We start from the raw sequence: 56083 nt of genomic DNA, 5'->3' as shown, positions 1-56083 counted from the left end.
AGCAGCTTCCTGGGGACCATCCGCTGGCTCGACAGGAGCATGTCGTCGGCGGCGTCCCGCAGTGCCAGGCGCAGGGCGAACTCGGGGATCCGGAAGAGGTACGGGCGGTGCAGGACCTCGGCGACGTGCTTCGTGATGCGGTCGGCGACGACGGGCTCAGGACCCGCCAGGTTCACCGGGCCGGAGACGTCCGGGGCCGCGGTCGCCAGGTGCACGATCGCGCCCACCTCGTCCTCGAGCGCGATCCAGGGCCAGTGCTGGCCACCGGTGCCCAGCCGGCTGCCGACGCCGAGCTTGGTCAGCGGCACGAGCGGCGCGAGTGCACCACCGCCCTTGCCGATGACGATGCCGGTGCGGAGCGTGACGACGCGGACCCCGGCGGGAGCGGCGTTCGCGGCTGCTTCCCACGCGGTGCAGACGTCGGCGAGGAAGCCCGTGCCCGGGGCGGCGTCGTCCTGCAGCACGTCGGCCGGGCGGTCGCCGTACACGCCCGAGGCCGAGCCCGACAGGAACAGCGCCGGGGGAGTGGCGGCGTGCCGCATCGCCTCGACCAGGGTGTCGGTGGCGTCGATGCGCGAGCTGCGGATCTCCTTGCGGTAGGCGTCCGTCCACGGCAGCTTGCCGATGTTCGCGCCGGCCAGGTTGATCACCACGTCGGCGCCGTCGAGGATCGCCGGGTCGAGCGGACGCCGCCCCGGCGCCCAGCGGAACTCGGTGGCGGTGCGCGCTTCGCGGCGGACGAGCGTGGTGACGTGGTGCCCCGCCTCGCGCAGGGCGCGGACGAGGGGCGTTCCGATGAACCCGGACGAGCCGGCCACCAGGATCGAGAGCGGTTGTTCCGTCGTGTCGGGCATGCCCGCAACGCTACTCACACCGACGTAGGCTTCTGTGTGTGACCGACAGCGAGACCGTACAGCCCGACGCCTCCGTCCCGACCCCCTACGAAGACCTGCTCCGCCGGGTCCTCACCGAGGGATCGCCGAAGGGTGACCGCACCGGCACCGGCACCCGCAGCCTGTTCGGCGCGCAGCTCCGCTACGACCTGTCGAAGGGGTTCCCCCTCGTCAGCACGAAGCGCGTGCACTTCAAGTCGGTCGCGTACGAGCTCCTTTGGTTCCTGCGCGGCGAGGGCAACGCGACCTGGCTGCAGGAGCACGGTGTCCGGATCTGGAACGAGTGGGCGGACGCCGACGGCGACCTCGGCCCGGTGTACGGCGTGCAGTGGCGCTCGTGGCCCACCCCCTCGGGTGAGCACGTCGACCAGATCGCCCAGGTCGTCGAGCAGATCACGACCAACCCGGACAGCCGTCGGCTCATCGTCTCGGCGTGGAACGTCGCCGACGTGCCGGACATGGCGCTCGCCCCGTGCCACGCGTTCTTCCAGTTCTACGTCAACGACGGCAAGCTCTCGTGCCAGCTCTACCAGCGGAGCGCCGACATGTTCCTCGGCGTCCCGTTCAACATCGCCTCGTACGCGCTGCTGACCCACATGATCGCGGCGCAGACCGGGCTCGAGGTCGGCGACTTCGTCTGGACCGGCGGCGACTGCCACATCTACGACAACCACGTCGAACAGGTCGAGGAGCAGCTGTCCCGCACGGCGTACCCGATGCCGACGCTCGAACTCGCACCGCGCGACTCGATCGACGACTACGAGTACGAGGACTTCACCATCGTGGGCTACGAGCACCACCCGGCGATCAAGGCAGCGGTCGCCGTCTGATGATCGGCATGGTCTGGGCCCGTTCGACCACCGGTGTCATCGGTGCCGACGGCGGCATGCCCTGGCACGTGCCCGAGGACCTGGCGCACTTCAAGCAGGTCACCGGCGATGCGACCGTGCTGATGGGCCGACGCACCTGGGAGTCCCTGCCCGAGCGCTTCCGGCCGCTGCCCGGTCGTCGCAACGTCGTGCTCACCCGTGACACGACGTGGACGGCCGACGGCGCCGAGGTCGTGCACGACCTGCAGGCCGCGCTCGACACCGACGAGACCGTCTGGGTCATCGGCGGCGGCCAGGTGTACGACGCCGCACTCGACGCGGCCGACCACGTCTCCGAGACCCTGATCGACGTCGACGTCCCCGGCGACACCGTCGCACCCACGCTCGGCGAGGCGACCGGTTGGACGCTCGCCGACGAGGGCCCCTGGCAGGAGTCCCGGAACGGCGGCACCCGCTACCGGTTCCTCGAGTGGCACCGCAGCGCGTGACCACTCGGAACCAGGTTCCGGACACAGCACCGCGCTGTCCCGTGGTGCGGTGTCCGGAACCTGGTTCCCACCGGGCGTGACCGGCGGGACGGACGTGATCCGGGCCTCCCGGTCGCGCCGCAGGCGGTCCACCGTCCACACGGACGGCGGTCCTCGCGCGCATCCCCGGTACGCTGGTGCCCGTGTCCCCGCGTGAGAATCCCTTCGGTCAGGTCCTCGTCGCCCTCGTGACCCCGTTCACGGCCGACGGCGAGGTCGACTGGCCCGGCGTCGAGCAGCACATCGACGACTGCATCACCGCCGGCGCCGACGGCATCGTCGTCACCGGCACGACCGGCGAGACGTCGACGCTGACCGACCCGGAGAAGCTCCGTCTGGTCGAGGTCGGCAAGTCCGTCGCCGCCGGTCGCGCGAAGATCATCACGGGCGGTGGCTCGAACGAGACCGCGCACGCGATCCACCTGTACAAGCAGAGCGAGAAGGCCGGCGCGGACGGCGTGATGATCGTCACGCCGTACTACAACAAGCCGACGCAGTCCGGTGTCCTCACCCACTTCCGGATGATCGCGGACGCGACCGACCTGCCGGTGATCCTGTACGACATCCCGGGCCGCACCGGCATCCCGATCACGTACGACACGATCCTGCGCGCGTCGAAGCACCCGAACATCCTCGCCGTGAAGGACGCCAAGGGCGACTTCGCCGAGGTCTCGCGGGTGCTGAACAACACCGACCTCATGTACTTCTCCGGCGACGACACGAACGTGCTCCCGCACCTGTCGATCGGCGCCACCGGCCTGATCGGCGTGACCGCGAACATCACGTCGGCGCCGTACCGCACCATCGTCGACGCCGTGAACCGGGGCGACCTGGCCACCGCGACGGCCGAGCACAAGCGACTCGAGCCGCTCGTCCGCGCCGTGATGACGCACGTTCCCGGTACCGTGGCCGCGAAGTACATCCTGCACGGGCTCGGCCGCATCGGCAGCCCGCGCGTCCGACTGCCGCTCGTCGGCCCCGAGGACTCCGAGGCGTACGCCATCGAGACCTCCCTCGAAGCCGTGCGCGACGTGCCCGGCGCCGACTTCTCGAACTTCCGCCCCGACCGCAACGCGGCGGCCGGCGGTGCACTACCGAAGGTGCCAGGCACCACCCGCTAGCGAACACCGCGGCGCGCAGCACGCGCGTCGCCCGAATCCGTAGGACCGAATGCCCACACAGATCTCCGAACCGCAGCCGCTCGAAGCCGGCACCCTCCGCGTCGTCCCCATCGGGGGCCTCGGCGAGATCGGTCGCAACATGACCGTCTACGAGTACGAGGGCAAGCTGCTCATCGTCGACGCCGGCGTGCTGTTCCCCGAGGAGCACCAGCCCGGTGTCGACCTGATCCTGCCGGACTTCTCGCCGATCCGTGACCGCCTCGACGACGTCCTCGGCGTCGTGCTCACGCACGGCCACGAAGACCACATCGGCGCCGTCCCGTACCTGCTCAAGCTCCGCGACGACATCCCGCTGATCGGCTCCACGCTCACCCTCGCGCTGGTCGAGGCGAAGCTCAAGGAACACCGGATCAAGCCGTACACGCTCGTCGTGGCCGAGGACCAGACCGAGCAGATCGGCCCGTTCCACCTCGAGTTCGTCGCCGTGAACCACTCCATCCCGGACGCCCTCGCCGTCGCGATCACGACCCCCGCCGGTCGTGTGCTGCACACGGGTGACTTCAAGATGGACCAGCTCCCGCTGGACGACCGCATCACCGACCTCCGTGCGTTCGCCCGTCTGGGCGAGGCCGGCGTGGACCTGTTCCTGCCGGACTCCACGAACGCCGACGTGCCGGGCTTCACCGCTCCGGAGCGCGACATCGGCCCGGTGCTCGAGAACATCATCATGCGCGCCCGCAAGAAGGTCGTCGTGGCGAGCTTCTCGTCGCACGTGCACCGCGTGCAGCAGGTCCTCGACGCCGCCGCAGCCGCGAACCGCAAGGTCGCGTTCATGGGGCGCTCGATGATCCGCAACATGACGATCGCCGCCGACCTCGGGTACCTGCGGGTGCCGGAGAACGTGCTCATCGACACGAAGAAGGCGAAGAACGTCCCGGACGACCAGATCGTCTACATGTCGACCGGGTCGCAGGGCGAGCCGATGGCCGTCCTGGCCCGCATGGCGAACCTCGAGCACCAGATCGAGATCGGCGAGGGCGACACCGTCATCCTCGCGTCGTCGCTCATCCCGGGCAACGAGAACGCCGTGTACCGCGTCATCGACGGGCTGACCAAGCTCGGTGCGAAGGTCGTGCACAAGGGCAACGCGAAGGTGCACGTCTCCGGACACGCCTCCGCCGGCGAACTGCTCTACTGCTACAACATCCTGCGGCCGCGCAACGTGCTCCCCGTCCACGGCGAGCACCGCCACCTGTACGCGAACGCCGACCTGGCGATCCAGACGGGTGTCCCGCCGCGCAACGTGATCCTCGGGCAGGACGGCATCGTCGTCGACCTGAAGGACGGCGTCGCGACGGTTGCCGGCCAGCTCGACATCGGCTACGTCTACGTGGACGGCTCCACCGTCGGCGAGATCACCGACGCCGACCTGAAGGACCGCCGCGTCCTGGCGGAAGAGGGTTTCATCTCGATCTTCGCCGCGGTGGACTTCACCACCGGGCAGTGCGTGATCGGCCCGGAGATCCAGTCGCGTGGCTTCGCCGAGGACGACTCCGTGTTCGACGACGTCCGCCCGCAGATCGCCAAGGCGATCTCCGAGGCTGCCGCCAACGGCACGCGCGATTCGCACGCCTTCGCGCAGGTCGTCCGTCGTACGGTCGGTCGCTGGGTGAACACGAAGCACCGTCGTCGTCCGATGATCGTCCCGGTGGTCATCGAGGCGTAGCGTCCGTTCCCGCCCTGGAGGCCCGTCCAGCGTCCGTCACGGACGCTGCGGCGGGCCTTCCTGCGTTTGTCCTGAGCGGGCGTTAGGGTTCTGCCCATGGCCGGAGGCACCAAGTCGACCACGCGCTCGCGCGCGTCCACGTCGTCCCGTGGCAACGGGACGCGCGGTTCGTCGCGCACCCAGGCCACGACGAAGAAGCTGCCGCAGGCCGCGCCCACGCCGGTGTTCCGCGAGCAGAACCCGCTCGTGACCTTCTGGCTCGCGATGGCGCACGGCGTCGGCGCGATGTTCCGGCTGCTCGGCAAGGAGACCCTCGAGAAGGACCAGCGGCGCGACGGGTTCCCGTTCCTGCTGTTCCTGCTGGCCATCGCCGGCGGGGTCGTCGAGTGGCTCAACCCGACCAACAGCGTCTCCGTCGCACTCGACGCGTACACGTTCGGTGGACTGTTCGGTCGCCTGGCGTTCGCCCTGCCCGTCATCATGATCGTGTTCGCCGGGTGGCTGTTCCGGCACCCGGCCTCCGTGCACGACAACACCCGGATCGGCATCGGCCTGGGCATCCTGATCGTGTCGATCGCCTCGCTCTGCCACGTCTTCGGTGGCCGACCGAGCGCGGCCGACGGCATGCCCGCGCTCGCCGCCGCCGGCGGGGTGCTCGGCTGGGTGGTCATCGGCTGGCTCGTCACGATCGCGACCGCCTGGGTGGCTGTGCCCGTGGCGATCGTGCTGCTGGTGCTCTCGCTCTTCATCATCACCAAGACGCCGCCGAACAAGCTCGGTCGCCGACTGCACGAGCTCTACGCCTACCTGTTCGGCGCACCGGCCCCCGCGGCCGAACCCGAGGCCGACGCCGCCGCCGTGGCGGAGCCCGCCGCCCGCGCCCGCGCGTCCAAGCGCGGCAAGAAGGGCGACGCCGACTTCCAGCTGTTCGACGACCTCGGGTTCGGTGACGAGCAGGCCGCTGCCGCCGCCGAAGCCGATGGCGACAACGTGCCGTGGTGGCGCCGGAACAAGTCCGGGCGCGAAGAGGACCCGGCGTACGACAGCCCGGTGCTGCCCCCGGCCACCGGGGTCGCCCCGGCTGCCGCTGCCGTCGCGCCTGCTGCGCCTGCTGCGCCCGTCGTGCCCGCTGCGAGCCCGAACGCCGGTGCCGCCGCCGGGCTCGTCGACCTCACACCGGCCGAGCCCGCGTCGGTCAACCTCAACGACTCCGTCGAACAGGACCTGCAGGACGCCGAGCAGGCGCTCCGCGCGTTCGGCACCGACGTCCCCGCGCGGCCGGAGCCGACGGCCGACATCCGTCCCGCGGTGCCCGAGGTGCTGTCCGAGCCCGAGATCGTCGACGAGCCGGAGGACATCGACGCCGACGCCGAGCTCAGCGCGGCCGCCGCCGGGTCCGACGAGGACCCGTCGAAGCCCTATCGACTGCCCGCCGCCACCACGCTGAGCTCCGGAACGCCCTCGGTCGCGCGCAGCCAGGCGAACGACGACATCGTCGCCGCCATCACCGGGGTGCTCACCGAGTTCAAGGTCGACGCGAAGGTCACCGGGTTCTCCCGCGGGCCGACGGTGACCCGGTACGAGATCGAGCTCGGCCCCGGCGTCAAGGTCGAGCGCGTCACGGCCCTGTCGAAGAACCTGTCGTACGCGGTCGCCTCGAACGAGGTCCGCATCCTGTCGCCGATCCCGGGCAAGAGCGCCATCGGCGTCGAGATCCCGAACACCGACCGCGAGATCGTCTCGCTCGGCGACGTGCTGCGCTCGAACGCCGCCCGCAAGTCGAAGCACCCGATGACGATCGGCGTCGGCAAGGACGTCGAGGGCGGCTTCGTCGTCGCGAACCTGGCGAAGATGCCGCACCTGCTCGTCGCCGGCTCCACCGGTTCCGGCAAGTCGGTGTTCATCAACTCGATGATCACGTCGCTGCTGATGCGCGCGAAGCCGTCCGAGGTCCGCATGGTCCTGGTCGACCCGAAGCGCGTCGAGCTCTCGATCTACGCCGGTGTCCCGCACCTCATCACGCCCATCATCACGAACCCGAAGAAGGCGGCCGAAGCGCTGCAGTGGGTCGTGAAGGAGATGGACATGCGGTACGACGACCTGGCGTCGTTCGGGTTCCGCCACGTCGACGACTTCAACAAGGCGATCGAGAACAACGAGATCGTCCTGCCCGCGGGCAGCGAGCGGAAGCTCAAGCCGTACCCGTACCTGCTCGTCGTCGTCGACGAGCTCGCCGACCTCATGCTCGTGGCTCCGCGTGACGTCGAGGAGTCGATCGTCCGCATCACCCAGCTCGCGCGAGCCGCCGGCATCCACCTGGTGCTCGCGACGCAGCGCCCCTCGGTCGACGTCATCACCGGGCTGATCAAGGCGAACGTGCCGTCGCGCATCGCCTTCGCGGTGACGAGCGTCACGGACTCCCGCGTCATCCTCGACCAGCCCGGTGCCGACAAGCTCATCGGTCAGGGCGACGCGCTCTTCCTGCCGATGGGTTCGTCCAAGTCGCTCCGCGTGCAGGGCGCCTGGGTGCAGGAGGGCGAGGTCGCCGAGGTCGTCCAGCACGTCACGCGGCAGGCGCAGCCCGAGTACCGCCAGGACGTCCAGGCCGTGGTCGAGCGCAAGGAGATCGACGCCGACATCGGCGACGACCTCGAACTGCTGCTCGCGGCCGTCGAACAGGTCGTGTCGACCCAGTTCGGTTCGACGTCGATGCTGCAGCGCAAGCTCCGCGTCGGTTTCGCCAAGGCCGGTCGCCTGATGGACCTGATGGAGTCGCGTGACATCGTCGGGCCGTCCGAGGGCTCGAAGGCCCGCGACGTCCTGGTGACCGCCGACCAGCTGCCCGCGGTGCTCGCGAAGCTCCGCGGCGAGGAGCCGCCCGCCGCGGCCGCTCCGGCAGCGCCGGCGCCGACGCCGTCCGGCGACGGTGACCGCTACGGAGCAGACCCGGTCGGGGACATGACCCGCGGGTACGATGAAGTCCACGACGAGCCCGATGAGGACGCGTGGGGACTGACGGGCAGGGAGTGACGGCGATGACCGCCTCGGACAGCACGAACACCACGCACGGCGCACGGTTCCCGTGGCGCGGGCGGCTGCTGCGCAAGGGCCCCGGCCCGGCGTCGACCGCGAACGTCGCGAACATCATCACGGTGGTGCGGATCCTGATGGCGCCGCTGTTCTTCGTCCTGCTGCTCGCCGACGCCGGCGACGACGGACCCCTGCGCATCTGGGCGGCGGTCGTCTTCGTCGTGGCGATCGTCACGGACAGCGCCGACGGCATCATCGCCCGTCGGCAGAACCTGGTCACGGACTTCGGCAAGCTCGTCGACCCGATCGCCGACAAGGTCCTCATCGGGGGTGCGCTGGTGGCGCTGTCGATCCTGGCCGAGCTGCCCTGGTACGTGACCGTGCTGATCATGGTGCGCGAGATCGGCATCACGGTCTTCAGGTTCGCGGTGCTCTCCGACCGGGTGATCCCGGCCAGCCGCGGCGGCAAGATCAAGACCGTGCTGCAGGCCGTCGCCCTGACGGCCGCGCTGTTCCCGTGGTGGAACCTGGTCGGCGACTGGGCGCACTGGGTCAACGGCATCCTGATGACGGCCGCGTTCCTGGCAACGATCCTGAGCGGGATCGACTACCTCTGGCAGGCATGGAAGCACAACCGCACCCCCGCCTGACCGGACCCGAGCGCTCGACGCAGGCCGCCCCTCCCGTCCCGGTCGCACCGGGACTCATCGCCGAACTGACGGCGCGGGGCGAGACCCTCGCCGTGGCGGAGTCGCTGACCGGCGGCCTCGTGGTCGCGACCCTCGTCGACGTGCCGGGGGCGAGCGCCGTCGTCCGCGGCGGCGTCGTGGCCTACGCGACGCCCGTGAAGCACTCCGTGCTCGGGGTCTCGGCGGAGCTGCTCGATGCCGAGGGTGCCGTGCACCCGGAGGTCGCCCGGCAGATGGCCGCCGGTGTCCGGATCGCGCTGTCCGTCGACGGGGAACCCGCGACGTGGGGGATCAGCACGACGGGCGTCGCCGGCCCGGATCCGCAGGACGGCAAGCCCGTCGGCACCGTGTACGTGGGGATCGCCTCCGCCGCGGGGGCTGAGGCCTTCGAGCTGCACCTCGACGGTGACCGGGGAGCAATCCGGCACGCCACCGTCTCCGAACTCCTTGCACGGATGTCGTCCGAGGTCCGGGGCCGGGAATAGGTCCCGTTTCCACTGGGTTACATCTCACGAAATCTCCAGCAGTACGGCAGCCAGCCTGGCTAACATGCTGCAACCGGCAACGCTATTGTTGCTGAACCCGAACTCGATCCACCGGACCGAGCGGGCGCGGAGACGACAGAGAGGAGGAGTTCTCATGGTTCTCGTTCGTCAGGAAATCGGCGATGTGCTCCGGGACTTCCGCTTGCAGAAGGGCCGGACCCTCCGTCAGGTCGCGTCCAAGGCCAGTGTCGCGCTCGGGTACCTCAGTGAGGTCGAGCGCGGGCAGAAGGAAGCCAGCTCGGAGATCCTCGCGTCCGTCGCGGATGCTCTGGACACGCCCATCTCGACCATCATGCGCGAAGTGGGCGACCGCCTCGCGATCGTCGAGGGGCTGACCCCCGTCCCCGACACGCTCCCGGACGACCTCGTCGCCGAGTTCGACAACGACCTCGCGGTGCGCTGAGCGAATCGCACCGAACGCCCCCGCCGGTCCTTCCCGGCGGGGGCGTTCTGCGTTCCGGCCCACGACCACGCGCCTAGGCTGGTCGGATGCGCGTGAGTGAGTTCTGGCGAGCCGTCGACCAGGTGTTCGGTGAGGCCTACGGTTCCGTGGTCACCCGTGACGTCGTGCTCGAAGGGCTCGGCGGTCGCTCCGCCGTGGACGCCCTCGCCGCCGGTGTCGATGCCCGCCGGGTGTGGGACGCGCTCTGCGACTCGCAGGACGTCCCGATGGACCGTCGGCACGGCAAGGGCCTGGCCGAACCCCAGGACTGAGGCGGTTCCGCGAGGCCGGGTACCCGAAACTGTGTTCGGCGTGTTGCTCGAACGCGTGTTCGATCGGTGGTAGCTTCCTCCACAGCGGCGTCGCCCGGGTGTTCCATCCACAGATCGCGTGACCGTCGGCAGTGATGTCGGTGGCTCGCCATAGGTTGATGGACATCGGGAACAGCCCGAAGCCTTGTCGCAGAACCATCGGCCTTGCACCATCGGCCGGCGTGGACGCGACAGCCTACAGGCGGCCGAACACGAGCACGAAGGAGCACCCCATGCCATCACCGGCAGACCGCGAGAAGGCCCTCGAGACCGCACTCGCACAGATCGACAGGCAGTTCGGCAAGGGTGCGATCATGCGCCTCGGTTCGGACGAACGCGCCCCCGTCAACGTCATCCAGACCGGGTCGGTGGCGCTGGACGTCGCGCTCGGCATCGGTGGCCTGCCCCGTGGCCGCATCGTCGAGATCTACGGCCCGGAGTCGTCGGGCAAGACGACCCTCACCATCCACGCCATCGCCAACGCCCAGCGCGCCGGTGGCATCGCGGCCTTCATCGACGCCGAGCACGCGCTCGACCCCGAGTACGCCAAGAAGCTCGGTGTCGACATCGACGCCCTGCTCGTGTCGCAGCCCGACACCGCCGAGCAGGCGCTCGAGATCGCGGACATGCTGGTCCGCTCCGGCTCCATCGACCTCATCGTCATCGACTCCGTCGCGGCCCTCGTGCCCCGCGCCGAGATCGAGGGCGAGATGGGCGACTCGCACGTCGGTCTGCAGGCACGCCTCATGTCCCAGGCCCTGCGAAAGCTCGCCGGTGGCCTGAACCAGACGCAGACCACGATGATCTTCATCAACCAGCTGCGCGAGAAGATCGGCGTGTTCTTCGGTTCGCCGGAGACGACCTCGGGCGGTAAGGCGCTGAAGTTCTACGCGTCCGTCCGCCTCGACATCCGTCGCATCGAGACGCTCAAGAGCGGCACCGACGCGGTGGGCAACCGCACACGCGTCAAGGTCGTCAAGAACAAGATGGCGCCGCCTTTCAAGCAGGCCGAGTTCGACATCCTGTACGGCGTCGGCATCTCGCGCGAAGGCTCGCTGCTCGACTTCGGTGTCGACCACGGCATCGTCAAGAAGTCGGGTGCCTGGTACACCTACGACGGCGACCAGCTCGGGCAGGGCAAGGAGAACTCGCGTTCCTTCCTGATCCAGAACCCCGAGATCGCTGCCGACATCGAAGGCAAGATCCTCGCCAAGCTCGGCGTCGGTGGCGCCAAGGCCGAAGATGCCCCGGTCGAGTCGATCGCGCCGAAGCTCGCGGAGCGCAAGGGCGCGTGAGCACCGACCACGACGACGACGGCCTCGCACCGGTCACCGACCTGTTCGGTGCGAGGTCGCGTCGTCGCGCCCCCGTCACCCCGGTGACGCCCGCGATCCCCGAGCCTCCGGTGTCACCGGACGAACCGCGCGACACCGATGGTTGGGCGCTGCCCGAGTCGGACGAAAGCCGGGTGGACGAGTTCCCCGCATCGTTCGACGCCGATTCGCCGGTGCCGCTGCACGGTGCCCGCGGGCCGGCAGCGTGGGTGTCGCCCGTGATCGGCGACGGCAGCGGGCGCTCGAGCCGTGCGGAGCAGGACGGCTACGACTCCGAGACGGCTGATGCCAGCACCGCGTCGGTGTTCTCCATCGCCGGCGGCGAGGAGATCGACCCGGCCGACGCACCGCGTCCGCTCGACGAACAGCGGGCGGATGCCGAACGGATCAGCCTGCGCGCTCTCGGGCGCAAGGGCGTGAGCGAGTCCGAGATGCGGACCCTGCTGCTGCAGCAGGACCTCGATCCCGACGTGGTCGAGCACGAGATCGAACGCTTGACCCGTGTCGGGCTCCTCGACGACGTCGCCCTCGCCACCGACCTGGTGGATCGACTGCACGCCCGCAAAGGCCTCGGTCGACAGGGTGTCGTGACGGAGCTCCGTCGCCGGGGGATCGACCAGATGGCGATCGACACCGCGCTCGACGAAGCCGCCGATGACGAGGACGACGAGTTCCTCCGCGCGCAGGAACTCGCCGACAAGCGGGCGCCGCAGATGCGCGGGCTCGACCGGGCCACTGCGGAACGCCGTCTGTCCGGCTTCCTGATGCGCAAGGGCTACAGCTCCGGCGTCGTCCGGATTGCTGTTGCACGTGCCCTCGACGGCGGTGGGAAACGGCCGCAACCCGGCCGCGGGACCGTACGGTTCGAGTAGTCGCTCCGACCTACACTGGAACGACCATGGCCACCGTCGAAGCGCGCCCCCGCACCTACGAAGTCCGCACCTACGGGTGCCAGATGAACGTGCACGACTCCGAGCGGTTGAGCGGGTCCCTGCAGGCCGCGGGCTACACCGCGGCGGACGGTGCGCAGGCCGACGTCGTCGTCATCAACACCTGTGCGGTGCGCGAGAACGCGGACAACCGGCTGTACGGCAACCTCGGGCAGCTCGCGGGGATCAAGCGCGAGCACCCCGGCATGCAGATCGCCGTCGGCGGGTGCCTGGCGCAGAAGGACAAGAACGTCATCCTCGAGAAGGCGCCGTGGGTCGACGTCGTCTTCGGTACGCACAACATGGGGTCGCTGCCGACCCTGCTCGAGCGGGCGCGGCACAACGACGAGGCGCAGATCGAGATCCTCGAGGCACTCGACGTCTTCCCGTCGACGCTGCCCACCAAGCGCGACTCGACGCACAGTGGGTGGGTCTCGATCTCGGTCGGCTGCAACAACACCTGCACGTTCTGCATCGTCCCCTCGCTCCGCGGCAAGGAGAAGGACCGCCGTCCCGGTGACGTCCTGGCCGAGGTCCAGGCGCTCGTCGACGACGGCGCGATCGAGGTCACGCTGCTCGGGCAGAACGTGAACTCCTACGGGGTCGAGTTCGGCGACCGACAGGCGTTCGGCAAGCTGCTTCGGGCCACCGGCGCCATCGAGGGGCTCGAGCGCGTCCGCTTCACGAGCCCGCACCCGGCGGCCTTCACCGACGACGTCATCGACGCGATGGCGGAGACCCCGAACGTGATGCCCCAGCTGCACATGCCGCTGCAGTCGGGTTCCGATCGCGTGCTCAAGGCCATGCGCCGGAGTTACCGCAGCGAGCGGTTCCTCGGCATCCTCGACCGCGTCCGCGCGAAGATCCCGCACGCGGCGATCTCCACCGACATCATCGTCGGGTTCCCCGGCGAGACCGACGCCGACTTCGACGACACGCTGCGCGTCGTCGAGCAGGCGCGGTTCGCCTCGGCGTTCACGTTCCAGTACTCGATCCGTCCGGGCACGCCGGCGGCGACGATGGACGACCAGCTGCCGAAGCACATCGTGCAGGAGCGTTACGAGCGACTCGTCGCCCTGCAGGAACGCATCACCGCGGAAGAGAACGCGCTGCAGGTGGGCCGGAGCGTCGAGGTGCTCGTCGCCTCGGGCGAAGGGCGCAAGGACGACGCCACCCGCCGGCTCTCCGGTCGCGCGGAGGACTCCCGGCTCGTGCACTTCACCGTGCCCGCCGGCTCCGAGGTCCCGCGCCCCGGCGACGTGGTCACCGTCGACGTCACCCGTGCCGCACCCCACTTCCTGCTCGCCGACGACGACGCTCCGCTGCGCATCCGACGCACCCGGGCCGGTGACGCCTGGGACCGCGCGCAGGCGGAGAGCTGCGGCGTGCCCACACCCGCTGCCGCCGCGGGCGACGGACCCCGTCCGGTCTCGCTCGGGCTGCCCACGCTCCGTGTCGGGCGCTGACCTGCCGACCGCCGGACCGTCGGGTGTTCCGCCCGCCGCCTCCGGAACGCTGTCCGGTGCCGGTGCCGGTGCCGGTGCCGGTGGCGCTGCCACTGCCGACCTGATCGCGGTCGTCGGGGCGACGGGCACCGGGAAGTCCGACCTCGGCATCGCGATCGCAGAGCGGCTGCGTGCTGCCGGTCGCCCCGCGGAGATCATCAACGCGGACGCCATGCAGCTGTACCGGGGCATGGACATCGGTACCGCGAAGCTCCCCCCGGCCGAACGGCACGGCATCCCGCACCACGAGCTCGACGTGCTCGACGTCACCGACGAGGCGAGCGTCGCGGCGTACCAGGTCGCCGCCCGAGCCGACGTCGACCGGATCCAGGCCGACGGTGGCGTGGCCGTCCTCGTCGGTGGCAGTGGCCTCTACGTCTCCGCGGTGCTGTTCGACCTGGCGTTCCCGGGCACCGACCCCGCGCTCCGCGCGCAGCTCGAGCGCGAGCACGAGGAGCTCGGCCCGGGCATCCTGCTCGAGCGACTCCGCGCCCTCGACCCGGCGGCCGCCGCGACGATCGACGCACGCAACCCACGGCGGTTGATCCGTGCACTCGAGATCGCGAGCCGATCCGAGGTCGTGACCCCGAGCCTCCCGGCCTCGCCCCGCGCCTGGCGACCGTCCCGGATCCTGCACCTGCGGCGTGACCGCGAGCAGCTCGTGTCGGCGTTGCACGAGCGGGCCGCGCGGATGTTCGAGGCCGGACTCGTCGACGAGGTCGCGGCGCTCCGCGAGCAGGGACTCGAGCAGGGCAGGACCGCGCGCGGCGCCATCGGCTACTCGCAGGCGCTCGAGGTGCTCGCCGGCACAGCCACGCGCGAGCATGCGGTCGAGGCGACCGGCATCGCGACCCGGAAGTACGCCCGGCGGCAGGTGTCCTGGTTCCGCCGGTACGCCGATGCCGAGACGCTCGACGTCACAGGGGCGGACCGCGGCGACCTGTCGGAACTGGCCCGTAGGATCGTGCCGTGACCGAGCTGCACTTCACCAAGGGCCAGGGGACCGGCAACGACTTCGTCCTGTTCGCCGACCCCGACGCCACCGTCGACCTGACCCCCGAGCGGATCCGCGCGATCGCGGACCGACGCTTCGGCGTGGGCGGCGACGGTGTGATCCGCGCGGTGCGGTCCGAGGCGATCCCCGAGGGGCGTGCGCTCGTGGCCGTCGAGCCCGAGGCGACGTGGTTCATGGACTACCACAACGCCGACGGCACGATCGCGGAGATGTGCGGCAACGGCATCCGCGTGTTCGCCCGGTACCTGACCGAGTCCGGCCTGGTCGAGCTCGCTCCCGGCGAGACGCTCACCGTCGGCAGCCGCAAGGGGCTGGTCGACATTCAGCGCACCACGAACGGGTTCGCCGCCGACCTCGGCCGCTGGGGCCTGGGCATCGAGGGCGGGGGCTCTGACGACGTGCTCGTGCGGGCCAAGAACCTCGACGGGGCGCGGCCCGGCATCGGCATCGACGTGGGCAACCCGCACGTGGTCGTCGCCGTCGAGACCGAGGACGAACTGGCCGACCTCGACCTGACCTTCCTGCCGGTGCTCGACCCGGCGCCGGAGCACGGTGCGAACGTCGAGTTCGTGCTGCCCGGCGACCCCCTCATCAAGGACGGCGTCGGCGAGATCACGATGCGGGTGCACGAGCGGGGGAGCGGAGAGACGCTCTCGTGCGGCACCGGGGCCGTCGCGGCTGCCCTCGCCACCCGCTACTGGGTCGGTGCCGGGGCGCCGGACACCTGGCGGGTGCGGGTGCCGGGCGGGCTGCTGACGGTGCGGATGACGGCGACCGAGGATGGCGAACACGTGTCGTTGTCCGGGCCCGCCGAGCTCGTGTTCTCGGGCGACCTGACGGTCTGAGGCGGACGCGGCGCGCGGCGCGGCGGTCGCGCGGCGCGGCGGTCGCGCGGCGCGGCGATCGCGCGGCGCGGCGGTCGCGCGGCGCGGCGGTCGCGCGGCGCGCGGGCGCTTCGTGAGCAGGAATGGTCGGGCGCCCAGGGGCGACCCGACCATTCCTGCTCACGAACTGCGAGCCTCCGCGCTGCGGCGCACCCGGATGACGCGGAAGCTCTTGGCCGTCGACTCCCGGGTGACCGAGAACCCCTCGCCGAGTGCCCCGACGAGCCACTTCTGCAGCGAGTCGCCCCCGAGGTCCTTCGACACGACGAGCCAGGCGTCGCCCCCGACCTCGAGCCGGGGCAGCCACGTCAGCAGGATCTGGTGCAGTTCGTCCTTGCCGACACGGATCGGCGGGTTCGACCAGATCGTGCGGAAGCGCAGGTCGGCCGGGACGTCGTCGGGCAGCGCGATCGTGACGTTCGACGCCCCCGCAGCAGCCGCGTTGGCGCGCGCGAGGCCGAGCACCCGCTCGTTGACGTCGACGCCCCACACGTGTGCGTCGGGGGACTGCAGTGCCATGGTGATCGCGATCGGGCCCCAGCCGCAGCCGATGTCGAGCAGCGCTCCGTCGGCGGCGGGTGCCGGCACCGAACCGAGCAGGACCTTCGTGCCGCGGTCGACGCCGTCGGGGCTGAAGACCCCCGCAGCGGTCGACAGGGTGAGGGGCTGACCGGCGAGCGTGACGTGCACCTGGCGCGGCCGGAGTTCGCTCTCGGGGGTGGCCGAGAAGTAGTGGTCGTTCGCCATGGATGAACCGTACCGGCAACCGAGTGTGTCGGAGGGCCTCCGGAGGTAGCCTGTGCACAGGATGACGGATACCCATCAGCAGAACAACCAGACCAACGACGACAGCGCAGACGGTGTCGTCGAGAGGGTGCTGCGCAACGCAGACCACCGCGCAGCATCGTCCATCTTCGCACCCGCCCAGGCCATCCAGACGCAGTCGGTCGACGACCGCAGCTGGACCGGCGACGGCGACCAGTACGACCGTGAGGACCGAGCGGCGCTGCGCCGTGTCGCCGGCCTCTCCACCGAACTCGAGGACGTCACCGAGGTCGAGTACCGCCAGCTGCGGCTCGAGCGGGTCGTCCTCATCGGCGTGTACCCCCAGGGCGACGCGCAGGACGCCGAGAACTCCCTGCGCGAGCTGTCCGCCCTTGCCGAGACGGCCGGCGCGGTCGTGCTCGACGGGCTCCTGCAGCGCCGGCCCCACCCGGACGCCTCGACCTACCTCGGCAAGGGCAAGGCCGAAGAGCTCGCGATGATCGTGAAGGCCACCGGCGCCGACACCGTGATCGCGGACACCGAGCTCGCTCCCTCGCAGCGCCGTGCGCTCGAGGACGTCGTGAAGGTCAAGGTGATCGACCGCACGGCCGTGATCCTCGACATCTTCAGCCAGCACGCCAAGAGCCGCGAGGGCAAGGCACAGGTCGAACTCGCCCAGCTCGAGTACCTGCTGCCGCGACTTCGTGGTTGGGGTGACTCGATGTCCCGGCAGGCCGGTGGTCAGGTCTCCGGCGGCGCCGGCATGGGTTCGCGTGGCCCCGGTGAGACCAAGATCGAACTCGACCGGCGTCGCATCCACACCCGGATGGCCAAGCTCCGCCGCCAGATCGCCGGGTTCCGCCCCGCGCGCGAGGCCAAGCGTGCCGAGCGCAACCGCAACGAGGTGCCCAGCGTCGCGATCGCGGGCTACACCAACGCCGGCAAGTCGTCGCTGCTCAACCGGCTCACGAGCGCGGGCGTGCTGGTGCAGAACCAGCTGTTCGCGACGCTGGACGCCACGGTCCGCCGGACCGAGAGCACCAAGGGCCGTGAGTACACGTTCGCCGACACCGTCGGCTTCGTGCGCAACCTGCCGCACCAGCTGGTGGAGGCCTTCCGCTCCACCCTCGAAGAGGTCGGCGACGCCGACGTCATCGTGCACGTGGTCGACGGCTCGCACCCCGACCCCGGGGCGCAGCTGTCCACCGTGCGCGAGGTCATCGGCGACGTCGGTGCCGGCGACATCCCGGAGATCGTCGTCTTCAACAAGGCCGACCTGATCGACGACGCGCAGCGCCTCGTGCTCATCGGACTCGTGCCGGACGCGGTGTTCGTGTCGGCGCGCACCGGCGAGGGCGTCCCGGAGCTCCTCAGCGTCATCGAGGACCGCCTGCCCGAGCCCGACGTCGACCTGACGATCGTGGTGCCGTACGACCGCGGCGACCTGGTGTCGTCGCTGCACGACACCGGCTCGGTCGAGTCGGTCGACTACGTCGAGGACGGCACACGCCTGCGGGTGCGCGTCTTCCAGCGGCAGGTCGCCGAGCTCGAGCCCTACGTGGTCACGCCGGTCCCGACCGTCTGACGGCCGGCTCCGGTGGGCGCTGGCGCTGGCGAGCGCTGCCGCGCGGCCTGGAGGCCCGTCACGGGTCCGCCGGACACCGTCCTGTCACCGAGACGCCCCGGAACACACGAAACGCCGCCGGATCCGGCGGCGTTTCGTCGTGCAGGGGGCGTCGTACGGTGACGACGGCGTCTCGCGCCGGTACAGCGCGGGAGGCGGTCAGAGAGAGCGGAGGACCGCGACGACCTTGCCGAGGACCGAGGCCGCGTCGCCGAGGATCGGCTCGAAGGCGGAGTTGCGCGGCAGCAGCCACGTGTGACCGTCGCGCTGGCGGAAGACCTTGACCGTGGCCTCTTCGTCGAGCATGGCCGCGACGATGTCACCGTTCTCGGCGGTCTGCTGCGACCGGACGACGACCCAGTCGCCGTCGCAGATCGCGGCGTCGATCATCGACTCACCCACGACCTTGAGCATGAAGAGCTCGCCGGTGCCGACGAGCTGTCGGGGGAGCGGGATGATCTCGTCGACGTGCTGCTCGGCGGTGATCGGGACACCTGCGGCGATCCGGCCGACGAGCGGCACGAGCGTGGTGGCGTCGATGTCCGGGCCGCCGACGTCGGACGACGGCTCGTCGACCAGGACCTCGAGCGCACGCGGCCGGTTCGGGTCGCGGCGGATCCAGCCCCCGAGCTCGAGCTGGCCGAGCTGGTGGGAGACGCTGGAGAGCGAGGAGAGCCCGGCGGCGTCGCCGATCTCGCGCATGCTCGGCGGGTAGCCCCGTGAGGCGATCGACGCACGGATCGCGTCGAAGATCGCCTGCTGCTTCGGCGTCAGCGGCTTCTGGCCCCGCAGTTCGTCCACCACGTCGTCTCGCTTTCGTCGGTGCCGGTCCGGCCACGGCGGGAATGTCGGTGGTCCCCGTCAGGCTTGTCCCAGTCGATCGAAACAGTATCCGACCAGCCAGGGCCGGACAAACACCTGTTCGAGCGTGTCGCAAGAAAACCCCGCAGAAATCCCCTCCCAGGACTTGTGCGTCATCTGATTCGAAACTATGTTCGGTACACGACTTCGGTTCCACCGAACGGGAAGGCAAGAACGACATGAGCACCATCGCCATCGCTGACATCCAGCGCACCGCGGCGCCCGCCGTGCGTACCCGCCTGCGTCTGACGCGTCGCGGCCGCATCGTCTTCACGACGCTCGCCGCGCTCCCGCTCCTCATCGTCGTCGCCCTCGGTGTGCTGAACGGTGGACAGGCCTCCGCCGGTGACGCCACCGCCGGCGGCGCCCGCACCCAGTTCGAGACCGTGACGATCCAGCCGGGCGAGACCCTCTGGCAGCTGGCCGAGCAGACGGCCCCCGACTCGGACCCGCGCGACTTCGTGCAGGACGTCGTGAGCCTCAACGCGCTCGACGGCTCCGCGTTGCAGGCCGGCGAAGAGATCGCCATCCCCACGAAGTACACCGACGGCGAGTAGCCACTCGGGCAGCGCCGTCCAGACGGCTGGTCGTCGCACGGTGACAGCGGCCTACGATGGATCGGTGGCATTCACGCTCGAAGACCTCCCGATCCGAGACGACCTGCGCGGGCAGAGCCCTTACGGCGCCCCGCAGAAGCACGTCCGCGTGCAGCTCAACGTCAACGAGAACACGCATCCCGTTCCGGACGACGTGGCTGCCGACATCGTCGAGTCGATCCGGCAAGCGCTGCTCACGGTGAACCGGTACCCGGACCGCGAGTTCACCGAGCTCCGACAGTCCCTCGCCGACTACCTCGGGCACGACCTGACCGCCGAGCAGCTCTGGGCGGCGAACGGGTCGAACGAGGTGTTGCAGCAGCTCCTCCAGGCGTTCGGCGGGCCGGGTCGCTCGGTGCTCGGGTTCCCGCCCACCTACTCGATGCACTCGATCCTCGCGTCGGGCACCGGCACCAGGTGGATCCCGGCCCAGCGGGACGACGAGTTCCGCATCTCACCCGAGACCGTCGTGGCGGCGATCCGTGAGCACCAGCCGGACATCGTGTTCCTGTGCGGGCCGAACAACCCGACTGGCACCCCGCTCGAGATCGAGACGATCGCGGCCGCCTACGACGCGACCGACGGCATCGTGATGGTGGACGAGGCGTACGCCGAGTTCATGCCGTCCGACGCTCCGAGCGCCCTCACGCTGCTGCCCGGTCGTGAGCGCCTCGTGGTCTCCCGCACGATGAGCAAGGCGTTCGCGTTCGCCGGTGCCCGGGTCGGGTACATGGCCGCGCACCCCGCCGTCGTCGACGCCGTCCGGCTGGTCCGGCTGCCGTACCACCTGTCCGCGCTGACCCAGGCGGCGGCGATCGCGGCACTCCGGCACGCCCCCGAGATGCTGGCGATGGTCGACGACATCAAGGGGCAGCGCGACCGCATGGTCACCGCGCTCCGGGCCATGGGGTACCGCACCTACGAGACCTGGTCGAACTTCGTGCTGTTCGGTGGTGTCGCCGACCCGCACGCCGCGTTCGAGGCACTGCTCGAGCACGACGTCATCGTGCGCGACCTCGGCATCCCGAACCACCTGCGGGTGAGTGCGGGGACCGAAGCCGAGACGACCGCGTTCCTCGACGCCATGCGGCAGGTCGCCGCCGAGCAGCCGCCGGTTAGGGTTGAGGCATGACCGCCCGCACCGCCTCGATCAGCCGTTCGACGAGCGAATCGAGTGTCGAACTCGAGCTCGACCTGGACGGCACCGGGACCTCGTCGATCTCGACCTCCGTCCCGTTCTTCGACCACATGCTGACCGCGTTCAGCAAGCACTCCCTGATCGACCTGCGGGTGCGCTCGACGGGTGACACCGAGATCGACGTGCACCACACGGTCGAGGACACCGGCATCGTGCTCGGACAGGCGATCAAGCAGGCCCTCGGCGACCGCTCCGGCATCGGCCGGTACGGCGACGCCCTGGTCCCGCTGGACGAAGCGCTCGCCCAGGCCGTCGTCGACGTCTCCGGGCGTCCGTTCCTCGTGCACTCCGGCGAGCCCGCGGGCTTCGAGTTCCACCGCATCGGTGGTCACTTCACCGGCTCGATGGTCCGCCACGTGTTCGAGGCGATCACGTTCAACGCCGGCATCACCGTCCACGTCCGCGTGCTCGAGGGCCGCGACCCCCACCACATCGCCGAAGCCGAGTTCAAGGCGTTCGCCCGAGCCGTGCGCAAGGCGGTCGAACTGGACCCGCGCGTCGACGGCATCCCCTCCACGAAGGGCGCACTGTGACCGCCGCCAAGCCGAACGTCGTCGTCCTCGACTACGGGTCGGGCAACGTCCACTCCGCCGCCAAGGCGCTCGAGCGCGCCGGGGCTGATGTCACGCTGACCTCGGACAAGCAGGCGGCGCTCAAGGCCGACGGCCTGCTCGTCCCCGGCGTCGGGGCGTTCGCCGCCGTGATCGACCAGCTCGAGGGCGTGCAGGGCGGGGAGATCGTCGACCACCGTCTGGCCGGCGGGCGACCCGTGCTCGGCATCTGCGTCGGCATGCAGGTCCTGTTCTCGCGGGGCATCGAGCGTGGTGCCGACGTCGAAGGGCTCGGCCAGTGGCCCGGCACGGTGCAGGAGATCCAGGCCGAGGTGCTGCCGCACATGGGCTGGAACACCGTGCAGGCCCCCGAGGACTCCGTGCTGTTCGACGGGCTGCACGACGAGCGCTTCTACTTCGTGCACTCCTACGGCGTGACCGACTTCCCGCTCGAGGCGTACGGGCCGTTCCGCGCGCCCCGTCTGACCTGGGCCGAGCACGGCCAGAAGTTCATCGCCGCGGTCGAGAACGGGCCGCTCACCGCCACGCAGTTCCACCCCGAGAAGTCCGGCGAGCCGGGCATCCGCCTGCTCTCCAACTGGGTGCGTTCGCTCTGAACCCGGCTGGCGCCGAGCGCGACGGCCGTGCCGGACGCGCACCGGGCCTCCCGGCCGTCCGCAGCCCCTTCTCCACCGCAACGAAACCGACAGGACCATGACCGACCTCACCGACACCCCGCCCCTCGTCCTGCTGCCGGCTGTCGACGTCATCGACGGACAGGCCGTGCGACTCACCCAGGGCGAGGCGGGGAGCGAGACCGGCTACGGCGACCCCGTCGCCGCTGCCCGGACCTGGCGTGACCAGGGCGCCGAGTGGATCCACCTCGTCGACCTCGACGCGGCCTTCGGGCGTGGCGACAACCGCCGGGTGATCGCGCACGCCGTCCGCGAGGCCGAGGGCGTCTCCGTCGAGCTGTCCGGCGGCATCCGCGACGACGCCTCGCTCGAAGCGGCACTGGCGACCGGCGCGGCCCGCGTGAACCTCGGCACCGCGGCGCTCGAGAACCCCGACTGGGCCGCTCGTGTGATCGGTGAGTACGGCGAGCAGATCGCCGTCGGGCTGGACGTCCGCGGCACCACGCTGTCGAGCCGTGGCTGGACCGAGGACGCCGGTGACCTGTGGGAGGCGCTCGACCGGCTGGAAGCCGCCGGCTGTGCCCGCTACGTGGTGACCGACGTCACGAAGGACGGCACGCTGCAGGGGCCGAACGTCGAACTGCTCCGCCAGGTGTGCGACCGGACCGACCAGCCCGTGGTGGCCTCGGGCGGGATCTCGACGCTCGACGACCTCCGTGCGCTCCGCGAACTCGTGCCGTACGGGCTCGAGGGCGCGATCATCGGCAAGGCGCTGTACTCCGGGGCGTTCACGCTGCCGGCCGCACTCGACGTCGCCTCCGAGTAACGCCGTGGCGGGCATCTCGAACGGCCGCGGCACCGGGCCCGACGCCGACGACGCGCACACCCCCGGTGGGGCGGCGGACTCGGCGGGCTTCTCGTGGGAAGGTCGCACGTTCGACCACCACGACACCGCGTTCGCCGATGACGACGGGCTCGCCGACCCCGCGGTGGTCGCGGCCATCGGTGCGCTCGTCGGCGGTGCCTCCCAGGGTGCGATCGTCGAGGCACTCCGCACCGCGCGCCTGCTCATCCCGCTCATCGCCGAGGCCGGCGACGTGGGGGAGACCGACGAGGGCAAACTCGTCGACAAGACCCAGGAACTCTCGATCGTGACGGTCGCCGGTCCGGACGGTCGCAGCGTGATGCCGGCGTTCACCTCGGTGGACGCCGTGCACGCGTGGGATCCGGAGGCGCGCCCGGTGCCGGTGGAATCCCGCCGTGTGGCGATGGCCGCGGCGAGCGAGGACACCCAGCTCGTCGTGCTCGACCCGAAGTCGCCGACCGAGTTCGTGCTGCGTCGTCCGGCCGTGTGGGCGCTCGGGCAGGACCTGCCGTGGACCCCGTGCTTCGAGGACCCCGAGGTGGCCCGGGCCTTCGCCGCCTCGGTCGAGGGGGAGCCCAGCGTCGCCCGTGTCGAACTCGCGCCGGGCGACCCGGTCGGACGGTTCGCCGGGCCGGAGCTGACGGTGGGCCTGGCGCTGCACCCGGGGCTCGACCGCGAGCAGGTCGGCGAGCTCGTCGGCCGGCTGCAGCAGCGGTGGTCGACCGACCCCGTGATCGCGGAGCGCGTCGACAGCATGCGCGTCGCCCTGCGCGCTGCCTGACGAGCAGCAGCGGCCGCAGCCAGCAGCGCAGGGGTCCCGCGGCGGTGCGGCCCGGCCCAGCCCGAGGTCGCCGGTACGATGACGGGGTGAGCCCGAACCCGACGACCAACCCCACCGGCGCGACCACCCACGGTCCGACGGGGCGTCCCGTCCGGGACTTCCCCGTACCCGAGGAGCTCGACAGCACCGGACCCGCCCGCATCATCGCGCTCTGCAACCAGAAGGGCGGCGTCGGCAAGACCACGACGGCCATCAACCTGGGCGCCGCGCTCGCGGAGTACGGCCGCAAGGTCCTGGCCGTCGACTTCGACCCGCAGGGCGCGCTGTCCGCGGGCCTCGGCGTCCGGACGCACGACATCCACACCGTCTACGACCTGCTGATGGGTGCCGTGAAGGACCCGAACCAGGTCATCCAGCCGACGAACACCCCCGGCCTCGACGTCATCCCGGCGAACATCGACCTGTCCGCGGCCGAGGTGCACCTGGTCAACGAGGTCGCCCGCGAGCAGATCCTGGCGAGCGTGCTGCGCAAGGTGGCGAACGACTACGACGTGATCCTGGTCGACTGCCAGCCGTCGCTCGGCCTGCTCACCGTGAACGCCCTGACCGCGGCGCACGGCGTGCTCATCCCGCTCGAGTGCGAGTTCTTCGCGCTCCGCGGTGTCGCCCTGCTCATCGAGACGATCGACAAGGTGCGTGACCGCCTCAACCCGGCGCTCAAGCTCGACGGCATCCTGGCGACCATGTACGACTCGCGCACGCTGCACTCGCGCGAGGTCATGGAGCGGGTCGTAGACACCTTCGACGACCGCGTGCTCGACACCGTCATCGGCCGCACCGTGAAGTTCCCGGACGCCACGGTGTCCGCACGCCCGATCACGCAGACCGCGCCGGACCACCCTGCCGCCCACGCCTACCGGCAGCTCGCACGAGAGCTCGTCCAGCGTGGCGCCGTCGCCTGACGCGGGGTTCCGGGTCCGGCTCGCCAACTTCGACGGACCGTTCGACCTCCTGCTGTCGCTCATCACGAAGCACGAGCTCGACATCACCGAGGTGTCGCTCGGTGCCGTGACGGGGGAGTTCATCCAGTACGTCCGGCAGGCCGAGTCCGCCGACGAGCTCGACGAGGCCAGCGAGTTCCTGGTCGTCGCGGCGACCCTGCTCGACCTGAAGATCGTCGGGCTGCTGCCCCAGGGTGAGCTCGTGGACGCCGAGGACGTGGCCCTGCTCGAGGCCCGTGACCTGCTGTTCGCCCGGCTGCTGCAGTACCGGGCCTTCAAGCAGGCCGCCGACTGGTTCGGGGAGCGCTGGGGCGTCGAGTCGCGCCGGCACGTCCGCAGCGTCCGGCTCGAGGAGCGGTTCCGCGCCCGCACACCCGAACTCGTCTGGACGCTGTCGGTGCAGGACTTCGCCGCACTGGCCGCGTTGGCCTTCGCCCCGCGGGAGATCCCGACCGTCGGCCTCGACCACCTGCACGCCCCGCTCATCAGCATCCGCGAACAAGCCGCGATCGTCGTCTCGATCCTCCGCACCCGCGATGGTGAGGGCGTCTCGTTCCGCGAACTGGTCGCGGGCGTCGACCAGACGGGTATCGTGGTGGCTCGCTTCCTCGCGATCCTCGAGCTGTACCGGAACGCGTCGATCTCGTTCGAGCAGCTCGAGCCGCTCGGGGAGCTGACACTGCGGTGGACCGCCGAGGACTGGTCCGACGAGAGCCTCGCGAACCTGGGAGCCGACTATGACGGATGACGTGCACGACACGTCCAGCGCCGAACCCGGCGGCGCCGACGAGATGGCCGACGCCCGCGCGATCGAGCACGAGCTCCACGAACGCGCCGCGTCGCCGGCCCACCCCACCATCCCCATCGACCGTCAGCTCGAGGCGATCCTGATGATCGCCGACCAGCCCCAGTCGCTCGTCGCGCTCGGCGCTGCGGTCGGTTCGCCCGTCCCCGCCGTCCGCCAGGCGATCGAACGTCTCGTCGCGGACTTCGACGGCGTCGACGGCACGATCCGCCGCGGTTTCGAACTGCGCGAGGTCGGTGGCGGCTGGCGCTTCTACGTCCGCGCCGACCTGGACCCCGTGGTCGAGCAGTTCGTCGAGGCCGAGCGCCCCTCGCGGCTGTCCCAGGCCGCGCTCGAGACCCTGGCTGTCGTCGCCTACAAGCAGCCGATCACCCGCTCGCAGATCGCTGCGATCCGCGCCGTCAACGTCGACGGCGTCGTCCGGACCCTGGTGGCACGCGGCCTCATCGAGGAGTCGTTCACCGACGCCGAGACCGGCGCCATCAACTACGTCACGTCCGACCTGCTCCTGCAGCAGCTCGGCATCAACTCGCTCGACGAGCTGCCGCTCATCTCGCCCCTCCTGGACGACGGTGCGGACGGCTTCGAGCAGAACGAAGGGATCCCCGATGGCAGGGTTTGACGACCGGGGGCGCGGCGCGCCCCGAGACCGAGACGACCGCAGCGGACGCTCAGGAGGCCCGGATCGCTCCGGCCGACCGGCCGGCGGACGCGGCGGGGCCGGCTCTGGTGCCGGTGGCCGCTCCGGCGGGTACGGTCGCGACGACCGCGGGGGCGCACGCCCGCCGCGTGACGACGACCGGCGCGGCGGGTACCCGTCGCGCGACGATCGTGGCGGCGACCGTGGTGGGTACCGCGGGGCTTCGGCGCAGCGGGACGAGCGTGGTGGGGACCGCGGTGGCTACCGAGGCTCCGCTCCGCGTGATGAGCGTGGTGGCTACCGAGGTTCGGCGCCGCGCGATGACCGCGGTGGCTACCGCGGCCGTGACGACCGTGGTGGCTCCGCGCCGCGTGACGACCGCGGTGGGTACCGTGGTGCCCCGGCTCCGCGTGACGACCGAGGTGGCTACCGGGGTCGTGACGACCGTTCCGGTGGTGGCGATCGCGGTGGGTACCGCGGGGCTTCGGCGCCGCGTGACGACCGTGGCGGGTACCGGGGTCGCGACGACCGTGGTGCTTCCGCTCCGCGTGACGACCGGGGTGGCTACCGAGGGTCGGCTCCGCGTGATGACCGTGGTGGGTACCGGGGTCGTGACGACCGTGGTGCTTCGGCTCCGCGTGATGACCGCGGTGGCTACCGCGGCAACTCGGCTCCCCGTGACGACCGTGGCGGCTACCGGGGTCGTGACGACCGTGGGGTTTCGGCTCCGCGTGATGACCGTGGTGGGTACCGGGGTCGTGACGACCGCTCCGGTGGCGGCTACCGCGGGGCTTCGGCTCCGCGTGATGACCGTGGCGGCGACCGTGGCGGCTACCGCGGCAACTCGGCTCCGCGTGATGACCGTGGTGGGTACCGGGGTCGTGACGACCGTGGGGCTTCGGCTCCGCGTGATGATCGTGGTGGGTACCGGGGTCGCGACGACCGTGGCAGTTCCGCTCCCCGCGACGACCGTCGCACCCCCGACGGCCAGCAGAGCCGCGTCTGGCACAACGGCCGCCGCTACGTCGGCGGCACCACGAGCGTCCGCAACAGCGACCGCACCACGCCGAAGCCGAGCGGGCAGCGCGACGACCGGGGCAACCCGGCCGAGGGCACGCCCGAACGGCCGATCATCGAGGACTGGGACGCGGCGGACGGAACGGCGCCTGCCGGGGCCCAGCCGGGCCTCCAGGCAGAGGGTGAGCGCCTGCAGAAGGTGATCGCCGCTGCCGGCGTGGCATCCCGCCGGGTCGCGGAGAACCTGATCGTCGAGGGCCGCGTGACGGTCAACGGCGAGGTCGTGGACGCCCTCGGGCGTCGCGTCGACCCCGAGAAGGACGCGATCAGCGTCGACGGCGTGCCGGTGCAGATCGACTCGTCGCGGCGGTACATCGTCCTGAACAAGCCGACCGGTGTCGTCTCGAGCCTGCAGGACGAGCGCGGTCGACGCGACCTGACCGAGTTCGTGGACCGCTACGAGGAGCGCCTGTTCAACGTCGGCCGTCTCGACACCGAGACCTCCGGGCTGCTCGTCCTGACGAACGACGGCGACCTGGCACACGTGCTGGCGCACCCGTCGTTCGGCGTGCAGAAGACGTACATCGCGAAGGTCCACGGCAACGTGAACCCTGCCGTGGTGCAGCGCCTGACCGAGGGCGTCGAGCTCGAGGACGGTCCGATCAAGGCCGACAAGGTGCGGTTGCTCGAGTCCTCGCGGGGTGAATCGCTCGTGGAGATCACGCTGCACTCCGGCCGCAACCGCATCGTCCGCCGCATGCTCGAAGCCGTCGACCACCCGGTCCTCGAACTCGTCCGCCGGTCGTTCGGACCGCTGCACCTGGGCAGCCTGCCGCCCGGCAAGATGCGCGAGCTCGGCACGGTCGAGGTCGGCAAGCTGCTCAGCACCGTCCGTGACGCGAAGCCGTCCGCTCGTGACGACCGCGACGTCGCGCTGGACCAGGACGACGACGAGTACGAGGACGAGTCGGCCGATTGACCGAGCCGGGTCTCGGGCATCGACCGATGCCCGAGACCCGATCGGTAGGCTTGCCCGGTGACCGACGTGAACCCGACCGACATCGACCGCCGTCTGCGTGGCCCGGTCCGGGTCGTCGGTGCCGGGTTGCTCGGTGCCTCGATCGGTCTGGCCCTGCGTGAGAAGGGCGTGGACGTCGTCCTCGACGACGTCTCACCCGCCGCACTGGCGCTCGCCGTGGACTACGGCGCCGGGCGTCGATCGGCTGCCGGCGACCAGCCGGAGCTCGTCGTCGTCGCGGTGCCGCCTGACGTCGTCGCGACCGTGGTGGAGCGAGAACTCGCCGCCTACCCGGACGCCGTGGTGACCGACGTCGCCAGCGTGAAGTCCGGGCCGCTCGCTGCCCTGGTGGCTGCCGGCGCCGACGTCTCCCGGTACATCGGTTCGCACCCGATGGCGGGGCGTGAGCGCAGCGGGCCGACCGCCGCCCGCGCCGACCTGTTCTTCGGGCGCCCGTGGGTGATCGCCGGGCACGACGGCATCACGTACCAGCGTGCCGCGGCGGTCGAGGACCTCGCGCTCGACCTCGGTGCCACCGTCGTGCCGATGGACCCGGAGTCGCACGACCTCGCCGTGGCGTACGTCTCGCACGCACCGCAGCTCGTGTCGACGCTGATGGCCTCGCGCCTGCGGGACGCCCCGGACGGGTCGCTCGGCCTGGCCGGCGGCGGCGTGCGCGACGTCACCCGGATCGCCGCGAGCGACCCCGGGCTGTGGGTGCAGATCATCGGGGCGAACGCCCGGCACATCCGGCCGGTGCTCACCGACCTGCGCGACGACCTGTCCCGCGTGATCGACGCCCTCGGCGACCCGGACGGTGCCGGTTCGCCGCGCACCATCGCCGAGACCATCGCCGACGGCAACCGTGGGGTCGAACGGCTGCCGGGCAAGCACGGCACCACCAAGCGCTTCGCTCAGGTGGTCGTCCTCGTCGACGACACCCCCGGGCAGATCGCCGCACTCCTGACGTTCATCGGGGAGATCGGCATCAACCTCGAGGACATGCGCCTCGAGCACTCACCGGGCGCACAGATCGGCATCGTCGAGGTGTCGGTGCTGCCCGAGCAGGAACAGCGACTCGTCGAGGAACTCGAGGGGCGCGGATGGAGGATCGCAGCAGCATGGGCCTGAACGACGACACGAACGCAGCGACGAACGACTCGGGTGTGGCCGGCGGGCGCGCTCCGGCTGGCGGGACCGACGGGCCCGACTCCGGCTTGCCGACGCCGACGCCGACGCCCGGTGACGGGGCACGCGGCGGTGCTGAGGGCGGCCCCCTCGGCGGTCCGGCTGGCGGCATGGGCCAGCCCGGCGGCGAGCCCGGCTCGACCAGCGCCCCGATTCCGTCCGGCCTGGCCGACGGCGCCTACGTGGCGAAGATCGTCATCGCGGTCGACGGCCCCGCAGGCAGCGGCAAGTCGAGCGTCTCCCGTGCGGCAGCCCGCGCCCTGGGCTACGGCTACCAGGACACCGGCGCCGCCTACCGTGCACTCGCGTGGCACGCCCTGCAGCAGCGGGTCGACCTCGACGACGCCGCGGCGATCCTGGCGAGCTGGGACACCTTCGACTACGCCATCGGCACCGACCCCGACGACTACTACGTCAAGGTGGGGGAGACCGACGTCACCGACGCCATCCGCACCCCCGACGTCACCGGCGCGGTCGCCCACATCGCGAAGCTCCCGGACGTCCGGAAGCGCCTGGTCCAGCTGTTCCGGAACGTGATGCGGAAGACCGACGCCCCGGGCATCATCACCGAGGGCCGGGACATCACCACGGTCGTCGCGCCGGACGCCGAGGTCCGGATCCTGCTGACGGCCGACGAGTCCGTTAGAATGGCCCGACGCTCGGCAGAGGTCACGACCCAGTCGGCCGCCGAGACCTCCGCAGCACTCGCTCGTCGCGACGCGGCGGACGCGAAGGTCGTCGACTTCATGAACGCCGCCGACGGCGTCACGACGCTCGACTCCACCGACCTCGACTTCGACCAGACCGTGCAGGCGGTCGTCGACCTGGCCCGCGCGGCCACGCACTGACGCACACCGGACGGCCTCGGCCGCCCGGTCACGCACTGACGCAGACCGGACCGCCTCGGCGGCCCGGTCACCACGGCCGGACCCCCGGCCCCGGCCGGCAACGGCCACCGACACCGCGGCCCCGGCCGCTCGCGAGGAACACAAGATGGCTCAGCTGGACAACCCGGACAACGACGACTTCCCCGAGTACGACGACGCCCTCGGCGAGCGGCTCGCCGGACTCGACGAGGCAGAGGCGGAGCAGCGCGCCACCGCGCTCCGCGCCGGCCTCGAGGAGTACGACCTCGAGGACGAAGACCTCGCCCTGCTCGAAGCGGGCCAGGTCGGCGACGACGGCCTGTACTACCTGCCGGCCTACCCGGTGCTCGCGATCGTCGGTCGCCCGAACGTCGGCAAGTCGGCGCTCGTCAACCGCATTCTCGGTCGCCGTGAAGCCGTGGTGCAGGACGTCCCCGGCGTCACCCGCGACCGCGTCAGCTACAAGGCGGAGTGGAACGACAAGCGCTTCACCCTCGTCGACACCGGCGGTTGGGAGCCCGGCGCCGAGGGCATCAACGCCTCCGTCGCCGCGCAGGCCGAGGTCGCGATCGACCTGGCCGACGCCGTGCTCTTCGTCGTGGACGTCACGGTCGGCATCACCGCCACCGACGAGCACGTCGTGAAGATGCTCCGCGGCACCGACCGCCCCGTCATCGTCGTCGCCAACAAGTCGGACGACGAGCGCCGCGACCTCGACGCGTCCGAGCTCTGGAACCTGGGCCTCGGTGAGCCGCACCCGGTCTCCGCGCTGCACGGCCGCGGCGTCGCGGACCTGCTCGACCTGATCATCAAGACGCTGCCCGACACGTCGGCCGTCGCCAAGCAGGAGGTCGGCGGCCCCCGCCGCGTGGCCATCCTCGGGCGTCCGAACGTCGGCAAGAGCTCGCTGCTCAACAAGGCCGCCGGTGAAGAGCGGGTCGTCGTGAACGACCTCGCCGGCACCACGCGCGACCCGGTGGACGAGCAGATCGAGCTCGGCGGCAAGGTCTGGCGCTTCGTCGACACCGCCGGCATCCGCAAGCGCGTGCACCTGCAGCAGGGCGCGGACTTCTACGCCTCGCTCCGCACCACCGCCGCGCTCGAGAAGGCCGAGGTCGCCGTCGTCGTCCTCGACGTCACCGAGCCGGTCTCCGTGCAGGACCTCCGCATCATCGACCTCGTCCTGGAGTCCGGCCGGGCCCTCGTGCTGGCCTACAACAAGTGGGACCTGCTCGACGACGAGCGACGCCGCTACCTGGAGCGCGAGATCGAGCAGGACCTGGCGCACGTCGCCTGGGCCCCGCGCGTGAACATCTCCGCCCGCACGGGCCGCCACCTCGAGAAGCTCGTGCCGGCGCTCGAGACCGCCCTCGAGTCGTGGGACACCCGCATCCCGACCGGCAAGGTCAACGCCTTCATCGCCGAGCTCGTGCAGGAGCACCCCCACCCCGTGCGCGGCGGCAAGCAGCCCCGCATCCTGTTCGGGACCCAGGCATCGAGCCAGCCGCCGACCTTCGTGCTCTTCACGTCGGCGTTCCTCGACCCGCAGTACCGACGCTTCATCACGCGCCGCCTCCGCGAGGTCTGGGGCTTCTCCGGCACGCCGATCAACGTCAACATGCGGGTGCGCGAGCGCCGGAAGCGCTGAGCCCTCCCACCCGTCACGCAGAACGCGCCTCGATCCGTCGGGGCGCGTTCTGCGTTCGCGTCCGGCCTGGAGGCCCGGAGTCGGTCCGGCGCGCCGGTGCGGCATCATGGGTGCGTGCGTACCGGGCCGTGGGCAGCGGACCGACGTCGGCTCGCCCTGGTGGGCGTCCTCGTCGGTGTGGTCGTCGTGGGCTCGGTCTCCCTGTGGACGATCTCGCACACGTCCGACGACGGCGACACGGTCACGCGTGCCGACGCCGTGGCCCCCGAGCCGGCGCGGTCGCCCGACGTCCGGCTGCAGCCGTCCAACGCCCTCGAGGAACCGATCGAGCAGGAACCCGTCCGTCCGGTCGACGGCTCGCCCATCGACCCGTGGTGGCGCCGCGTCCCGCCGGTCTCCGGAGACATCGTCGGCATCGGAGCCGCTGCCTCCGGGCACGTCCGGATCGCCGCGAACACGGGCGACGAGACCCTCGCTGTGGAGATCGACCACCTGGAGACCGGCGGGGACGGCCCGGTCGACGTCGTGCTGTCCGCGGGGACGGTGCGTGGTGGTTCGAAGCCGGTGTGGACGCCCGCCGGGGAGTCCTACGAGCTGTTCCAGGCCGCCGGGGTCGAACAGGGGCTGACCGTCGTGCTGAGCGACCCGTGGTCACTGCCCGACGAGGTCCGGTCCCTGGTCCTGCTCGACGCCGGGACAGGCACCGTGCTGGGCGGCGCGGCACTCGTCCCGTCCGACTGAGCCGTCGGTGCCCCGGGCTGCGTCCGCCGGGGGCCTCGGGATGGGGCACGATGGAGTGGTGACGCAGCAGAACGACGGACTCGGCGTGCTCGCCGACCGCGTGTGGTGCCGTCTGCGCCTCGATCGGTTGGCCGGAGGTCGACAGTCCGGGTACGTGATACGCGAGGACATGCTCGAACACCCGGACACCGTCCGCTCGTTCCGCTGGATCCGGTGGCTGCTCGTCGCGGAGACCGTCGTCGGGCTCACCGCCATCGTGGTCGCCGTGCTGCTGACCCGCGCGGGGGACACCCTGTCGTGGGCGGTGTGGTTCCGGTCCACCGTGGTGCTGCTCATCACCCTGACGCTCTACGTGTTCGCCTGGCGGGCGCAGCTCGGGTACTACTGGGCGTACCAGAGGCTGCGGTTGTTCAGCCGGATCTTCCCGATCGTGACCCTGATCGTCGCGGCGATCCCGGGGCTCTACCCGTTCTGGATGGTCATCGAGCAGATCCTGTTCTCGGTGCTCATGGTCGGCATCGGCGACGTGCTGACGTCCGACCACATGCGGGCGACGTTCCCCAAGCCCGCGCGGCTGTAGGCCTCCGGCAGGCGGCGGACCGGATCTGCGACAGAACACGAGTCGATCGACGCGTGGAGTGTCGCAACGGTGGTGCGAGACCGGCGCGACACGCTACGCGACCGTCGCCAGCGCGAACGGGAGCACTGCGGCGGCCCCGGCGCGCCGGAGCTCCCGGCCGGCGACGGTCATCGTCCACCGGCTGTCGACCAGGTCGTCGACGAGCAGCACCGGGCCCTCGTGCGCCTGCAGGGCTGCGGCGAGCGATGGATCGACCACGAAGGTGTCCCACACGCCGGACAGTCGGTAGGCGCTGTTCGTCGCGCCGTCGCCACGGGGGGTCCCGCCGGCGCGGCCGAGCGTGCCGAGGAACTGCAGCCGCCCGATGGTGGACAGCGCCTGGGCGAGGGACCCCACGAGCTCGGGCCGCGACCGCGAGGACATCGCCACGACGCCGGTCGGCCGGGTCTCCCACGGCCAGTCCTTGAGCGCCCGGACACAGCCGTCGACGAGCTCGCGCGAGATCGGGGCATCGGGGGTGGACGGTGAGAACAGCGCACGCAAGGGACCTCCCCAGCCGAGGTCGGTCAGACGCGCCACCGCACGGCCGGGCTGCACGAGCTCGTCCGCGCCGATCTTGCCCCGCACCGAGACCCCGAGCGACGACATCCCCGAGGGCCACTGGGCACGCGGGGCGATCTCGACGCCGACCTTGTCGAGCGCGGCCGCGGCTCCGGAGGAGTCGGTGTCGGACACGGCGGTCGGGAACCACGCCCCGGCGCAGTTGTCGCACCGGCCGCAGGGCTCGGCCGAGGGGTCGTCGAGGTCCTGCTGCAGCAGCTGCATGCGGCAGGCCGAGGTGGACTCGTAGTCGAGCATCGACGCTGCTTCGGCAGCGCGGGCCGCTGCGACCCGCTCGTACCGGGGTGCGTCGTACTCCCACGGCTGCCCGGTCGACACCCAGCCACCGGTGACGCGTCGGACGGCGCCGTCGACGTCGAGCACCTTGAGCAGGAGTTCGAGGGTGGAACGCTTGATGTCGACCAGGCCCTCGAGCGCCACGGTCGACATCGCGGTGTCGGTGGACAGGGCGCCGAGCACGGCGGCGGCGCGGGCCTCGGTCGGCATCGAGGCGCTGGCGAAGTACTGCCAGATCTCGCGGTCCTCACGCCCGGGCAGGAGCAGGACGTCCGCGTTGTCGGTCGCACGACCCGCACGACCGATCTGCTGGTAGTAGGCGACGGGCGACGAGGGAGCCCCGACGTGCACGACGAACCCGAGGTCGGGCTTGTCGAACCCCATGCCGAGCGCGCTCGTGGCGACCAGGGCCTTCAGCTCGTTGCCCTTGAGCTGCTGTTCGAGCTGTTCGCGCTCGTCGGTGTCGGTGCGCCCCGTGTAGGCACGGACGGCGTACCCGTTGTCGCGCAGCAGCCGTGCGATGTCCTCGGCCGCCGAGACGGTGAGCGTGTAGATGATGCCGCTGCCGGGCAGGTCGCCGAGGTGCGCGAGGAGCCAGCCGAGCCGCTGCCGGGCATCGGGCAGCGTGAGCACGCCGAGGCGCAGGGACTTGCGAGCCAGGGACCCGCGGATGGTGAACACCGGGTCGGCCGGGCCGGCGGTGAGCTGTTCGGCGACGTCCTCGACCACACGCTCGTTCGCCGTCGCGGTGGTCGCCAGGACGGGGACGCCGTGGGGGAGCGACCGGATGAGCTCGGCCAGTCGGCGGTAGTCCGGCCGGAAGTCGTGGCCCCAGTCCGAGATGCAGTGTGCTTCGTCGACCACGAGCATGCCCATCCGGGCGATCAGGGTCGGCATCTGCTCGTCGCGGAACTTCGGGTTGTTCAGTCGCTCGGGGGAGACGAGGAGCACGTCGACCTCGTCACGGGCGAGGGCGGCCTGGGTCTCGCCCCACTCGTGGGCGTTCGCGGAGTTGATCGACACCGCACGGACACCGGCCCGCGCGGCGGCGGCGACCTGGTCGCGCATCAGGGCGAGCAGCGGCGACACCAGGACCGTCGGGCCGCCCCCGCGTCGGCGCAGCAGCAGCGTCGCGAGGAAGTACACCGCGGACTTGCCCCACCCGGTGCGCTGCACCACGAGGGCGCGCTGCCGGTGCTCGACCAGCGCCGAGATCGCCTCGAGCTGGCCGGGGTGGAACACCGCGTCGGGGCGCCCCGTGAGCGCAGCGAGCGCCTGCTGCGCCTCGGCGGCGATGTCCGCAGAAGGCGGGGCGGCAGACGGAGCGGCGGTGGGGGTGTCCATGCCCCCATGCTGTCAGGAGCAACCGACGAAACCCGACCCGCGCCTCCAGACTGTGGACAACGCGACGGGGCGCGCTTACTGGTACGTGACCAACGAGGGCGTCGGCTGCACGTCCTGCATGGTCTGCGCGGGCGTCAGCATGGGCGTGTCCTCGTCGTAGAAGTTCTTCCAGCCCCAGTGCAGCCCCTCCGGCGCGCCCTGGTGCAGTGCCTTCCACGTCGCCTGCTTGTCCGGCTGCGCCCCCTGCCCGTCGACGTGCACGAGCATGTCGAGCTCCGGGTGGGTCTGCAGTGCGGAGCGGTCCTGGATCATCGACAGCCGGAACTGGTGCAGCACCAGGGCCTTCGGCGGCAACCCCTCCTTCTGCACCAGCGCAGCCAGCCACGAGGACACCTCGTTCACCTCGGACGCCGACACGCTGCCGATCTGCTGTAGGGGCACCTGGTCCTTCGTCAGCCGCCACTCCGGGTCGAGCGCCAGCCAGACGCCGGGCTTCTTCAGCAGCGACTCGTACTTCTTGGCCTGCGACAGGAAGTCCGACCGCCCGGGCTGCAGGTCGATGATGACCGGCATGTCCGCGTCGTGCGCGGCGTCGACGTAGGGCTCGAGCGTCGACACCGGCAGCTCCGTCGAGTAGTCGCCGTCGGCTCCGGCGTCCCCGGCGGCGACGGTCGCGATGACCTCCATCGCGGGCGTCACGAGCTCGTCGGACTCCGCCCGGTACGGCTTCGCGACCTGCTCGGCGCGCTGCACGGTCTCCTTCGGCCCCTGCTCGCCGAGCACGCCCAGCGCCGGCGCCCCCGGAGCCCCGTACAGCGCGACGTACCGGTGCCCGTCGAACGGCCGCTGGCCGCCGTTCCGCAGCTGGAACCCACCCTCGGCGGCCCGCACCGTCCACTCCGGGTCCGGCAGGGCGTCGAACGCCGCGCCGACCAGGACGGTCGGGTGGTCCCGTCGTTCGTGCAGCGCCGTCACCACGTCGGGTGCGGCAGCCGGGTCGGTCACCCCCTTCGGCATGGTCACGACGCGGGCACCGGCGGCCTTCGCGGTCGCCACGGCAGCGGCGTCCGCACTCGCGTCCGCCACCACCACGGTCGCCTGCCGGGAGGCCCGGGTCGACTCCGGCGCGTCACCGCCGTCCGGCGCCTGCCGCTGTTCGACGTCCGTGTCGAGCGACCCGTCGCCCTCGGCCTGGTACCAGTCGGCGCCGAGCCGGTCGAGCTCGCGGGCGACGGCGGTGCTCGTGTTCTTGTCGTCCTTCGCCGTCAGCAGCACCGGGACGTGGGCGCTCGCCGCAGCCTTCGCCGCATCACGGATCCCGTCGGTGTCGTCGGCCCGGGCGACGACCGCTCCGGGAGCACTCGCGAACAGGGCCTCGCTGACGCGGACGGACCGGGCTGCGGCGTCCGAGGCGTCGGCGACGGTGACGGTGTCGGCCGAGGCCTTCGCCAGGGTCGGGCGGCTCGTGTCCGGTCCGCTCGACGTGCACCCGGCGGCTCCGAGCAGCAGCCCGGACACCGCGATCGCGAGCAGGAAACGAGGGGTGGAACGAGAACGCATCGAGCCACCATACGAGTCAGACGGAGAGGTCCCTGGGAATCCGACGGGTGTCGTCTCGTAGAAGGGAGGCATGCCCCACCACCCCGACGACCGCCCGCTCATCGGACCGGTCCGGTCGCCCGAGGTGCACTGCATGACGCTCAACGTGCGTCGCCGCGTGCCGCGACAGCCGACCCACCCGGACGCCTGGGAGCGCCGCCGCGACGCCGTCCTCGCGCTCGTCACGTCCGAAGCGCCCACCGTCCTCGCCGTCCAGGAGGCCCTGCCCACGCAGGCAGACGACCTGACGTCCGGCCTCGGGTCGGGTTGGGAGCCCGTCCTGGCCGGGCGGGGAACGCGCGGCGGTGGCGAACAGGTCGGCCTGTTCCTCGACCGCTCCCGCCTCGACGTCGTCGAGCGCCGTACCTGGGCACTCTCCCGCACACCCCACCGCCCCGGCTCGCGGTCGTGGGCCACGTCCTTCCCCCGGCACGCCGTCGGAGCCGTCGTCGACGACCGCGCGACCGGCGTCCGGTTCCTGGCCGTCGCCACCCACCTCGACGTCGCCTCGCCGTGGGCCCGGCTGCGGTCCGCCGAACTGCTCGGCCGGATCGTCCGGCAGCGCGGCCTGCCCGCCGTGGTCATGGCCGACTGGAACAGCCCCGCCGGTTCCGCGCCATGGCGAGCCCTGGCGGAGGCGGGGGTCGAGGACAGCTGGGGGCGGGCCTCCAGGCAGGTGGGTGAGCCCTACGGGACGTACCCGCACTACGGGAGCCCGCGCGTCGGTGGCCGGCGGATCGACGGGGTGCTCGTGACGTCCGAGGCGGAGGTGGACCGCGTCGCGGTCGACGTGCGGCGGCCGGGCGGCGTGTGGCCGTCCGACCACGCTGCCGTGCACGCGGTCCTGCGGTGGGCGTCGTGATCGCCATACTCGGACCGACGTTCCTGCGGCCGCGGTTCCTGGTGGCCGACGTGGTGCGGGCGCTGACGCTCGTGAGCGTCGTCGTGGCGAGTGTCGGGTGGGGCGGGACGGCGTTCCCGGTCATGGCACTGGCGCTGCTCGGGGTCGTGGTGCCGCGGATGCTCGGGCTGCGGCCGGCGTTCGACGTGGCGGTGTGCGTGCTCGTACTCGTCGCCGGGTGGTCGAGCGTGCTCGAGTGGTACACGACCGTCTTCCTGTGGGACAAGTTCATGCACGTCGTGCTGACCGGGCTGCTCGCGGCGGTGCTCTACGTCATCGGTGCCGACCTGCGGGCGGTGCCGGCCCCGCACGCCGAGCGCCGGGTGGTCGTCGCGGTGCTCGCGCTGTGTGCGGGACTCGCGGTCGGGGCGGTCTGGGAGATGGGGGAGTGGCTCGGGCACAACTTCGTCGACTCGAAGATCTTCGTCGGGTACGACGACACGATCGGGGACCTGGCGGCGGACGGGTCCGGCGGGCTGCTCGTCGGGCTCGGGTTGCCGTGGTTGGCGGCGCGGCGCGAGGTGGTGCGGCCGGGCTGAGCGTGTCGTTCGGGTCGCGTTGCTCCGACTCGCCGTGGCACGGAGGGGGTCTGACGTCCGCTATGCTGGACCGGTCGCTCGCGCTCCGGTCGGACGTGGGCGAGGATCCTCCGGGATCCTGAGTTCTCCGGAACTCGCGGGCTGTGGCGCAGCTTGGTAGCGCACTTGACTGGGGGTCAAGGGGTCGCAGGTTCAAATCCTGTCAGCCCGACCGAAACGTGTCTGACACGACGACAGAAGCCCACCGAGGATCTCGGTGGGCTTCTTCGTTCCTGTGCCTGTCGTTGGGTCGTCCGCACAGGGCTGCCTCATTGCGACGTTCAGCGGACCACCTATGTGCGACATGAGTCTTCTCGCGGATCGTCCGGTTCGAGCCTGAGTCCGAGTTGGACACCGAGGTGCGTGGGAGGACCGGCTACCGAGCAGTAGACGGCGGCCGGGGAGGTGCTGCTTCACTCGGCGCTGGTACTGGTCCAACGCGTCGCCGGCGAGCTTGACGACGTGGAACGGGTCTATCACCGGGACCGCGTCCGGGAGCAGCGGCCGAGCGCCATGTCCAGCAGCTTGGCCTGCCCGGTGTCGGTGCGGTTCGGGGTGGGGTCGATGATGCCGAGCTGGCGGGCGGTCGTGACCGCTCCCCGGGTGAACGTCCCCGTTGTCACCACGATGCCGAGCTGCGCACGATGAATTGGTAGGACGCCGTTGAGCTCTCGGACCGTCGTCACACCGGCGCTGCGTGGGATCTGCAGCGGAGATGACGAAAGCCCCCGACCGCCGGAGCAGTCGAGGGCCATCGCCATTTGGCGAGTTCGAGGGAAGCGGAACCACCCACGACACCCCGTCGGCTAGTCCACGGGCTTCTTCACCAGTTTCCGTGCAGACGCGGCGATCATCGCCGCTCCGAGCATCATCGGGTATCCAGTCGCCGCGCCGACGCCGAGGAGCGCCCCTGGGTTCAGGGAACCTGCATCGTTCGACGTCCACGTGACGTGCTGGAACACCGCGTACGCAACGATGGCGAGAATGACGATCCCCGCGGTGAGTCCGAGAGTCGGCCACTGATCAGCTACCAGCACCGCGGCAGCGGCGACCACGCCGATCAGGACCAGCATCAGAGGGCTGATGAAGAACCCTCCGGACGAAGGAGCGGTCGACACTGCCGCGATGGCGTAGTACGCGACCAGCCCGAACACCACTCCGAGCGCAACGGACGCGATCCGGTGCCGTGCCGGCCGGCGCACTTCCGTGGTCGGCGGATGAAGATCGGAGATTGCCATGATGCCTCCCTAGATTGGCTGCAGCTTAGACGCTGCAGGCCAGCTTCACTTCGGCGGATTGCGCGGTCACCGACGAACCGATCGAGTTCAGCCCGTGCCACCTGGTGCTTGACGTTCCCTTGCACTTCTTGTCGGTTGCCCAGTACAGAGTTGAGTTCGGCGTGACTGTCACCGTCTCGAAGTCCTGAGCGTTCCACCCGAGAAGACCCGGTGTCTCGAGAAGGCCATTGACGGAGGTGGACCCGGAGCACCCGGCACTCAAGTGGTGCGAGTGGTAGCTCCACGCGTACCCAGACTCCTTGTAGGGCTTCTCCGCGGTGGAGGAGCTCGTGCACGCCGCGCTGATTGCCGTGTGGATCGCGGTGCCATCCGCGTAGTTGACCTGCACGGTCTGTCCCGGCTCGAGGGAGACACCTGCGGGGAGCGGAACCTCTTCGGATGACTTGATGCTGTTCGGTGCGGCACTGGCGACGCGGGGGCTCGTCGATGACGGCGACACGTCCAGGCGTGCTTTCAGCGCCGACATAGCTGCGTGGTCGACGGGCATCGCGGTTGATGTCTGGTCGATTACTCGGGTCCCAGTGGCAGCGGTCGTGTCTGCCTGCGCCGGCGCGGCAGCTCCAATGGTAAGAGCCGCGAGCGTCATCGCCCCACCCAGAGCCGCAACACGAACGTACGAATGCTTACGCATGAATCCCCCTTGATTCGGAACCTGCACATCGTTGTCCAGGTACCCGAAACACAGACCCATCGTTCTACATAGCAAAGTCACAGTCGCATAACGCCCAATCGCAAAACAACAGTCGCGGCACAGGTCATCAACCAAACGAAGCAGCCAGACCCGCCCACGCCGCGCCGAGCCGCGCTTCACCCTCAGGTCCGCCGGTAACGACGGCTGCAGGGCCGGAGCGGCCGTGACGTCCGACTGTTCCCGAGGCGTCCACGGGGCGGCTGCGGCTCGCACGACGGCAGGGAGGTGATCGGCGCCGGTGATGGTGAACGGCGCCGCCTGCAGGACTGCAGGGTTCCGGAGAACCACCGACCACGTGTCGTAGGTGCTGTCCTTCGCTGAGACGACCCGCGGCCGCCGACTGGCGATGCTGCCGAGCACCTCGACGATGCCCACGTGTCTCGGTAGCCGATCGGCTTTCGGAACGACTTTGAGGGCGCCGATCGTCGTCAGGGCTGCAGTGCGCGACTCATCTCAAGCAGCCGCATCGTCTGATTGCCGGGACGGCGGTCGCCGAGGAGCTGTAGGGGACGGTATCGGCCGGTGGGATGGAAGCCTTGCCGCGAGTAGAAGCGCATCGCTGGTACCGCGTGCTCGTAGACGTACAGCCGCAGAGTTGGGCCGCGTCTGGCAGCCCAGTCAACGACGTTTTTCAGGAGCGCGTCTGCGATGCCATGACGACGGCCTCGGAAGTCGGGGCTGACGTACACCCCGGTGAGTACCGGGGCCATCCCGTCGACATCACCGTGCTGGGCGCTCATCATTCCCACCCAGCGTCCTGACGTGCGCTCGATCGCGGCCACGCTTGTCGAGTCGGGGCCGTCCCCGCGCTTCGCGCGCAGCCGCCAGTCGCTCTCCGTCATGTGGAGCGTGTACTCCAGGCTGGCCCCGTAGGAGATCGGATTGTCGGTCGCATTCTCGATGCGAAGCTCACGAACCCGCTCCCAGTCATCTTCGGTGGTGGTGCGGATCAGGAACAGCTGGGCCATGCAGCCACGGTAGCGATGAGCAGCGTCCCGGAAACCGATCGGCTACCGGCGGGCCGGGGTCGTCTTGGCGAGCGGATGAGGGATCACGGGCAATCCGTTCTACGGTGTTGCAATGACGAGTGACGTCGAGGGCGGACCTGGCTGGGTCATCCGGGGCGCTGACCTTCGGCCAGCGATCACCGATCTCGCGAAGTTCCGTGACGGCATGGCAGGTGACCCGCTGGTTGCAGTCATTGAACTGTTGTGGACCGGTCACGCGCAGAACGCCCTCGAGCGCCTCGAACGACTCCCAGAGAGCATGCGCGTGCGAGCACTGATCGCAGACTGCAAACGTGATCTGGGTGATCACCTCAGCGCGGTCCGGGAGTATGACCGACTCGTTGCGGAGTGCGCTGGAACAGCCCGGGAGGCCGTCATGCGGCAACACCGAGCGAAGGCGTTGCTCGCCGCCGGCCGCGCGGACCGAGCAATCGAGGACTTCCGTCAAGCGGTCGAGCTCCGACGCGGACACGACACCGCTCTTCTCGCCTCAGCCGAGCAAGGTCTCGCCGCGGCCCAAGCAGCCGCACTCCGGCCACCGCTGGCGTAGCAATCTGTCTCGCTGACGAGTCGTTCAACGGACGTGCTTGCTCGAAGCCGCCAGGCGGGGACCCTCGATGGTTCTGGTCCCGGGTGGGGCTCCGCTCTCGGACGCCTACGTCTGAGAGCGGAGCTGAGGATTTAGCGGTTGGGGTGCGCTTGTCGGTTGACGCAGCGGTAGACGGTTGCGCGTCCGATGCCGAACAGCTCGGCGAGTTCGGCGACCGAGTGCGTGCCAGCTTCGTGGACCTCGAGGAGGTGGCGTTGTTGCGCGGGGCTGAGTTTGGGTTGCCGGCCGCGGAGGTGGCCTTTCGCTTTCGCGATCTGCATTCCTTCGCGCGTTCGGGCGCGGATGAGGTCGGACTCGAACTCGGCCACCATCGCGAGGACGTTGAACAGCAGTCGGCCGATGGGGTCGTTCGGGTCGTGGACGGAGCCGCCGATGTTGAGCTTGACGTTCTTGGCGGTGAGTTCGTCGACGATGTCCTTCGCATCGCGGAGGCTTCGTGCGAGCCGGTCGAGCTTGGCGATGACGAGTGTGTCCCCGTCACGACAGGAGGCAAGCGCTTCGCGCAGCCCTGGTCGTGATCTATTCGTGCCAGTCAGGCCATGATCGGTGTGGATGTTGGGCGGGAGGACTCCAAGCCGTTCCAGCGCGACGCGCTGGGCGGTGAGGTCCTGTTCGTAGGTTGAGACGCGGGCGTACCCGATGAGTAGAGCGTTCATGGCGCGAGGATCCGCCGACTTCCCGAGTCCGCCTCGTCTCGCACCGCGATCGTTGACCGGGCGCGCATGGGGATTGGTGGGATGCTTCCGGTATGCAGGCGAACATCCGGCTGGTGACCGTCCATGGCGAGCAGCAGGGCCGCGATGCGGACCTGGACCATGTGCAACAGTTCGAGGTTGAGACGGACGCTGGCCACAGGTACCTCGTCGTGTGTCAGGGCCCTCCTGTTGGCTCACCGTCGGACTGGGATGTGTCCAGCGCAGAGGATCGCCGCCCGGTGGGTCATGTGCGTCTGCTCGGGGCGGGCATGTCGGGCGCTACGACCTACCGATTCAAGAAGGCTGGAGCGCTCTTCGCCGGCGGGAAGCAGATGGACCTCTGGAACGCGGTGCAATCGCTCCTGGAGTGACTTACGACCGGTAGCCGATCCCCTACCGAGGCGGTCACCGGAGAGGGCAGAGTTTGGTGGTCGACGAGCCACTCGACGGCGATAGCAAACTAAACCTTTCATCCGGTATAGTTTGAAGGATGCATCTCTCCTCCCGTCGCAGATGGACCCTGCTCGCCGTGGTCACAGCGTCGTTGCTTCTGATCTCCCTGGACAACTCGATCCTCTACACGGCCCTACCGACCCTGACCGAGGAGATCGGCGCCACCGCGAACGAGGGTCTGTGGATCATCAACGCGTACCCGCTGGTCATGGCGGGTCTGCTGCTGGGAGCCGGAACACTCGGCGACCGCGTCGGGCACCGGCGGATGTTCCTGACCGGAATGAGCATCTTCGGGATGGCGTCACTGGTTGCTGCGTTCTCCCCGAACCCGGAGGTCCTGATCGCAGCACGAGCGATCCTGGCGGTTGGTGCGGCATCGATGATGCCGGCGACGTTGGCGTTGATCCGGGTGGCGTTCACGAACGACCGTGAGCGCAACGTGGCGATCGCGGTGTGGGGTAGCGTCGCGGTGCTCGGCGGTGCGCTGGGGCCGATCGTCAGCGGTCTGCTGCTCGAACAGTTCTGGTGGGGGTCAGTGTTCCTGATCAACGTACCTGTCGCCGTCATTGCCCTCGTCGCCGCCCTGTTCGTCGCCCCACCGAACGACCCTGATCCGACAAAGAAGTGGGATTTGCTTTCGTCGGTGTACGCGATGATCACGCTCGTCGGGGCAGTCGTTGCGATCAAGGAGATCGCACATCGTCCCCCGTCGGCGCTCGTGATCGGTGGGGCGCTGGCCGCCGCGGTCATCGGTGCCGTGCTGTTCACTCGCCGTCAGGCCCGGTTGCCGTATCCGTTGCTCGACTTCACCATCTTCCGGAACCCCGCGTTCTCTTCTGGGCTTCTCGGGGCTGGCCTGGGCATGTTCGCGTTCGCGGGCGTTCAACTCGTGACGACGCAGCGGTTCCAGCTCCTCGAGGGTATGACCCCGTTCCACGCGGGTCTGCTCGTGGCGCTGATCGCCGTGGGGACCCTCACCACCTCGCTCGCTGGCGGTTTCGTGCTTCACCGGGTCGGTCTACTTCCCCTCATCGCGGGCGGACTGGCGCTGAGCGCCGTCGGTGTGGTGATCATCGCGGTGTCCTTCCACTCTCTGAACGGCTGGCTGTTCCTGGGGCTGATCGTCCTCGGCGCCGGCTCCGGCGCGACGATGTCGGTCGCGTCCACGGCGATCGTCGGCAACGTGCCAGCCCGACGTGCCGGCATGGCTTCTTCAATCGAGGAAGTGTCGTACGAAGTGGGGAACCTCAGCGCTGTCGCGATCCTGGGCAGCATCGTGACTGCGATCTACTCCGCACTCGTGCGGCTCCCGAGCGGCATCGTGAACGCTGATCAAGCGCGTGAGAGTCTGTCCGCCGCGGCGGAAGCCGCACGAGCTTCGGACGATGGCCGCAGCATCCTCATTGCCGCCGGCAGCGCGTACGACACGGGCTACTTCGTGGTGATGGTGATCGTCGCATCAGTACTCGGTGTTGGGGCCATCGTCACCGGGATCCTTCTCCGCAGACACGGACCGGGATCGAACGCGACCATCCCGGACGCAGACCACTGACCTGGAAGGGCCTCTTCATGCGCGAGAGCAAACGCACCCTCGTTCTCGAATCCGCGGCACGGATCGTCGAGTCCTCGGGGATCACTGCGGTCACGTTCGACTCCGTTGCCGTCGAGTCAGGCCTCACCAAGGGCGGCCTGCTGTACCACTTCCCGACCCGGGAAGCCCTCCTCGAAGCGCTCCACGAACACGAAGCCGCTCGCTGGGAACAGCAGCTCCTCGATGCCCTTGAGGTGCCGTTCGACACCTCGACACGGGAGCAGCGTCTCGCCGCGTACATGGCAGTATCCATGCGGTCCGCCTCGACAGCGGAACTCATGCTCCTGCTCGAGGCAACGTTCACCCCGACGCACGCGGAATCCTGGCGGACCGTCCTCAACCGCTGGACCGTCGGCGATGCAGCCACCGCGGCCGCGATGCCGATCGACCACCTCATCGTGCGGCTCGCGGCCGACGGGTTGTGGATGCACGAAGCCACCGCCGGCTTCGCGTTCGACGCCGCCACCCGAGAAGCGCTCCGCGAACGTCTCACGGAACTCCTCACCCGATCCACCGAGACCGACGGCGACCGGTAGACGATCGGCTATCGGACGCCGCGGCTACGTGTGGTGATGGAGCATGCCATCGGTCCGGTCGTGAGCGCATTCGTCGGCGACAGGGTCTTGATCGGCTATTGGGCCTGCAACCCTTGAGCGCGTGTACCAGTGTCAGACTGCGCGGTGGGCTCGATGACGAGGGGCGCGATGAACCAGATTGAGGGCGTCGACGCTGAACGTGCACGGTTAGAACGCGTCGCGTGGGGGTCCGCATTGACACCTGCGGATGCGGCCCGCGCGCGGAGCGCCCTTGCCGCCCTGAGCAACGCTGAGCCCGACGCCGCCGACCGCACCGCGCTCGGACACGAGGTGTCTGACAGCAAGGAGTCTGAGGTCGGGGGCGTGGGTATTGCTACTGCCGCCGAGGAGCGTGGGGCGGGTGTCTGGCGGCGAGGCGGCCGCTTCCGCGGTACCAACCACCGGGTTATGTGGGCCCTTGGCGCAACCGCTGTCGTGATCGCCTTCGTCGCGGGTACTGCGGTCGGTGTGTCCGTGGGTGGCCGCGCCGTCGAGCCGGCGTCGACTGTGACGCCGGCGACCGGGGCGGTGGCGGTCGACCGGCGGCTCGAGCAGCCGCAGACCGCTGCTGACCTGCCGCCGGCGGGGATCGTGACGTCGATGGAGTCCTCGAGCGCCCGGCTGGTGTTCACGAATCGTTCGCTGTCGGGCGACGATGCGGCGACGCCGTGGAACGTTTGGGCCGGGGTTGGGCGGGACGGGTCGACGATCTGCCTTGTCGCGTCGGCTGATCAGCTCGAGGGGACGAGTGCTTGCTACCCGCGGCGGGCGGCGCTGCTCGGGCAGGTGTCGCTGTCGGCGACGGCGCTCAGCGGGACGTTGACGGTCCGCTTGGTCGGCGGTGGGGTGCGGGCATCGGTGGTGACTGGTTCCGAACCGATGTACACCGCCGGTCCGGTCGACTAATGCAGCCTCCCGTCCCGGCGCCCGACCCCGTACCTAGGGCGCGATCCACTTGATGGGCAGCTCGTGTGTAAGTACGGTGCAGCCGACCGTTCACCGATCTTTTACCGGACGACGCTATCCACTTCGCAGTCGGCCCTGTCTCGTAAACGGCCGGCACGACGCAAACGCTGCCGAGCTCCTGCGACACACGGCTGCGAGGGGATCAACGCTGGGTCTGCTGCGGCACATAACCGTGTTCCTGATACGCAGCGTCGGCAGGCCGAACCCCTCGTCACGCTTCGACGACGGACCCCAGAAGGACACTGAGCCGGTCACGGTCTGCAGCAGGGACATTATTGAGTAGCGGTGCAAGCGCTGCGAAAGTCCGTTCCTCGACTTCCGCGGCGAAGGTGTGCCCTCGCTGCGAGAGGGCGACTGTGAAACCGCGCTTGTCGTTGGCAGCGGGCTCGCGTTCGACGAGGCCGCGTCGTTCGGCGCGTGCGATCAGGCCCGACGTGCTGGAGCGATCTGTTCCGAGCGCCGCCGCCAGCTCAGCCATACGCAGTCGCCGGTCCCGGAGGATCGCAAGCATCCGCAACAGCGTCAGCGACATGTCCTCCTCGGCCGACAGCTTCGCGAGTCGCCCCATCACCTCGAACGACACTCGTGCGAGCAGTTCAGGGAGTTCTCGTTCCTCTGGCGTTGACATAGTTCGTAACCGCTCTTCCTCGCGACTGATATGCGGGATGTGTCCCGGCATGCTTGTACCGAAATCTCCGACCAGCCAGGGTCCCCGCCGTCTTCTCCGTCTACGAGCAGATGCTCGAGGCGATCGAAAACGGCACGCTCGACACTGTTCTCGGTGTCCCTCGAGACCGCAGAGCCGAGTGGCCCGGGAATCCTGCGACTGTTCGGGACCGACCTCAACATGGAGGGACTCGAGCTCGAGCCCGATGCACACGCGGCGAAACGGGAGATGTTCGCCGAGTTCTTCAGCCGCGACCGTACTGCGCGCGCGTGATCGGGGATCTGGAGCGCAACCACTGACGGACCGGAGGCCCGGTGCCAGCTGGCATCGTCCCTCCAGGCTCGGCCGTCACCCCGCTGGCGCGGTGCGCCGGTACCGGCTGGTGGGGCCCACCTCCAGTCCATCACGTGCCACGCGCGATGAGTTGCTCGTGGTGGAGCTGGAGTTGCCGTCCGCACCGCTGTGCAACCCGCTCACTGTGGGTGACGATCACGAACCTGGTTCCCGCTTGCTGCAGCCGGTCGAAGAGGGCGAGCACGTCGTCTTCGGTCGTCTCGTCCAGTGCGCCGGTGGGCTCATCGGCGAGGATGACGGCGGGGCGCTTCGCGATGGCTCGAGCGATCGCGACGCGCTGCGCTTCTCCTCCTGACAGTCGTCGTGGGCGCTTGGCCGAAAGATGAGTGATGCCGACCGCCTCGAGGGCGTCATGTGCTCGGGCGGTCGAGTCAGCGCGAGCAGGAACTCCGAGCCGGACGTTGTCGAGCACGCTGCGGTCGCCGAGGAGGCTGTGGTCCTGGGTGACGATGCCGATGTGTTTGAGTCGGTGCGCCGCCATCCGGTGAGCGGTGCGCTCGAGCACGTGCCCGTCGTGCTCGTAGGTCCCGCCGAAGTCGGTGTCGAGGCCGGCGAGGATTCGGAGCAGCGTGCTCTTGCCGGATCCGCTGCGCCCGGTGATCGCGACTGAGCGATCGTCCTCGCGAAGGTCGAAGTCGAGTCGGTCGAACAGTGCTCGGGTCGATCCGTCGGGCTCGGTGATGGTCTTCGAGACATCGCGCAGCACGATCATCGTGAGGTACCTCTTCGGCGTTGAGTGGTCAGTGCGATGCGGACGGCTCGTCGATCGAGTGCGCCGTCCACCACACACCAGAAGAGCAGGGCGGTGCCGGCGCCGAGTCGAGCCATCGCACTGTCGTTGGGGAGCAGCGCGCTGGTCGCGAGGAACAGCCCGAGCGCGGCGGTGTACTCGATCAGGCGGCTTGGGCGGAACAGTCGGTTCGTGGCATCCGGGCTCCTCCCGAGGAGATGGTGCACCCGCGCCACTGGCGCTCGATGGTGATGCAGGAGCCGGTTGAGGAACGACGTGATGATGCCCACGCCCGCAGTGAGGACGACGAGCAGCGCGGTGACGAGCACCAGGTTGTCCTGGATGAGCTGGCGAACGAGGGAGAGCTGCACGAGGTAGGTCGGTACTCCGAGCAACGTGTACGACCTGAAGCCGGTGTCGTCTCCCATGTCGTCAAGACGCGCGACGACGTCCCCGAAATCGAGGTTGTGATCAACGGCGAGGTCGGCGTTGAGCACCTGGAACACCAGGCGCCCGAACAGCTCGGGATCCAGCCGGTCGAGTGCTGCTCGCTCGAGTCCGGCGAGTGTCGGCGGGTAGGGCACGATGATGGTGTCATCGAGGTAGTGGTTGGCCTCACCGCGGAAGTACATGGCGCTGTTCGGTTCGAGGAAACCAACGACTTCGAGTTCCTGCTCCTGCAGGATGACCGCTCCGGTGAGTCGCTCTCCGAGCTCGTACACGCCGCGGTACTCGTTGCCGAGCAGCACCGGGATCCGGCCGGATCCCCAGTCGACAGCGTTCCACTCGATCGGCTTGCCGTCCTGCACGGAGAGCCCCGCGAACTCGTACGCGGTCTCGTTGAGCTGGATGGACTTGATGTCCTGAACGCTCCGTCCAGACTCGTCCTGGTACTTCCCGTTGAGCGTGTACTCGGTGCCGTACCCGACGTCGAAGCGGTCGTCGCCGCGGAAGTCCTGGACGGTGACGGGCTGGTCGTACGAGGAGATGAAGTCGAACCCGGGCTCGTCGTCGATGCGGTCGGCGAATGATGCGACTGCGTCGAGCGCGTGCTGGTCTCGCCGGATCGCTTCGAAAGCGTCCGGGTCGAGATCGTCGATCACCGTGTAGAGGTCGACGTCGGCATCGGCGGACAGGCCCTGGGCCACGGCCTGCGATGTGGACTGGGTGAACGATGCCACGTTGTACCAGCAGAGTGCGAGCAGCACGAGCAGGACGATCTTGGCGACGATGATCGTCCAGTTGGACCGGAGGTCGTTCAGCAGTTCCATCGTCGGGTTCCCTGCCAGAACGAAGCGACGGCGACGGCGAGCATGACCGTTCCGACCGCGACGACTGCGGTGGTGACGTCGAGGTCGAGGCTGGTGGTCTGCCTGACGAGCGCCGCGCCCGCGAGGGCAGCCGTAGAGGCGGCGGTGCCGATCGCAGCCACTCTGGCGGCCGCGCTGCGAAGGGTGTTCAGTGGTCGGATCCCCGTGGTGAATCGGACGGCGGCGGCGCGGAGTTCCCATCGTCCAGCTTGCAAGCCAGCGACGACGGCGACGAGCACGACGACGAGTGCGCCCAGCGCGACCAGAACTGGCGACACAGCGTCGACGTTCGTCCTGCGGTTCGTGCCGTCGTCGATGATCTCGACGCTCCTGTCGGGGAACTGTGCGCTGTAGTGGTGGGCGCTGCTCGGGCCGTCCAGGAGTAGCCGCTGTGGTGACGCGGAGAACCGCGACGGATCGGCGATGACCACCTCATCGGACAGCAGACTGTCGGCGCGGACGCCGAGACGTCCCACCACGTTGTAGGTCGTGCCACCGACCGCGATGTCGTCACCGTGGACGCTGACGTCCGCGCCGGCGAGGGCTTCGCCGGGACCACTGGTCAGGGCATGCCCTTCGTGCAGGGGGACATCTGTCCACCGTCCCGACAGGATCGCAACGGCGCGGACACGATCATCGAGTTCCACGAACACCTTGGTTCCCGGTTCGAAGGCGCTCCGCGCACGCTCGAGATCGTCGAGGGTCGCGGTCACCCACGCGCTCTGGCCCGTGCGGAGGTCATTGCCTTCCGCGGCGATCACACGTCGGCGAGCGTCGAACACCCCGATCAAGACCGCCAACAGCGTGGCCAGCAGGAGCAGGCCCGCGATTGCCGTGATCTGTTGCTTCGTCACGTCTTCTCCTCACGCCGCAGCGGGTGTACATGCTCACGAGCCGTTAACATGTCAGACGTAGAACGTTTTGTCGAGCAACCTTATTTTCGGTCGCAACCGTCCTGCGGACGCCTGATCGGGGATCTGCAGCGCGACCGCGGACGGACTGGAGGCCCGGTGCCAGCTGGCACCGGGCCTCCCGTCCGTCGATCAGTTCCGCCCAGGGCGACAGATCAGGCGGGCTCAGGCACGCGCGCGCCGTCGCCGGCTCCGCAGCGTCCACACCAGTCCACCGGCCGCGAGCAGTGCCGCCGCCAGCAGCCCGAGGGGGAGTAGGTTCGCGCCCGTCCAGGCCAGTGCGCCGCCCGGGTCGCTGCCCGCATCCGCGCCACCGTTGCCCGGCGCTGCCGCGCCCGGTGTGCCGGATCCGCTGTCACCCGGCGTCGGAGCGTCGCTGCCCGGAGTGCCTGCGCTCGGCGACGTGGTCGGCGCCGGAGCAGCCGCAGCCACGACGGTGAAGGCGGCCCGAGCCAGGGCCACACCGTCGACCGATGCGGTGACGGTCACCCGACCGGACGCCGCGCCCGGCACCCGCAGGTCGGCCGAGAACGCACCGCTCGCGTCAGTGTGCGCGGTGGCCCCGCCGATGCGTGGCGCGGTCGCCAGCGCCACATCGGTGTCGGCCGGGAACCCGCTGCCGGTCACGGTCTGCGTGTCGCCGGCATCGACCCGAGGCGACTCGACCCGCAGGGCCGGGGTCGCCGCAGCCTTGCTGCTGAAGGCCACGACCGTGCGCTTCGTCACGGACCGCTCGTCGACCGGCACGCTGATGGTGCGGGTGCCGGCGTCGTAGGTCCACGCGGTGTTCGTGATCACTCGGCCGTCGATGGTGACGGTGCGGGGGCGGTCGGCGTTCGTGAACGTCGCCGTCCACGAGCGGTCCTGCACCTGGCCGGCGAAGGAGCCGTCGGCGGGGGCGATGGCGAGCGAACCGCCGGTCGCCTGCTGGGTGTAGCGGACGGCGGTGGAAGCGCTGCCCGCCGCGGCCTTCGCGGACGCGGCGGCCGTGGTCATCGCGCTCGACTTCGCGGTGTCGGCGGCGTTGTCCGCAGCGCCGTCCTCGCCGGCGTCTTCGTGCAGGTCGAACGAGCCGTTCGCTCCGGTCGCCACCGTCAGGGTGACGGCGTCGAGCGGTGCGGCGTCGTTCTTGACCTGCTCCGAGCGGGTGGGGACGATGCCGCCGCTCTTCACGAACACCGGCATGCTGTTCAGGTCGGTCGTCACGTCGGCGGTGGTGCCGCCCGCGTACGTCTTGCCGGTGAACCAGTCGGTCCACGAGCTGCCGGCCGGGAACCAGACGGACCGGGTCGCCTTGCCGGAGTCGTCGTTCGCGGTGGTGACCGGGGCGACGAGCACGTCCGGGCCGTACAGGTACTCCGAGCCGGCCTGGGCGTAGGACTCCTGCGCCTCGGGGTACTGCAGGTAGAGCGGCTGCAGGATCGGCGTGCCGGTCTCGGTGGCCTGGGCCGCGAGCGTGTAGGTCAGGGGGACCAGGGCCTCGCGGAGGTTCAGGAACTGCTTGGCCGAGGCCTCGGCGGCGGCCGGGTACTGCCACGGCAGCCGGTCGCTGTGGTTGCTGTGCAGGCGGTCGATCGGCTGGAAGGTCCCGAGCTGCACCCAGCGGGCGTAGAGGTCCTCGGGCAGCTGGGTCGTGCCTTCCTCGGCGCCCTCGATGCCGTACTGCCCGCCGTTGTGGCCACCGATGTCGTGGCTGACCGAGGCCAAGCCGGTCGCAGCGGACTCACCCGGGGTGTACCCGACCTCGGCGAGCAGCATGTCCCACGACGACGTGGTGTCGCCGGTGAAGTGCACGGTCGTGCGCTTGTCCGCCCACGGTCCGGTCGGGACCGCCTGCGGGTTGCCGTAGCCACCGGCGGTCAGCGAGCCGTACGCCCGCGAGAACGCGAGCCCCCGGCCGCCGAGCGCCTGGTCCGTGTACTTCGCGTACTGCTGGTTGATGAACGCGTCGGGGGTGACGCCGTTCGCGGAGTACTTCGAGTTCTCGCTGCAGCACCAGTCGAGCCACCACATGTCGACGCCCTTCGGCTGCAGCGAGGTGTGCAGGTCGAAGTAGGCCTTCAGCTGGTCGGGGTCGGACCAGTCGAACAGGTACCGGTCGCCGTCGCCCTTGGTGAGCTTGCCCTTCGCAGTGGCCTGGGCCTTCGCGAACTGCGGGTCCTGGCTCGAGATCGACGGGTGGATGTTGAGGGTGTTGTGGATGCCCTCGGCGTGCCAGTCGGCGAGCAGGCCGGTCATGTCCGGGATCCGGGACGGGTCGACCGACCAGCCGTTCCACTTGCTGTCGCCCTGGTTGGTGGTGCTGCCGATCTTGTAGTCGGTGTCGATCGCCATGACGTCGACGGGCACGTCCTCGTCCTCGAACTGCTTCGCGATCGCCAGGTAGTCGGCCTGCGAACGGTCGTAGTACTCGGAGTACCAGACGCCGTACGCCCAGCGGGGGAGCAGCTTCGTCGGACCGGTCAGGACGGCGAGCTCCTGCAGGGCATGGCGGTAGTCGGAGCCGTACCCGAAGACGTAGCCGTCCTGGTAGCGCTCGCCGCCGTGGTCACCCGCCGGCGTGACGGTGTCGTTCGCCTGGTCGTACAACGCCGAGGCGCTGTCGTCGAGGAGTGACCAGCCGTCCTGGTAGAGCAGACCCGGGTTCGTCTTCACGGATCCGTTGGCGGTGTCGAGGTCGCGTCGGTACCCACCGAGCGGGGCGTGCGCGGCGAGGACCGGCGACGCGGTGTCGACCACGGCGACGGTGTCGAAGTTCACGTTGCAGTTGTTCGCCACGGTCGGGCACCCGATCACGACGTCGTTCCTGCCGGCGGCCAGGTGCACCGGCACGGTGGCGGTGTTCCAGTAGTCCCAGCCGCTCGTCTTCGGGAGCGGTGCAGTGGTCGCCTGTTGACCGGCCGGGGCCGCGGTGAGCGTCGGCGTCCCGGCGGAGCCGTTGGCGTAGCGGACCTGCAGGGCGTAGTCGCCCGCGGCCGGCACGCCGGTGACGTGGGTCGTCAGCTGCGCCCCGGCACGCTCGAACCCGGCGACGAAGCCGGTTCCGGCGAAGCCGTTGTGGTTCGTGGCGGTCGTCGCAGGGGCTGTCCGTGCCGAGTCCTCGGCCTGGCACACGGTGCCGAACGCGCAGTCCTCGCCGGTGACCGTGGTCGACGGCTCCGGGTAGGCGGCACCGGTGCTGACCAGGGCCAGGCTGTCGACGTTCACCCGGCCGGAGTCGTCCGCGGTGCGTTCGATGCGCACGCGGTGCTCGCCCGCCGTCAGGTCGAGCGTCGTGGCGGCGGTGGTCTTCCAGTCGTCCCAGTTCGCGCCGGGTGCGAGCCGGATCGTCTTGGCGGCTCCGCCGTCGACGGTCACGCTGAGGGTGCGGGTGGCGACCTGGCCGTCGCCGCCCTGCGAGTTCGCGTAGCGCAGGGCGAGGTCGTACGATCCGGCCTGCTCCGCCGTGGTCGTGAAGGTCATGGCGTTGCCGACGGACTCGAAGCCCGCGGCGAACCCGGCTCCGGTGAAGCCCGTGTGGTCCGTGGCGAGGGACAGACCGGTGAGTCCGAGCGTCTCGGCCTCGCAGAGCGACCCGATCGTGCAGGACGGGGTCGGCGTCGACACCCACGGGGTGCCGGTGACCCGCTGGCCGGACGCCGTGGTCACGGTGGTCTGCAGGGTGTCCTGCGTGAACGCCCCCGAGCCCTCCTTGTAGCGCACGGTCATCGCGCCCGTGTCGAGCGTCAGCCAGCCGTCCCGCTCGGTCTTCGTGAACGTCGTCGGGGCGAAGTCGTCACGCCCGATGACGTTGAAGGTGCTGCCGTCGGTGAACTGGGAGTCGCCGGCGTACTCGGTGCGGATCAGCGTGGGGGAGAGCACCTCGAACCGGGCCTGGCCCGAGATGACGGTGCGCGCCGCTGCGGGGTCCGCGGCGGCGGGGATCGCGGCGATCCCGAGCATGCCGAGGGCGGTCGCAGCGACGATGCCCGACGACAGCGCGCGGCGCAGCCCTCGGGAACGGAAGGAGATGGGGCGCAAGTGGGTGCTCCTCGTGGACGTCGTCGTCCATCGGGCCGTGCAACGGCCGTGACCTGCGGGCCGTCCCTGCGGCGGCCCGTTTACAACGCTGTAAACCATACGACGCGGATGGCCCCCGAGGAAGGGGCAGCCGTCGGCGGCTCGTTTCGCGGCTCCCGCCGCACCGGTCAGTGTCGTGGTCGCGTCGTGCGCGGCCCTGGACTCGAGCCGCTGACGGACTGGAGGCCCGGTGCCAGCTGGCACCGTGCCTCCAGGCTCGGCCGTCACCCCGCTGGCGCGGTGCGCCGGTACCGGCTGGTGGGGCCCACCTCCAGGCTCGGCCGTCACCCCGCTGGCGAGCGCCGTTCGTGGAGGGTTGCTGCAAGCATTCGCTCCCGCGTTCCGCCTCGTGTGCTCGGCCTGGGTGACGGAGAACGAAGACGGCCGGCTGAGAGTTCTCGGCCCGCCCCTACGACGCGAGCATCTGCGCCACCACCGCGTACAGGTCCTTGGGGTCGCCGGCGAGCATCTGCTTGATCAACGCGGCCTGTTCGTCCACCACGACCTCGTAGTCGCCGCGCTCGACCCCGTCCAGGGTCGCGCGCGCCACGTCCGCCGGGTCGGTCTTGGCCATCGAGATCCCCGCGGTCATGTCGGTGTCGGCCACTCCGAGGTGCACGGACATCACCGTGGTCCCCTGGCCGGCCAGCTCGTGACGCAACGCGTTGCCCATGTTCCACAGGGCGGCCTTCGACACCGCGTAGGCGGAGGCTCCGGGCATGGCGAGCCACGAGGCGCCGGAGGCGATGTTCACGATGCTCCCACCGCCGTTCGCCGCCAGGACCGGCGCGAACGCGCGGATCATGGACAGGGTGCCCCAGACGTTCGTGTCCATGTCGGCGTGTGCTGCGTCCAGGTCGCCCAGCAGGGTCGCCGTGGTCGCGATCCCGGCGTTGTTGATCAGCAGATCGACGTCGGTTGCGACCGCGGCCGCCGCTGCGACGGATGCGGGGGAGGTGATGTCGAGGGCGAGGCGCTCGACGCCCTCGAGGTCGATCAGGTCAGGGCGTCGGGCGGTGGCGTAGACCTTCGCCCCACGGGCGATCAGCTGTGCGGCGAGGTGGCGTCCGATACCGCGGTTCGTGCCGGTGACGAGGGCGGTGGCTCCAGAGAGGTTCATGCCGCTACGGTAGAACCTGACGTCAACGTGAGAATCAAGCCCGAGGGACAGAACGATGCGGATCGGTGAACTCGCAGAACGGGCCGGCGTCAGCGTCCGGTCGCTGCGGTACTACGAGGAACAGGGCCTCCTCGAGTCCGAGCGGACCACGGGCGGACACCGGGAGTACCGCGAGCCCGATGTCGCGCGGGTGCGCTTCATGCAGATGCTCTACGCGGCGGGCATGCCGAGTCGTCGGATCGTCGAACTCCTGCCCTTCCTCGACACCGGGGTCGCGACGCGGACGATGCTCGACCACTTCGACGAGGAGAGCGATCGCATCCGACGCCAGATCGAGGCCCTCGGTGCCACCCACGACCGCCTCGCGCGGCTCCGCGACATCGCGGCGGAGTCCGTCGCGGGGCGGCCGCCGGAGGAGTGCCGCTCGTCGGCGAACGCCGCCGCCGCCTGAGCGCCCCGACTAGCTGGCGGCGGGCCTGCTGAACAGGTTGACGACGTTGCCGTCCGGGTCGCGGACCAGTGCGGAGCGGTTGCCCCACGGCATCGTGGTCGGTTCGAGGACGACG

56 protein-coding genes, 1 tRNA gene and 1 pseudogene (2 of these 58 running past the window's edge) are annotated in these 56083 nt (G+C 70.1%); 40 read left to right on the top strand and 18 right to left on the bottom strand.

Translation table 11 applies throughout. The annotated features are described in order from the left end of the window. Positions 1-854, bottom strand: partial view of a TIGR01777 family oxidoreductase gene (locus tag DEJ35_RS01970; RefSeq protein ID WP_111191946.1) — the 5' portion only. Its footprint begins 61 nt before the window's first position; the window shows 854 of its 915 coding nt (coding positions 1-854); the start codon lies at positions 852-854; its stop codon lies beyond the left edge, outside the window. A 38-nt stretch (positions 855-892) separates the two neighbouring features. On the opposite strand from DEJ35_RS01970, the gene DEJ35_RS01965 reads away from it, so the two are divergent. The 14 genes from DEJ35_RS01965 (at position 893) to dapF (ending at position 15742) form a co-directional block, all read left to right on the top strand. Next, positions 893-1723, top strand: coding sequence for a thymidylate synthase (locus DEJ35_RS01965; RefSeq protein ID WP_111191945.1), 831 nt, complete (start codon positions 893-895; stop codon positions 1721-1723). Further along, positions 1723-2211 (top strand): dihydrofolate reductase, encoded by a 489-nt coding sequence (locus tag DEJ35_RS01960; protein ID WP_111123119.1) that lies wholly within the window; start codon positions 1723-1725, stop codon positions 2209-2211. Before DEJ35_RS01965 ends, DEJ35_RS01960 begins: the two co-directional genes overlap by 1 nt. Before the next feature lie 182 nt (positions 2212-2393). Next, the gene (gene dapA / locus DEJ35_RS01955) at positions 2394-3371 is read left to right on the top strand and encodes a 4-hydroxy-tetrahydrodipicolinate synthase (protein ID WP_017885921.1); all 978 of its coding nucleotides are present in this window, start codon (positions 2394-2396) and stop codon (positions 3369-3371) included. A 49-nt stretch (positions 3372-3420) separates the two neighbouring features. Beyond that, positions 3421-5097, top strand: coding sequence for a ribonuclease J (locus DEJ35_RS01950; RefSeq protein WP_110859274.1), 1677 nt, complete (start codon positions 3421-3423; stop codon positions 5095-5097). Positions 5098-5193: 96 nt separating this feature from the next. Further along, complete coding sequence (locus tag DEJ35_RS01945) at positions 5194-8127, top strand: DNA translocase FtsK (protein WP_111191944.1); 2934 nt, start codon at positions 5194-5196, stop codon at positions 8125-8127. Positions 8128-8132: 5 nt separating this feature from the next. After that, complete coding sequence (gene pgsA, locus DEJ35_RS01940) at positions 8133-8777, top strand: CDP-diacylglycerol--glycerol-3-phosphate 3-phosphatidyltransferase (protein WP_181420006.1); 645 nt, start codon at positions 8133-8135, stop codon at positions 8775-8777. Next, on the top strand, positions 8750-9301 hold the full coding sequence (locus tag DEJ35_RS01935) for a CinA family protein (protein WP_258378407.1): 552 nt from the start codon (positions 8750-8752) through the stop codon (positions 9299-9301). The genes pgsA and DEJ35_RS01935 overlap by 28 nt, the downstream gene beginning before the upstream one ends. A 154-nt stretch (positions 9302-9455) precedes the next feature. Continuing rightward, complete coding sequence (locus DEJ35_RS01930; RefSeq protein WP_027464765.1) at positions 9456-9764, top strand: helix-turn-helix domain-containing protein; 309 nt, start codon at positions 9456-9458, stop codon at positions 9762-9764. 86 nt (positions 9765-9850) lie between these two features. After that, a complete protein-coding gene (locus DEJ35_RS01925) occupies positions 9851-10075 on the top strand; it encodes a DUF3046 domain-containing protein (RefSeq protein ID WP_027464766.1) in 225 nt (74 codons plus the stop codon). 272 nt (positions 10076-10347) lie between these two features. Next, complete coding sequence (gene recA, locus DEJ35_RS01920; protein WP_027464767.1) at positions 10348-11409, top strand: recombinase RecA; 1062 nt, start codon at positions 10348-10350, stop codon at positions 11407-11409. Further along, entirely contained in the window at positions 11406-12320 is a 915-nt protein-coding gene (locus tag DEJ35_RS01915) for a regulatory protein RecX (protein ID WP_111191943.1), read from the top strand. Before recA ends, DEJ35_RS01915 begins: the two co-directional genes overlap by 4 nt. Positions 12321-12346: 26 nt before the next feature. Beyond that, positions 12347-13843 carry a tRNA (N6-isopentenyl adenosine(37)-C2)-methylthiotransferase MiaB gene (miaB, locus tag DEJ35_RS01910; RefSeq protein WP_111191942.1) on the top strand — a complete coding sequence of 499 codons (1497 nt, stop codon included), beginning with the start codon at positions 12347-12349 and terminating at the stop codon, positions 13841-13843. Between the two features lie 49 nt (positions 13844-13892). After that, positions 13893-14855 carry a tRNA (adenosine(37)-N6)-dimethylallyltransferase MiaA gene (gene miaA / locus DEJ35_RS01905; protein ID WP_258378417.1) on the top strand — a complete coding sequence of 321 codons (963 nt, stop codon included), beginning with the start codon at positions 13893-13895 and terminating at the stop codon, positions 14853-14855. Beyond that, a complete protein-coding gene (gene dapF, locus DEJ35_RS01900) occupies positions 14852-15742 on the top strand; it encodes a diaminopimelate epimerase (protein ID WP_111191941.1) in 891 nt (296 codons plus the stop codon). Before miaA ends, dapF begins: the two co-directional genes overlap by 4 nt. A gap of 159 nt (positions 15743-15901) precedes the next feature. On the opposite strand, the gene DEJ35_RS01895 is transcribed toward dapF, so the two are convergent. Continuing rightward, on the bottom strand, positions 15902-16528 hold the full coding sequence (locus tag DEJ35_RS01895; protein WP_111191940.1) for a class I SAM-dependent methyltransferase: 627 nt from the start codon (positions 16526-16528) through the stop codon (positions 15902-15904). Positions 16529-16589: 61 nt separating this feature from the next. Here DEJ35_RS01895 and hflX point away from each other — a divergent pair, with 61 nt between their 5' ends. After that, positions 16590-18131, top strand: a complete 1542-nt coding sequence (gene hflX, locus DEJ35_RS01890; RefSeq protein ID WP_111191939.1) for a GTPase HflX — start codon at positions 16590-16592, stop codon at positions 18129-18131. A 198-nt stretch (positions 18132-18329) separates the two neighbouring features. Here the strand turns inward: hflX and lexA are convergent, their stop codons facing one another. Continuing rightward, entirely contained in the window at positions 18330-18974 is a 645-nt protein-coding gene (gene lexA, locus DEJ35_RS01885; protein ID WP_027464773.1) for a transcriptional repressor LexA, read from the bottom strand. A 236-nt stretch (positions 18975-19210) separates the two neighbouring features. On the opposite strand from lexA, the gene DEJ35_RS01880 reads away from it, so the two are divergent. The 15 genes from DEJ35_RS01880 to DEJ35_RS01810 all read left to right on the top strand — a co-directional run bounded on the left by DEJ35_RS01880 (position 19211) and on the right by DEJ35_RS01810 (position 33161). Beyond that, the gene (locus tag DEJ35_RS01880) at positions 19211-19588 is read left to right on the top strand and encodes a LysM peptidoglycan-binding domain-containing protein (RefSeq protein ID WP_110859282.1); all 378 of its coding nucleotides are present in this window, start codon (positions 19211-19213) and stop codon (positions 19586-19588) included. Positions 19589-19652: 64 nt separating this feature from the next. Then, complete coding sequence (locus tag DEJ35_RS01875; protein ID WP_110859283.1) at positions 19653-20759, top strand: histidinol-phosphate transaminase; 1107 nt, start codon at positions 19653-19655, stop codon at positions 20757-20759. Then, positions 20756-21358 carry an imidazoleglycerol-phosphate dehydratase HisB gene (hisB, locus tag DEJ35_RS01870; RefSeq protein WP_110859284.1) on the top strand — a complete coding sequence of 201 codons (603 nt, stop codon included), beginning with the start codon at positions 20756-20758 and terminating at the stop codon, positions 21356-21358. The genes DEJ35_RS01875 and hisB overlap by 4 nt, the downstream gene beginning before the upstream one ends. Beyond that, a complete protein-coding gene (hisH, locus tag DEJ35_RS01865) occupies positions 21355-21993 on the top strand; it encodes an imidazole glycerol phosphate synthase subunit HisH (protein WP_110893151.1) in 639 nt (212 codons plus the stop codon). The genes hisB and hisH overlap by 4 nt, the downstream gene beginning before the upstream one ends. 97 nt (positions 21994-22090) lie before the next feature. Next, positions 22091-22837: a bifunctional 1-(5-phosphoribosyl)-5-((5-phosphoribosylamino)methylideneamino)imidazole-4-carboxamide isomerase/phosphoribosylanthranilate isomerase PriA gene (priA, locus tag DEJ35_RS01860; RefSeq protein WP_111191938.1), complete on the top strand. Its 747-nt coding sequence runs from the start codon at positions 22091-22093 to the stop codon at positions 22835-22837. Positions 22838-22841: 4 nt separating this feature from the next. Then, positions 22842-23657, top strand: a complete 816-nt coding sequence (locus tag DEJ35_RS01855) for an SseB family protein (RefSeq protein ID WP_111191937.1) — start codon at positions 22842-22844, stop codon at positions 23655-23657. A gap of 86 nt (positions 23658-23743) precedes the next feature. Next, the gene (locus DEJ35_RS01850; RefSeq protein ID WP_017885900.1) at positions 23744-24619 is read left to right on the top strand and encodes a ParA family protein; all 876 of its coding nucleotides are present in this window, start codon (positions 23744-23746) and stop codon (positions 24617-24619) included. Next, complete coding sequence (locus tag DEJ35_RS01845) at positions 24603-25406, top strand: ScpA family protein (protein ID WP_171907825.1); 804 nt, start codon at positions 24603-24605, stop codon at positions 25404-25406. Before DEJ35_RS01850 ends, DEJ35_RS01845 begins: the two co-directional genes overlap by 17 nt. Beyond that, complete coding sequence (gene scpB / locus DEJ35_RS01840) at positions 25396-26085, top strand: SMC-Scp complex subunit ScpB (RefSeq protein WP_258378406.1); 690 nt, start codon at positions 25396-25398, stop codon at positions 26083-26085. The genes DEJ35_RS01845 and scpB overlap by 11 nt, the downstream gene beginning before the upstream one ends. Before the next feature lie 1225 nt (positions 26086-27310). After that, complete coding sequence (locus DEJ35_RS17510; protein WP_231495626.1) at positions 27311-28099, top strand: pseudouridine synthase; 789 nt, start codon at positions 27311-27313, stop codon at positions 28097-28099. Between the two features lie 57 nt (positions 28100-28156). Then, positions 28157-29269, top strand: coding sequence for a prephenate dehydrogenase (locus DEJ35_RS01830; protein WP_111191935.1), 1113 nt, complete (start codon positions 28157-28159; stop codon positions 29267-29269). A gap of 167 nt (positions 29270-29436) precedes the next feature. Further along, positions 29437-30174, top strand: coding sequence for a (d)CMP kinase (cmk, locus tag DEJ35_RS01825; protein ID WP_110859376.1), 738 nt, complete (start codon positions 29437-29439; stop codon positions 30172-30174). Between the two features lie 145 nt (positions 30175-30319). Continuing rightward, positions 30320-31840, top strand: a complete 1521-nt coding sequence (gene der, locus DEJ35_RS01820; protein ID WP_111191934.1) for a ribosome biogenesis GTPase Der — start codon at positions 30320-30322, stop codon at positions 31838-31840. Between the two features lie 114 nt (positions 31841-31954). Next, positions 31955-32581, top strand: coding sequence for a hypothetical protein (locus DEJ35_RS01815; RefSeq protein WP_146244727.1), 627 nt, complete (start codon positions 31955-31957; stop codon positions 32579-32581). 58 nt (positions 32582-32639) lie between these two features. Further along, positions 32640-33161, top strand: a complete 522-nt coding sequence (locus DEJ35_RS01810; protein ID WP_111192007.1) for a hypothetical protein — start codon at positions 32640-32642, stop codon at positions 33159-33161. 93 nt (positions 33162-33254) lie between these two features. Here the strand turns inward: DEJ35_RS01810 and DEJ35_RS01805 are convergent, their stop codons facing one another. Both DEJ35_RS01805 and DEJ35_RS01800 read right to left on the bottom strand, forming a co-directional pair. Further along, positions 33255-35402: an ATP-dependent DNA helicase RecQ gene (locus DEJ35_RS01805; RefSeq protein WP_181420007.1), complete on the bottom strand. Its 2148-nt coding sequence runs from the start codon at positions 35400-35402 to the stop codon at positions 33255-33257. A 75-nt stretch (positions 35403-35477) separates the two neighbouring features. Then, positions 35478-36962 carry a hypothetical protein gene (locus tag DEJ35_RS01800; RefSeq protein ID WP_111191932.1) on the bottom strand — a complete coding sequence of 495 codons (1485 nt, stop codon included), beginning with the start codon at positions 36960-36962 and terminating at the stop codon, positions 35478-35480. Positions 36963-37032: 70 nt separating this feature from the next. Here DEJ35_RS01800 and DEJ35_RS01795 point away from each other — a divergent pair, with 70 nt between their 5' ends. From DEJ35_RS01795 to DEJ35_RS01785, 3 genes are all read left to right on the top strand, one after another. Then, positions 37033-37863, top strand: coding sequence for an endonuclease/exonuclease/phosphatase family protein (locus tag DEJ35_RS01795; protein WP_110859292.1), 831 nt, complete (start codon positions 37033-37035; stop codon positions 37861-37863). Continuing rightward, on the top strand, positions 37860-38441 hold the full coding sequence (locus DEJ35_RS01790; protein ID WP_146238496.1) for a hypothetical protein: 582 nt from the start codon (positions 37860-37862) through the stop codon (positions 38439-38441). The genes DEJ35_RS01795 and DEJ35_RS01790 overlap by 4 nt, the downstream gene beginning before the upstream one ends. 137 nt (positions 38442-38578) lie before the next feature. Beyond that, positions 38579-38652, top strand: a tRNA-Pro gene (locus tag DEJ35_RS01785). A 218-nt stretch (positions 38653-38870) separates the two neighbouring features. Here the strand turns inward: DEJ35_RS01785 and DEJ35_RS17685 are convergent. The 5 genes and pseudogenes from DEJ35_RS17685 to DEJ35_RS01760 all read right to left on the bottom strand — a co-directional run. Beyond that, positions 38871-38978: pseudogene (locus DEJ35_RS17685) on the bottom strand (transposase); the annotation flags it as partial. Further along, entirely contained in the window at positions 38957-39235 is a 279-nt protein-coding gene (locus tag DEJ35_RS17680; protein WP_375342432.1) for a restriction endonuclease, read from the bottom strand. The pseudogene DEJ35_RS17685 and the gene DEJ35_RS17680, both read right to left, overlap by 22 nt. Before the next feature lie 51 nt (positions 39236-39286). Beyond that, on the bottom strand, positions 39287-39718 hold the full coding sequence (locus DEJ35_RS01770) for a hypothetical protein (RefSeq protein WP_146238497.1): 432 nt from the start codon (positions 39716-39718) through the stop codon (positions 39287-39289). 25 nt (positions 39719-39743) lie between these two features. Continuing rightward, entirely contained in the window at positions 39744-40844 is a 1101-nt protein-coding gene (locus tag DEJ35_RS01765; RefSeq protein WP_110859295.1) for a hypothetical protein, read from the bottom strand. A 53-nt stretch (positions 40845-40897) separates the two neighbouring features. After that, positions 40898-41437 carry a GNAT family N-acetyltransferase gene (locus DEJ35_RS01760; RefSeq protein ID WP_110859296.1) on the bottom strand — a complete coding sequence of 180 codons (540 nt, stop codon included), beginning with the start codon at positions 41435-41437 and terminating at the stop codon, positions 40898-40900. A gap of 112 nt (positions 41438-41549) precedes the next feature. On the opposite strand from DEJ35_RS01760, the gene DEJ35_RS01755 reads away from it, so the two are divergent. Beyond that, positions 41550-42026 carry a hypothetical protein gene (locus DEJ35_RS01755; protein WP_110859297.1) on the top strand — a complete coding sequence of 159 codons (477 nt, stop codon included), beginning with the start codon at positions 41550-41552 and terminating at the stop codon, positions 42024-42026. A gap of 131 nt (positions 42027-42157) precedes the next feature. Here the strand turns inward: DEJ35_RS01755 and DEJ35_RS01750 are convergent, their stop codons facing one another. Further along, positions 42158-42742, bottom strand: coding sequence for a recombinase family protein (locus tag DEJ35_RS01750; protein ID WP_083295199.1), 585 nt, complete (start codon positions 42740-42742; stop codon positions 42158-42160). A 92-nt stretch (positions 42743-42834) separates the two neighbouring features. On the opposite strand from DEJ35_RS01750, the gene DEJ35_RS01745 reads away from it, so the two are divergent. The 4 genes from DEJ35_RS01745 to DEJ35_RS01730 all read left to right on the top strand — a co-directional run bounded on the left by DEJ35_RS01745 (position 42835) and on the right by DEJ35_RS01730 (position 46306). Further along, positions 42835-43152: a hypothetical protein gene (locus DEJ35_RS01745; RefSeq protein WP_110859298.1), complete on the top strand. Its 318-nt coding sequence runs from the start codon at positions 42835-42837 to the stop codon at positions 43150-43152. Between the two features lie 119 nt (positions 43153-43271). Next, positions 43272-44786 carry an MFS transporter gene (locus DEJ35_RS01740; protein WP_110859299.1) on the top strand — a complete coding sequence of 505 codons (1515 nt, stop codon included), beginning with the start codon at positions 43272-43274 and terminating at the stop codon, positions 44784-44786. Positions 44787-44803: 17 nt separating this feature from the next. After that, a complete protein-coding gene (locus tag DEJ35_RS01735; protein WP_111123131.1) occupies positions 44804-45361 on the top strand; it encodes a TetR/AcrR family transcriptional regulator in 558 nt (185 codons plus the stop codon). A 168-nt stretch (positions 45362-45529) separates the two neighbouring features. Beyond that, positions 45530-46306, top strand: a complete 777-nt coding sequence (locus tag DEJ35_RS01730; RefSeq protein WP_111191931.1) for a hypothetical protein — start codon at positions 45530-45532, stop codon at positions 46304-46306. A gap of 271 nt (positions 46307-46577) precedes the next feature. On the opposite strand, the gene DEJ35_RS01725 is transcribed toward DEJ35_RS01730, so the two are convergent. Then, positions 46578-47045 (bottom strand): MarR family winged helix-turn-helix transcriptional regulator, encoded by a 468-nt coding sequence (locus DEJ35_RS01725; RefSeq protein ID WP_111090567.1) that lies wholly within the window; start codon positions 47043-47045, stop codon positions 46578-46580. Positions 47046-47147: 102 nt separating this feature from the next. Here DEJ35_RS01725 and DEJ35_RS17130 point away from each other — a divergent pair, with 102 nt between their 5' ends. Beyond that, a complete protein-coding gene (locus tag DEJ35_RS17130) occupies positions 47148-47306 on the top strand; it encodes a hypothetical protein (RefSeq protein WP_181435470.1) in 159 nt (52 codons plus the stop codon). A gap of 130 nt (positions 47307-47436) precedes the next feature. On the opposite strand, the gene DEJ35_RS01720 is transcribed toward DEJ35_RS17130, so the two are convergent. The 5 genes from DEJ35_RS01720 to DEJ35_RS01700 form a co-directional block, all read right to left on the bottom strand. Continuing rightward, on the bottom strand, positions 47437-48099 hold the full coding sequence (locus DEJ35_RS01720) for an ABC transporter ATP-binding protein (protein WP_111191930.1): 663 nt from the start codon (positions 48097-48099) through the stop codon (positions 47437-47439). Continuing rightward, positions 48096-49388: a hypothetical protein gene (locus tag DEJ35_RS01715; RefSeq protein ID WP_111191929.1), complete on the bottom strand. Its 1293-nt coding sequence runs from the start codon at positions 49386-49388 to the stop codon at positions 48096-48098. Before DEJ35_RS01715 ends, DEJ35_RS01720 begins: the two co-directional genes overlap by 4 nt. Then, complete coding sequence (locus DEJ35_RS01710) at positions 49376-50281, bottom strand: hypothetical protein (RefSeq protein WP_110859305.1); 906 nt, start codon at positions 50279-50281, stop codon at positions 49376-49378. The genes DEJ35_RS01715 and DEJ35_RS01710 overlap by 13 nt, the downstream gene beginning before the upstream one ends. 222 nt (positions 50282-50503) lie before the next feature. Further along, positions 50504-54358, bottom strand: a complete 3855-nt coding sequence (locus DEJ35_RS01705) for a TIM-barrel domain-containing protein (RefSeq protein WP_220036863.1) — start codon at positions 54356-54358, stop codon at positions 50504-50506. 448 nt (positions 54359-54806) lie between these two features. After that, positions 54807-55517 (bottom strand): SDR family oxidoreductase, encoded by a 711-nt coding sequence (locus DEJ35_RS01700; protein WP_111191928.1) that lies wholly within the window; start codon positions 55515-55517, stop codon positions 54807-54809. A 55-nt stretch (positions 55518-55572) separates the two neighbouring features. Between DEJ35_RS01700 and DEJ35_RS01695 the strand changes: the two genes are divergently transcribed. After that, positions 55573-55968: a MerR family transcriptional regulator gene (locus tag DEJ35_RS01695; RefSeq protein ID WP_111102962.1), complete on the top strand. Its 396-nt coding sequence runs from the start codon at positions 55573-55575 to the stop codon at positions 55966-55968. Between the two features lie 9 nt (positions 55969-55977). On the opposite strand, the gene DEJ35_RS01690 is transcribed toward DEJ35_RS01695, so the two are convergent. After that, on the bottom strand, positions 55978-56083 hold the 3' portion of the coding sequence (locus tag DEJ35_RS01690; protein ID WP_111191927.1) for a VOC family protein. It continues 269 nt past the right edge of the window; 106 of the gene's 375 nt are visible here — the last part of the coding sequence; its start codon lies off the right edge, out of view; its stop codon occupies positions 55978-55980.

It is taken from the genome of Curtobacterium sp. MCPF17_051 (assembly GCF_003234595.1).
Taxonomy (GTDB): Bacteria; Actinomycetota; Actinomycetes; order Actinomycetales; family Microbacteriaceae; genus Curtobacterium; species Curtobacterium flaccumfaciens.
This window is presented reverse-complemented; position numbering and strand designations above follow the sequence as displayed.

Bases quoted from the DNA above. Each gene is read 5' to 3' on its own strand.
- DEJ35_RS01795 (WP_110859292.1), top strand. From the start codon at position 37,033: ATGCCCCACCACCCCGACGACCGCCCGCTCATCGGACCGGTCCGGTCG.
- DEJ35_RS01745 (WP_110859298.1), top strand. From the start codon at position 42,835: ATGCAGGCGAACATCCGGCTGGTGACCGTCCATGGCGAGCAGCAGGGC.
- scpB (WP_258378406.1), top strand. From the start codon at position 25,396: ATGACGGATGACGTGCACGACACGTCCAGCGCCGAACCCGGCGGCGCC.
- cmk (WP_110859376.1), top strand. From the start codon at position 29,437: ATGGGCCAGCCCGGCGGCGAGCCCGGCTCGACCAGCGCCCCGATTCCG.
- DEJ35_RS01700 (WP_111191928.1), bottom strand. From the start codon at position 55,517: ATGAACCTCTCTGGAGCCACCGCCCTCGTCACCGGCACGAACCGCGGT.
- priA (WP_111191938.1), top strand. From the start codon at position 22,091: ATGACCGACCTCACCGACACCCCGCCCCTCGTCCTGCTGCCGGCTGTC.
- DEJ35_RS01735 (WP_111123131.1), top strand. From the start codon at position 44,804: ATGCGCGAGAGCAAACGCACCCTCGTTCTCGAATCCGCGGCACGGATC.
- DEJ35_RS01805 (WP_181420007.1), bottom strand. From the start codon at position 35,402: ATGGACACCCCCACCGCCGCTCCGTCTGCCGCCCCGCCTTCTGCGGAC.
- recA (WP_027464767.1), top strand. From the start codon at position 10,348: ATGCCATCACCGGCAGACCGCGAGAAGGCCCTCGAGACCGCACTCGCA.
- DEJ35_RS01725 (WP_111090567.1), bottom strand. From the start codon at position 47,045: ATGCCGGGACACATCCCGCATATCAGTCGCGAGGAAGAGCGGTTACGA.
- DEJ35_RS01770 (WP_146238497.1), bottom strand. From the start codon at position 39,718: ATGGCAATCTCCGATCTTCATCCGCCGACCACGGAAGTGCGCCGGCCG.
- miaB (WP_111191942.1), top strand. From the start codon at position 12,347: ATGGCCACCGTCGAAGCGCGCCCCCGCACCTACGAAGTCCGCACCTAC.
- DEJ35_RS01925 (WP_027464766.1), top strand. From the start codon at position 9,851: ATGCGCGTGAGTGAGTTCTGGCGAGCCGTCGACCAGGTGTTCGGTGAG.
- DEJ35_RS01740 (WP_110859299.1), top strand. From the start codon at position 43,272: ATGCATCTCTCCTCCCGTCGCAGATGGACCCTGCTCGCCGTGGTCACA.
- DEJ35_RS01715 (WP_111191929.1), bottom strand. From the start codon at position 49,388: ATGGAACTGCTGAACGACCTCCGGTCCAACTGGACGATCATCGTCGCC.
- DEJ35_RS17680 (WP_375342432.1), bottom strand. From the start codon at position 39,235: ATGGCCCTCGACTGCTCCGGCGGTCGGGGGCTTTCGTCATCTCCGCTG.
- DEJ35_RS01730 (WP_111191931.1), top strand. From the start codon at position 45,530: ATGAACCAGATTGAGGGCGTCGACGCTGAACGTGCACGGTTAGAACGC.
- hisB (WP_110859284.1), top strand. From the start codon at position 20,756: ATGACCGCCCGCACCGCCTCGATCAGCCGTTCGACGAGCGAATCGAGT.
- DEJ35_RS01750 (WP_083295199.1), bottom strand. From the start codon at position 42,742: ATGAACGCTCTACTCATCGGGTACGCCCGCGTCTCAACCTACGAACAG.
- DEJ35_RS01695 (WP_111102962.1), top strand. From the start codon at position 55,573: ATGCGGATCGGTGAACTCGCAGAACGGGCCGGCGTCAGCGTCCGGTCG.
- DEJ35_RS01755 (WP_110859297.1), top strand. From the start codon at position 41,550: ATGACGAGTGACGTCGAGGGCGGACCTGGCTGGGTCATCCGGGGCGCT.
- DEJ35_RS01895 (WP_111191940.1), bottom strand. From the start codon at position 16,528: ATGGCGAACGACCACTACTTCTCGGCCACCCCCGAGAGCGAACTCCGG.
- DEJ35_RS01760 (WP_110859296.1), bottom strand. From the start codon at position 41,437: ATGGCCCAGCTGTTCCTGATCCGCACCACCACCGAAGATGACTGGGAG.
- DEJ35_RS01800 (WP_111191932.1), bottom strand. From the start codon at position 36,962: ATGCGTTCTCGTTCCACCCCTCGTTTCCTGCTCGCGATCGCGGTGTCC.
- hflX (WP_111191939.1), top strand. From the start codon at position 16,590: ATGACGGATACCCATCAGCAGAACAACCAGACCAACGACGACAGCGCA.
- DEJ35_RS01945 (WP_111191944.1), top strand. From the start codon at position 5,194: ATGGCCGGAGGCACCAAGTCGACCACGCGCTCGCGCGCGTCCACGTCG.
- DEJ35_RS01935 (WP_258378407.1), top strand. From the start codon at position 8,750: ATGGAAGCACAACCGCACCCCCGCCTGACCGGACCCGAGCGCTCGACG.
- DEJ35_RS01720 (WP_111191930.1), bottom strand. From the start codon at position 48,099: ATGATCGTGCTGCGCGATGTCTCGAAGACCATCACCGAGCCCGACGGA.
- DEJ35_RS01950 (WP_110859274.1), top strand. From the start codon at position 3,421: ATGCCCACACAGATCTCCGAACCGCAGCCGCTCGAAGCCGGCACCCTC.
- DEJ35_RS01960 (WP_111123119.1), top strand. From the start codon at position 1,723: ATGATCGGCATGGTCTGGGCCCGTTCGACCACCGGTGTCATCGGTGCC.
- der (WP_111191934.1), top strand. From the start codon at position 30,320: ATGGCTCAGCTGGACAACCCGGACAACGACGACTTCCCCGAGTACGAC.
- DEJ35_RS01880 (WP_110859282.1), top strand. From the start codon at position 19,211: ATGAGCACCATCGCCATCGCTGACATCCAGCGCACCGCGGCGCCCGCC.
- DEJ35_RS01930 (WP_027464765.1), top strand. From the start codon at position 9,456: ATGGTTCTCGTTCGTCAGGAAATCGGCGATGTGCTCCGGGACTTCCGC.
- pgsA (WP_181420006.1), top strand. From the start codon at position 8,133: ATGACCGCCTCGGACAGCACGAACACCACGCACGGCGCACGGTTCCCG.